The sequence below is a fragment of the Elusimicrobiota bacterium genome, assembly GCA_041660925.1.
Classification (GTDB): Bacteria; Elusimicrobiota; Elusimicrobia; order UBA1565; family UBA1565; genus JBAZUV01.
In genome coordinates this window covers 400,982-458,045 of record JBAZVI010000001.1, presented here as the reverse complement: position 1 = coordinate 458,045, position 57,064 = coordinate 400,982, and the positions used below count along the sequence as shown (strand labels likewise).

At 70.4% G+C, this 57,064-nt stretch carries 50 protein-coding genes (2 of these 50 cut by a window edge); 32 read left to right on the top strand and 18 right to left on the bottom strand.

The window, feature by feature from the left end:
* Positions 1 to 856: the 5' portion of a peptide MFS transporter gene (locus WC969_01925; protein ID MFA6028591.1), read on the bottom strand. The gene continues 536 nt to the left of window position 1, outside the view; the window shows 856 of its 1,392 coding nt (coding positions 1-856); the start codon lies at positions 854 to 856; the stop codon falls past the left edge of the window.
* 289 nt (positions 857 to 1,145) lie between these two features.
* On the opposite strand from WC969_01925, the gene WC969_01920 reads away from it, so the two are divergent.
* The 18 genes from WC969_01920 (at position 1,146) to WC969_01835 (ending at position 21,677) form a co-directional block, all read left to right on the top strand.
* Positions 1,146 to 3,962, top strand: coding sequence for a protease-like activity factor CPAF (locus tag WC969_01920; protein MFA6028590.1), 2,817 nt, complete (start codon positions 1,146 to 1,148; stop codon positions 3,960 to 3,962).
* A gap of 242 nt (positions 3,963 to 4,204) precedes the next feature.
* A complete protein-coding gene (locus tag WC969_01915) occupies positions 4,205 to 4,459 on the top strand; it encodes a PqqD family protein (protein MFA6028589.1) in 255 nt (84 codons plus the stop codon).
* A gap of 9 nt (positions 4,460 to 4,468) precedes the next feature.
* Positions 4,469 to 5,449, top strand: coding sequence for a radical SAM protein (locus WC969_01910; GenBank protein MFA6028588.1), 981 nt, complete (start codon positions 4,469 to 4,471; stop codon positions 5,447 to 5,449).
* Positions 5,450 to 5,701: 252 nt separating this feature from the next.
* Positions 5,702 to 6,571, top strand: a complete 870-nt coding sequence (locus tag WC969_01905; protein ID MFA6028587.1) for a prenyltransferase — start codon at positions 5,702 to 5,704, stop codon at positions 6,569 to 6,571.
* Positions 6,562 to 7,536, top strand: coding sequence for a radical SAM protein (locus tag WC969_01900; GenBank protein ID MFA6028586.1), 975 nt, complete (start codon positions 6,562 to 6,564; stop codon positions 7,534 to 7,536). Before WC969_01905 ends, WC969_01900 begins: the two co-directional genes overlap by 10 nt.
* 110 nt (positions 7,537 to 7,646) lie before the next feature.
* Entirely contained in the window at positions 7,647 to 8,627 is a 981-nt protein-coding gene (locus WC969_01895) for a radical SAM protein (protein MFA6028585.1), read from the top strand.
* Between the two features lie 106 nt (positions 8,628 to 8,733).
* Entirely contained in the window at positions 8,734 to 9,906 is a 1,173-nt protein-coding gene (locus WC969_01890; protein MFA6028584.1) for a hypothetical protein, read from the top strand.
* 195 nt (positions 9,907 to 10,101) lie between these two features.
* A complete protein-coding gene (locus tag WC969_01885; protein MFA6028583.1) occupies positions 10,102 to 10,755 on the top strand; it encodes an HD domain-containing protein in 654 nt (217 codons plus the stop codon).
* Positions 10,756 to 10,930: 175 nt separating this feature from the next.
* Positions 10,931 to 11,608: a hypothetical protein gene (locus tag WC969_01880; protein ID MFA6028582.1), complete on the top strand. Its 678-nt coding sequence runs from the start codon at positions 10,931 to 10,933 to the stop codon at positions 11,606 to 11,608.
* Between the two features lie 48 nt (positions 11,609 to 11,656).
* Positions 11,657 to 12,808, top strand: coding sequence for a hypothetical protein (locus WC969_01875; protein ID MFA6028581.1), 1,152 nt, complete (start codon positions 11,657 to 11,659; stop codon positions 12,806 to 12,808).
* A complete protein-coding gene (locus WC969_01870; protein MFA6028580.1) occupies positions 12,798 to 14,867 on the top strand; it encodes a hypothetical protein in 2,070 nt (689 codons plus the stop codon). The genes WC969_01875 and WC969_01870 overlap by 11 nt, the downstream gene beginning before the upstream one ends.
* 21 nt (positions 14,868 to 14,888) lie before the next feature.
* On the top strand, positions 14,889 to 15,536 hold the full coding sequence (locus tag WC969_01865; GenBank protein ID MFA6028579.1) for a hypothetical protein: 648 nt from the start codon (positions 14,889 to 14,891) through the stop codon (positions 15,534 to 15,536).
* A gap of 212 nt (positions 15,537 to 15,748) precedes the next feature.
* Entirely contained in the window at positions 15,749 to 15,952 is a 204-nt protein-coding gene (locus WC969_01860) for a 4Fe-4S binding protein (GenBank protein MFA6028578.1), read from the top strand.
* Positions 15,949 to 17,037, top strand: a complete 1,089-nt coding sequence (gene vorB, locus WC969_01855) for a 3-methyl-2-oxobutanoate dehydrogenase subunit VorB (protein ID MFA6028577.1) — start codon at positions 15,949 to 15,951, stop codon at positions 17,035 to 17,037. The genes WC969_01860 and vorB overlap by 4 nt, the downstream gene beginning before the upstream one ends.
* Complete coding sequence (locus WC969_01850; protein ID MFA6028576.1) at positions 17,025 to 17,783, top strand: thiamine pyrophosphate-dependent enzyme; 759 nt, start codon at positions 17,025 to 17,027, stop codon at positions 17,781 to 17,783. The genes vorB and WC969_01850 overlap by 13 nt, the downstream gene beginning before the upstream one ends.
* The gene (locus tag WC969_01845; protein ID MFA6028575.1) at positions 17,780 to 18,316 is read left to right on the top strand and encodes a 2-oxoacid:acceptor oxidoreductase family protein; all 537 of its coding nucleotides are present in this window, start codon (positions 17,780 to 17,782) and stop codon (positions 18,314 to 18,316) included. Before WC969_01850 ends, WC969_01845 begins: the two co-directional genes overlap by 4 nt.
* 140 nt (positions 18,317 to 18,456) lie before the next feature.
* Complete coding sequence (locus tag WC969_01840; protein ID MFA6028574.1) at positions 18,457 to 19,671, top strand: penicillin-insensitive murein endopeptidase; 1,215 nt, start codon at positions 18,457 to 18,459, stop codon at positions 19,669 to 19,671.
* Positions 19,672 to 19,757: 86 nt separating this feature from the next.
* Positions 19,758 to 21,677 carry a hypothetical protein gene (locus WC969_01835; protein MFA6028573.1) on the top strand — a complete coding sequence of 640 codons (1,920 nt, stop codon included), beginning with the start codon at positions 19,758 to 19,760 and terminating at the stop codon, positions 21,675 to 21,677.
* Between the two features lie 55 nt (positions 21,678 to 21,732).
* Here the strand turns inward: WC969_01835 and WC969_01830 are convergent, their stop codons facing one another.
* From WC969_01830 to WC969_01795, 8 genes are all read right to left on the bottom strand, one after another.
* Positions 21,733 to 22,335: a methyltransferase domain-containing protein gene (locus tag WC969_01830; protein ID MFA6028572.1), complete on the bottom strand. Its 603-nt coding sequence runs from the start codon at positions 22,333 to 22,335 to the stop codon at positions 21,733 to 21,735.
* Between the two features lie 3 nt (positions 22,336 to 22,338).
* Positions 22,339 to 22,962 (bottom strand): adenylate/guanylate cyclase domain-containing protein, encoded by a 624-nt coding sequence (locus tag WC969_01825; GenBank protein MFA6028571.1) that lies wholly within the window; start codon positions 22,960 to 22,962, stop codon positions 22,339 to 22,341.
* A 17-nt stretch (positions 22,963 to 22,979) separates the two neighbouring features.
* Positions 22,980 to 23,408, bottom strand: coding sequence for a hypothetical protein (locus WC969_01820; GenBank protein ID MFA6028570.1), 429 nt, complete (start codon positions 23,406 to 23,408; stop codon positions 22,980 to 22,982).
* Positions 23,405 to 23,959, bottom strand: coding sequence for a peroxiredoxin (locus WC969_01815; protein ID MFA6028569.1), 555 nt, complete (start codon positions 23,957 to 23,959; stop codon positions 23,405 to 23,407). Before WC969_01815 ends, WC969_01820 begins: the two co-directional genes overlap by 4 nt.
* Positions 23,956 to 25,140: a TIGR03435 family protein gene (locus tag WC969_01810; GenBank protein ID MFA6028568.1), complete on the bottom strand. Its 1,185-nt coding sequence runs from the start codon at positions 25,138 to 25,140 to the stop codon at positions 23,956 to 23,958. The genes WC969_01815 and WC969_01810 overlap by 4 nt, the downstream gene beginning before the upstream one ends.
* A gap of 46 nt (positions 25,141 to 25,186) precedes the next feature.
* On the bottom strand, positions 25,187 to 26,122 hold the full coding sequence (locus WC969_01805; GenBank protein ID MFA6028567.1) for a hypothetical protein: 936 nt from the start codon (positions 26,120 to 26,122) through the stop codon (positions 25,187 to 25,189).
* Positions 26,123 to 26,232: 110 nt separating this feature from the next.
* A complete protein-coding gene (locus WC969_01800) occupies positions 26,233 to 28,305 on the bottom strand; it encodes a hypothetical protein (GenBank protein ID MFA6028566.1) in 2,073 nt (690 codons plus the stop codon).
* Positions 28,306 to 28,413: 108 nt separating this feature from the next.
* A complete protein-coding gene (locus WC969_01795) occupies positions 28,414 to 29,109 on the bottom strand; it encodes a peptidylprolyl isomerase (protein ID MFA6028565.1) in 696 nt (231 codons plus the stop codon).
* A gap of 106 nt (positions 29,110 to 29,215) precedes the next feature.
* Here WC969_01795 and WC969_01790 point away from each other — a divergent pair, with 106 nt between their 5' ends.
* Positions 29,216 to 29,617, top strand: a complete 402-nt coding sequence (locus WC969_01790) for a response regulator (protein MFA6028564.1) — start codon at positions 29,216 to 29,218, stop codon at positions 29,615 to 29,617.
* Positions 29,618 to 29,621: 4 nt separating this feature from the next.
* Positions 29,622 to 30,269: a beta-phosphoglucomutase family hydrolase gene (locus WC969_01785; GenBank protein MFA6028563.1), complete on the top strand. Its 648-nt coding sequence runs from the start codon at positions 29,622 to 29,624 to the stop codon at positions 30,267 to 30,269.
* Positions 30,270 to 30,481: 212 nt separating this feature from the next.
* Here the strand turns inward: WC969_01785 and WC969_01780 are convergent, their stop codons facing one another.
* Positions 30,482 to 31,114 carry an NAAT family transporter gene (locus WC969_01780; GenBank protein ID MFA6028562.1) on the bottom strand — a complete coding sequence of 211 codons (633 nt, stop codon included), beginning with the start codon at positions 31,112 to 31,114 and terminating at the stop codon, positions 30,482 to 30,484.
* Between the two features lie 369 nt (positions 31,115 to 31,483).
* On the opposite strand from WC969_01780, the gene WC969_01775 reads away from it, so the two are divergent.
* The 3 genes from WC969_01775 to WC969_01765 are packed head-to-tail and all read left to right on the top strand — an operon-like array spanning position 31,484 to position 35,268.
* Positions 31,484 to 32,488: a hypothetical protein gene (locus WC969_01775; GenBank protein MFA6028561.1), complete on the top strand. Its 1,005-nt coding sequence runs from the start codon at positions 31,484 to 31,486 to the stop codon at positions 32,486 to 32,488.
* Positions 32,489 to 32,509: 21 nt separating this feature from the next.
* Positions 32,510 to 33,805 carry a GDSL-type esterase/lipase family protein gene (locus tag WC969_01770; GenBank protein MFA6028560.1) on the top strand — a complete coding sequence of 432 codons (1,296 nt, stop codon included), beginning with the start codon at positions 32,510 to 32,512 and terminating at the stop codon, positions 33,803 to 33,805.
* A complete protein-coding gene (locus tag WC969_01765; protein MFA6028559.1) occupies positions 33,802 to 35,268 on the top strand; it encodes a radical SAM protein in 1,467 nt (488 codons plus the stop codon). The genes WC969_01770 and WC969_01765 overlap by 4 nt, the downstream gene beginning before the upstream one ends.
* 329 nt (positions 35,269 to 35,597) lie before the next feature.
* On the opposite strand, the gene WC969_01760 is transcribed toward WC969_01765, so the two are convergent.
* Positions 35,598 to 37,007 carry a radical SAM protein gene (locus WC969_01760; protein MFA6028558.1) on the bottom strand — a complete coding sequence of 470 codons (1,410 nt, stop codon included), beginning with the start codon at positions 37,005 to 37,007 and terminating at the stop codon, positions 35,598 to 35,600.
* Between the two features lie 64 nt (positions 37,008 to 37,071).
* Between WC969_01760 and WC969_01755 the strand changes: the two genes are divergently transcribed.
* On the top strand, positions 37,072 to 38,361 hold the full coding sequence (locus tag WC969_01755; protein MFA6028557.1) for a glycosyltransferase family 2 protein: 1,290 nt from the start codon (positions 37,072 to 37,074) through the stop codon (positions 38,359 to 38,361).
* Positions 38,358 to 42,572: a hypothetical protein gene (locus WC969_01750; protein ID MFA6028556.1), complete on the top strand. Its 4,215-nt coding sequence runs from the start codon at positions 38,358 to 38,360 to the stop codon at positions 42,570 to 42,572. The genes WC969_01755 and WC969_01750 overlap by 4 nt, the downstream gene beginning before the upstream one ends.
* Here WC969_01750 and WC969_01745 read toward each other — a convergent pair.
* Positions 42,553 to 43,581, bottom strand: coding sequence for an ACP S-malonyltransferase (locus WC969_01745; protein ID MFA6028555.1), 1,029 nt, complete (start codon positions 43,579 to 43,581; stop codon positions 42,553 to 42,555). The two genes, WC969_01750 and WC969_01745, sit on opposite strands and share 20 nt — an antisense overlap.
* 66 nt (positions 43,582 to 43,647) lie before the next feature.
* Positions 43,648 to 43,929, bottom strand: a complete 282-nt coding sequence (locus tag WC969_01740) for a PqqD family protein (protein ID MFA6028554.1) — start codon at positions 43,927 to 43,929, stop codon at positions 43,648 to 43,650.
* A gap of 83 nt (positions 43,930 to 44,012) precedes the next feature.
* Between WC969_01740 and WC969_01735 the strand changes: the two genes are divergently transcribed.
* The 7 genes from WC969_01735 to WC969_01705 all read left to right on the top strand — a co-directional run bounded on the left by WC969_01735 (position 44,013) and on the right by WC969_01705 (position 52,019).
* Positions 44,013 to 45,203 (top strand): glycosyltransferase family 4 protein, encoded by a 1,191-nt coding sequence (locus WC969_01735; protein ID MFA6028553.1) that lies wholly within the window; start codon positions 44,013 to 44,015, stop codon positions 45,201 to 45,203.
* A complete protein-coding gene (locus tag WC969_01730; GenBank protein ID MFA6028552.1) occupies positions 45,200 to 46,318 on the top strand; it encodes a radical SAM protein in 1,119 nt (372 codons plus the stop codon). Before WC969_01735 ends, WC969_01730 begins: the two co-directional genes overlap by 4 nt.
* A 103-nt stretch (positions 46,319 to 46,421) precedes the next feature.
* The gene (locus tag WC969_01725; protein ID MFA6028551.1) at positions 46,422 to 47,504 is read left to right on the top strand and encodes a polyprenyl synthetase family protein; all 1,083 of its coding nucleotides are present in this window, start codon (positions 46,422 to 46,424) and stop codon (positions 47,502 to 47,504) included.
* A 314-nt stretch (positions 47,505 to 47,818) separates the two neighbouring features.
* The gene (locus WC969_01720) at positions 47,819 to 48,919 is read left to right on the top strand and encodes a polyprenyl synthetase family protein (protein MFA6028550.1); all 1,101 of its coding nucleotides are present in this window, start codon (positions 47,819 to 47,821) and stop codon (positions 48,917 to 48,919) included.
* A gap of 45 nt (positions 48,920 to 48,964) precedes the next feature.
* Positions 48,965 to 49,921: a radical SAM protein gene (locus WC969_01715; protein MFA6028549.1), complete on the top strand. Its 957-nt coding sequence runs from the start codon at positions 48,965 to 48,967 to the stop codon at positions 49,919 to 49,921.
* On the top strand, positions 49,918 to 50,649 hold the full coding sequence (locus tag WC969_01710) for a (5-formylfuran-3-yl)methyl phosphate synthase (protein MFA6028548.1): 732 nt from the start codon (positions 49,918 to 49,920) through the stop codon (positions 50,647 to 50,649). Before WC969_01715 ends, WC969_01710 begins: the two co-directional genes overlap by 4 nt.
* Complete coding sequence (locus tag WC969_01705; protein MFA6028547.1) at positions 50,646 to 52,019, top strand: methyltransferase domain-containing protein; 1,374 nt, start codon at positions 50,646 to 50,648, stop codon at positions 52,017 to 52,019. Before WC969_01710 ends, WC969_01705 begins: the two co-directional genes overlap by 4 nt.
* Here WC969_01705 and WC969_01700 read toward each other — a convergent pair.
* The 5 genes from WC969_01700 to WC969_01680 form a co-directional block, all read right to left on the bottom strand.
* A complete protein-coding gene (locus WC969_01700) occupies positions 52,016 to 52,777 on the bottom strand; it encodes a hypothetical protein (protein ID MFA6028546.1) in 762 nt (253 codons plus the stop codon). The two genes, WC969_01705 and WC969_01700, sit on opposite strands and share 4 nt — an antisense overlap.
* A gap of 7 nt (positions 52,778 to 52,784) precedes the next feature.
* Positions 52,785 to 54,254 carry an amino acid permease gene (locus tag WC969_01695; GenBank protein ID MFA6028545.1) on the bottom strand — a complete coding sequence of 490 codons (1,470 nt, stop codon included), beginning with the start codon at positions 54,252 to 54,254 and terminating at the stop codon, positions 52,785 to 52,787.
* Complete coding sequence (gene zwf / locus WC969_01690; protein MFA6028544.1) at positions 54,251 to 55,702, bottom strand: glucose-6-phosphate dehydrogenase; 1,452 nt, start codon at positions 55,700 to 55,702, stop codon at positions 54,251 to 54,253. The genes WC969_01695 and zwf overlap by 4 nt, the downstream gene beginning before the upstream one ends.
* Positions 55,699 to 56,715 carry a decarboxylating 6-phosphogluconate dehydrogenase gene (gene gnd, locus WC969_01685; protein ID MFA6028543.1) on the bottom strand — a complete coding sequence of 339 codons (1,017 nt, stop codon included), beginning with the start codon at positions 56,713 to 56,715 and terminating at the stop codon, positions 55,699 to 55,701. Before gnd ends, zwf begins: the two co-directional genes overlap by 4 nt.
* 76 nt (positions 56,716 to 56,791) lie before the next feature.
* Positions 56,792 to 57,064, bottom strand: the 3' end of a protein-coding gene (locus tag WC969_01680; protein ID MFA6028542.1) for a xanthine dehydrogenase family protein molybdopterin-binding subunit. It continues 2,142 nt past the right edge of the window; only the last 273 of its 2,415 coding nucleotides appear in the window; its start codon lies beyond the right edge, outside the window — the gene reads right to left on this strand; its stop codon occupies positions 56,792 to 56,794.

Genomic DNA, 57,064 nt, shown 5'->3' with positions numbered 1-57,064 from the left:
TCATCCGGTCCGTGTTGGCGTCGACCCAGAGCGCCAGGGTGTTGCCCTGCTGCTCGTAGGTCCCCCAGAAGATGATGTTGAGGACGCAGAGCACGATGAGCGCTCCGATCTTCTTCCACTCCTCAGGCGTCAGGGGTTCGACGGCCTTCTGCTCCGTCGCGGCCGCCTGCTTCATGACGTTGTCCGGCGCCAGGTGCCGTTGGCCCCAGAGGTAGGTGCACAGGCCGAGGATCATGCCCACCCCGGCGGCGCAGAAGCCCCACCGGAAGCCGTAGGTCTCTCCCAGGGTCCCGGCGATGAGAGGGGAGAGCGTGGCGCCGACGTTGATGCCCACGTAGAAGACGCTGAAGGCGCGGTCGCGGCGGTGGTCTCCCGGCTTGTAGAGATTGCCCACCTGCGTCGAGATGTTCGGCTTGAAGAAGCCGTTGCCGAGGATGAGCATGAGCATCGCGGGGAAGAAGAGCGCCTGCGACATCAGCATGAACTCGCCGATGGCCATCAGCACGCCGCCCACGATGACCGCCTTGCGCTGGCCGAGCCACCGGTCGGCGATGACGCCGCCGAAGAACGGCGTGAAGTAGACGAGGCCGGTGTAGAGGCCGTAGATCTGAGAGGAGAGGGCCTGGGTGCTCATCGGCCCGAAGACGCTCTCGAGAGCGGCCTTGAGCGGGGCGTAGCCGAACACCGTGGCGGCGGGGTCCCCGAGGAAAAGCTGCTTCGTCATGTAGTAGACGAGGAGGCCGCGCATCCCGTAGTAGGAGAAGCGCTCCCACATCTCGGTGCTGAAGAGGACGTAGAGCCCGAAGGGATGCTTGTCCGCGGGGACTTTCTCGGCGGGGGGGGTGTAGTCGCTCATGTCCGTTCCTCCAGTGGCGCATCCGATCGCACGAGGCGTCGGAAGCGCCACTTTATCTTTACCAAGACTCTCCGTCAATCGGGTCGTCGCTTTTCGACGCCTTCAAGGGGCGCACTCGGAGTTGCGCACGCGGAAAGCCGCGTCTTTTCGCGTGCGCAACGATATGGGACTACGGACCGCCAACGCCCTAGACCATTTAACTTCGTCCGCGTACCCCATCGGCCCAAACGCTCCTCCCTCTCGCGCATTAGAATCTCACTAGTAGAAGGACCATCATTCGGAGGAAGACATGCGCGTCCTGCTCTCGCTGTTCCTCGCACTCAACTCGGTCTCTCCGGCGTTCGCCCAGGTCGTGACCCATGCGGTCGCGAACCCCGGCGTCTCCGCCGCCGTCCCCGTCGTCCCCGTCGTGGGAGCTCAGCTCGGAGCCCCCGGCGCGGTGCTCGCGGCCCCGGTCTCCATCGTCGGCATATCGCTGCAGGCTCCGACGGCGCTCCCGACCGCTCTCCCTGCCGTGCGTTCCGCCGCGGCCTCCGCGCAGATCCCCGGCGCGGCCCTGCAGACCGTGGTTCCGGCCGTGATCGCCCCGCGGACTCCCGCGGCCCTGACCGCCGCCGTCCCCGCGGCCGCTCAGGCTCCGATGGCCCGGGCGGCCGAGCAGACCCGCGGCGTTGCGGTCCGCTTCAGCGACCTGATGCGGGACTTCGGCTCCGTCTCCGACTCCAAGGCCGAGGACGCGCACGGTCTCGGAGCCCGCATCATGAACCTCCTCGGCGCGGGCTCCGCGCGCGCCGTCTCCGACTCCTCCCCCGCGCCGAAGGCCGCGAAGAAGAACGGCCTCAAGCCCGCCAAGTCCAAGGCGTCTCCCAAGGCGGCCAAGTCCCCGAAGGCGGCGAAGGCCCTGAAGGCCGACGCGGCTCCGGCCGGCCTCAACGCGAACCAGCTGCGCATGATCCAGACGCTCGAACAGGTCGCCGCGCTCTACACCGAGCACTACGCTCCGGAGGACTGGAAGAAGGCCCAGTACGGCGTGGACCTCCAGAAGGAGTTCGAGAAGGCGAAGGCGCTCGTCGTCGCGAACCCGAAGATGGGCCAGCACGAGTTCCAGAAGCTCCTCGCCGACTTCGTCCATTCGACGAAGGACTACCACGTCGGCATCCAGTTCCACTCCACGGAGGGCGCCGGGCTGCCCTTCTTCATCCTCAGCTCCGAGGGGAAGTACTACATCGCCTACATCAACCGGCAGGCGCTCCCCGAGGCGAAGTTCCCTTATAAAGAAGGCGACGAGGTCGTCGAGTTCGACGGCAAGCCGGTCGCCGAGGTCGTGAAGTCGCTGACCCGCTCGCCCAACATCGCCGAGACCGACGCCCGCCTCGCGGAGATGTACCTCACCAACCGCAGCCGCCGCGTGGGCCTCGACGTGCCGAAGGGCCCCGTCGCGCTCAAGATCCGCACCGAGGACGGCGCCGTCCACGACGTGAAGATGGAGTGGAAGTACAAGCCGGAGATGGTCCCGGTGGACGTCCCCATCCGCGACGGCGGCATCCGCACTCAGGGCCTCGACGACATCGTCGTGACCCCCGGGCCCTCGCGGAGCTGGCGCGAGGCCCTGCGGGCGGCGATCCGGCGCCTCATCCCGTCGATGGCGCACCCCTACGCCCAGGTCTTCACGAAGGCGGCCGGCGAGAACGCCGGCAACGGCTTCATGATCGGCGCCAAGAACAGCTTCGTGCCCAAGCTCGGCCAGGTCGTCTGGAAGCTGCCGCCGCAGGTCGCGGCGCAGGTGCCCTTCGACGCCTACATCTACAAGAACGAGCAGGGCCGCAAGATCGGCTATGTCCGCATCCCCGACTACATGGGCGACGAGCAGGCGGCCGGCGTCTTCGGCCAGCTCATGGCGCAGTTCCAGAAGGTCACCGACGGGCTCGTCATCGACCAGGTCAACAATCCGGGCGGCAACCTGTTCTACATGTACACGCTGCTCTCGATGCTGAGCGACAAGCCTCTCTCCGTGCCCCAGCACCGGCTGCTCATCGACGAGAGCGATGCCGCCTGGGCGGCGGACGTGCTCCAGCAGGCGGGCATGCAGGCCGCGAAGAAGGCCTTCGACGAGGAGATGGCCGAGGAGACCGCGGGCTTCCAGGCCGACGAGGGCGAGTCGATGATGGAGGCGGTCGTCCGCTACGCCAAGTTCATCCTCAGCGAGCTCAAGGCCGGCCGCCGCTTCACGGGCCTGGTCGCGCTCTTCGGGCTCGACAAGCTCCCGCCGCAGAAGGCGGCGCAGTACACGAAGCCCATCGTCGTGCTCATCAACGAGCTCGACTTCTCGTGCGCCGACTTCTTCCCGGCGATCATGCAGGACAACAAGCGCGCCGTGCTCTTCGGCGTGCGGACCTCCGGGGCGGGCGGCGGCGTGAAGTCGCTCGAGTTCCCGAACCAGCACGGCATCGCCGGGCTCTCCTACACCTGGACCATCGCCCAGCGCGCCAACGGCCAGCCCGTCGAGAACCTCGGCGTGAAGCCGGACGTCTCCTACCAGCTCACGCCGCAGGACCTTCGGACCGGCTTCACCGGCTACGCGAAGGCCGTCAACGCCGCGCTCTCCGCGCAGCTGCCGGCCAAGAGCGCCGCCGAGATCGCCGCCGAGGACGCGGCCGAGAAGGCGGCGCAGGAGAAAGCGGAGAAGGCCGCGAAGATGACCCCCGCGCAGATGCTGGAGAAGCTCGCGCCCTTCATCGAGCAGAAGGGCAAGGCCCTCCCGCCCGCGGCCGTCTCGCAGCTCTCCGCGGTGTTCGGGCTGCCGGCCGGACTCGAGATGAAGGCGGTCGCGGTCCGCGGAGGCGAAGGTTCTCAGAACATGGCCGTCGCCTTCGGGAAGACGAGCCCGGCCGGGCTCTTCATCCCTGCGGGCTTCTTCTTCATGGGGTCCTTCGACAACACGCCCTACGGGTTCGTCCTGAACCCGTCCGGCGACATCGTCAAGGCCGGACTCCTGGACGAGAACCAGAAGCTCGTCGAGATGGAGCCCGAGGAGATGGCGGAGCTCATCGCGAACATCGTCAAGGTCTGGTCCGCCATCGTCTACATCGACCAGGTCGAGATCTAGGAGGTCCCCCGGGAAGCTCCCGGGGCGCTCCGTCATCGCCCCTCTCGCGCTTGCGCGGGAGGGGCGGATGATTTTTTGAAGGGGCGTTCTGTTTTTACCGTTCCGGGCGAGCATCTCCCTCCGCTTCATCTTTCGTGATTCTCGTCGGAGATTCCGCGTTTTTTCGCGGAATCTCCGACTTCGTTGACACCGGACCGGGTTTCGCCTAGAATGTCTCTAACGCCTTCCAACAGAGACCCGACATGAAACTCGCCCAGTTCGTGAAGTTCCGCGAAGAGAAGTTCGGCGGAGTCCTCTTCGAGACGCGCTCCGAGAAGGTCTTCACGCTGAGCCCGACCGGCGCCGCCATCGTCAAGGAGATCTCCGCCGGCGCGCTCGATGAGACGCAGGTCGCCGAACGCCTGCGCGCGCGCTTCCACGACGCCGCGGGCTCGCTCGAGGCGGACGTGCGCGAGTTCGTCTCTTCGCTGAAGACGAAAGGACTCCTGACGGACTAGAGGCTCTCCATGTTCGGGGTATCCGCGGCGGCAGCGCTCGGCTCCTCGGAACTCTCGGCCCCGCTGTACGTGGCCTGGCAGCTCACCAACGAGTGCAACCTCGCCTGCCTGCACTGCATCGAGGAGTCCGGGCCCGGCAAGGCGTTTCCCGACGAACTCGGCCGTGAGCAGTACCTCTCCGTCCTGAACCAGATCATCGAGGCGAAGGTCCCCTACCTCTGCTTCTCCGGCGGCGAGCCGATGGGGCACCCCGGCTTCTGGGACCTCGTCGAGCGCGCGACCGGCGCGGGGATCGGCCTGAAGGTCGAGACCAACGGACACTCGCTCGTGCCGCGTTCCTGCGCGCGGCTGAAGGCGCTGGGCGTCCAGTCCGTGCAGATCAGCATGGACGGCGTCACCCCGGCCTCCTACGGGAAGCTGCGCGTACACGGCCGCTGGGAGAACGCCCTCGAGGCCGTCCGCAATCTGCGCGCGGCGGGCGTCGAGGTCGAGGTCAACTTCTCCCCGACCCGCTTCAACGTGCATGAGGTGGGCCGCGCCATCGACCTGGCCCGCTCGCTGGGCGCCGTCGGCTTCTACACCGGCCGCACCATCCGCGCCGGCAACGCGGCCCGGAGCTGGGAGCTCATCGCCCCGAGCGAGGAGCAGTACGCGGAGTACTTCGCGACCGTGCGCGCCAAGGCCCTCGAGCTCGAGGGACGCATGCGCGTCTGCTACCACGAGCTCGGCCTCCTCGAGGAGCTCAAGTATCGTCTCGAGAACCCCGCGGCCATCCTCATCATCCTCCCCAACGGCAAGGTCAAGCTCATCAACGCCCTGCCCTTCGTCTGCGGCGACCTGCGCCGCCAGACCCTGAGCGAGGTCTGGGGGGGCTTCCGGCGCGGCTGGCTCCGTCCCGAGGTCGCCGGCTTCGTCGCCGAGCTGGAGAAGGACCCGACCGTCATCCGGCGCATCCACGAATGGGTGGAGCTAGGGCTCGCAGCGAAATAATATGATGAATTTGCCGGGTCGATATTGGAGCGAGACGAGGAACGAGGAGCGAGCATACCTGAAGGTATGTGAGCGACGAGAGACGAAGGCGCAGCCCAATAGCGCCCCGGCCCTTCGGGGAGGCCCCTCTTTGGCCGACTTCTTCGTTGCTCGTCGGTCACATAGCTCACGCTATGCTCCCTCCTCGCGCCTCGAATTCGGCTCAAAGCCGGGCCTCCAAATTCGTCATATTATTTCGCTGCGAGCCCTTCATTGAAGTTCTTCTCCGCCGTGCGCTACCGCTTCTTCCTCTACGCGGGCCTCCTGCCCTACCTCCTCGGCGCGGCGTGGGCCTACGGCGTCGAGGGGAGCTTCCGCCCGGGGATCTTCTGGCTGGGCCTGACGGGCATCGTCCTGGCGGTCGTCGGCGTCGAGACCTTCAACGAGTACTTCGACTCGCGCATGGGCACCGACCGCGTCTTCAACCCCTCCGACGAGGACCCCATCGGAGACGGGGTGCTCTGGGCCGGCTGCGCGGCCTTCGCGGCGGCCGCCGCCGTCGGGCTCGTCCTCGCCCGCGCGGGGGGCTGGCCCATCCTGCTCTATACCTTCCTCGGCGGGATCGCCGCCGTCTTCTACGTCGGCCCTCCGGTGCGCTGGGTCTATCGCGGACTCGGCGAGACGATGATCGCGCTCTCCTACGGCCCCTGGATGACGCTGGGCAGCCTCCACCTGCAGACGGGACGCTTCTCCTGGGGCGCGCTGCTCGCCTCGCTGGTGCCGGGCCTGCTCATCTGCGCGCTCGCCGTGGTCAACGAGATCCCGGACTATCACCAGGACCGGCTCGTGGGCAAGCGCAACCTCGTCGTGCGCCTGGGCCGGCGCAACGGCGTCTACCTCTACCTCGCGCTCGCCTCCGCCGGCCTCCTCGTGCCCGTGCTGGGCGCGCTGCTCGGCCTCTTCCCGAAGCCGGCGCTGCTGGCGCTCTGCGCGCTGCCCCTGCTCGCGCAGAGCGGCCGCGCCGCCCTCGGGACCTACGAGGAGCCCCGGCGCTTCGTGCCGGCGGTGCGCTGGGTCGTGCTGTCGTACGTCGTGGGGACCGGCTCCTTCGCGGCCGCGCTCTGGGCGGGACGATGGATATAGCCCGCCTCAAGTCCCCGCTCTTCGTCTCCTGGCAGATCACGCGCGAGTGCGACCTCTCCTGCCTGCACTGCTGCACCGAGTCCGGGCCCGGGCGGAGCCTCAACGGAGAGTTCACCCGCGAGGAGGCGCTGCGCCTGGCCCGGGACATCATCGAGTCCGGCGTGCCCTACGTGATGCTCTGCGGGGGGGAACCCCTCCTCGTCCCCTACTTCTTCGACCTTGCCGAGAAGCTCGGCGAGGCCGGCGTCCAGCTCAAGATCGAGACCAACGGCCAGCGCTTCGGCCTCGAGCAGGCGCGGCGCCTCGCGACGCTCCCCGTGCGCTCGGTGCAGGTGAGCCTCGACGGCGCCACCCAGGAGGCCTACCGGGCCGTCCGTCCCGGCGGCTCGCTGGAGGCCGCCGTGTCCGCCTGCCGCGCCGTGCGCGAGGCGGGCCTGCCGCTCGAGGTGGCCTTCGCGCCCTCGAAGGCCAGCATCGGCGAGGTCTCGGCGGTCATCGACCAGGCGCTCATCCTCGGAGCCTTCCGCTTCAACAGCGGGATGCTCATGCGCGTGGGCAACGCGACCCGCTTCTGGGAGCGCCTGGCCCCGAGCGAGGAGCAGTACCGCGAGTTCTTCGCGACCCTCGAGCGCCGCGAGCTCGAGCTCGCCGGGCGCATGGAGCTCTGCTACCGCCCGCGTTCTCTCGAGGAGGCCCTCGTCTCCCAGCTCAAGCAGCCGCCGGCCACCCTGCTCGTCCTGCCCGACGGGCTCGTCAAGGTCTCGGCCGCGCTCTCCTTCATCTGCGCCGACCTGCGGACGCAGACCCTTTCCCGCGCCTGGGCCGCGTACCTCTCGGCCTGGGCCCGCCTCAAAGATTTCGACCCCGCGAGCCTCGGCCTGCGGGGCGAAGCCGATCCGCCGCCCGCGAACTCCCGGGCGGCGAGCGGCGCGGAGCTCACCGCTCCCGCCGGAGCTGCGACGTAAGGAGATGTGATGAACGAGCAAACGAACGTGAACGAGAAGCCCGTCTGGGAGAAGCCCTGCCTGGAAGAAGTGTCCCAGCAGGTCATGGCCCAGCCGTACATCCGCTTCACGTGACGCACCGGAGGGGGGCCTCGGTCGATCAGTACGGGGCCCCCCTCTTCCTCGCCTGGCAGCTGACCAACCGCTGCGGAGCGCGCTGTCTCCATTGCTGCGAGGAGTCCGGTCCGGAGAAGGGCTGGCCCTCCGAGCTGACCCGCGAGGAAGCCCTGCGCGTCGCGCGCGAGGCCGCGGCGCTATCCATCCCTTACGCGGCCTTCGGCGGCGGCGAACCCCTGGGCGTGCCGCACTGCTGGGAGATCTTCGACATCCTGCATGCCGGGGGCACGCGGCTCAAGCTCGAGACCAACGGACTGCCCATCGACGACGCGGCCGCCGACCGGCTCAAGAGCTATGGGGAGCCCTGCGTCCAGCTCTCCCTCGACGGCGCCACGGCCGCCGTCCACGAGACCGTGCGGCCGGGCGGCGACTTCGAAGGCGTGCGCGCGGCCGCCCGGCGCCTCGCGCGGCGCGGCGTGCGCCCCGAGATCGTCTTCGTCCCCACGCGGCTCAACCTCGCCGACGCTCCGGCGGTCTACGAGGAGGCGGTCCGCCTCGGCGCGCGCGCCTTCGTCACCGGGCCGATGATGCGCCTGGGCCGCGGCGGCGCGGCCTACGACCGGCTCGCGCCGACGCCCGACGACTGGTTCCGCGCCGTGCATGCGCTCCAGGAGCTTCACCGCTCCAAGGGGGAGCCGCTCGCGCTCTCGATCTACCCGTGGGACATCTCCGAGGAGTGCCGCGTGCGCCTCGAGAGCCCGCAGGCGATGATGCTCGTCGTCCCCGACGGAAAGGTGAAGCTGCTCAACGCCCTCCCTTTCGCCTGCGCGGACCTCCGGAAGCACACGCTCCCGCAGGCCTGGGAGCTCTACAAGTCCGCCTGGAAGGACCCCTCCGTCGCCGCCTTCGTCCGCCGCATCCCCCGCGAGCCGAAGCTGCTGCAGCACGCCAACGAGACGTGGGAGCCCGAGGAGTGGGAAGCGCCCGAGGCCTGACGCCGGCGGCCCGCGGGCCTAGAAATCCATAGGCCGGATGGCGCCGGACGCTTCTCCCGAAAGTTCCACCTCGACGGCCCCGTCGTTTCGTTAGAATCCGCCCGTCATGAAGAACCTCTCCCGATTCTCCGTCGTTGCCGTCGCGCTGTCCCTTTCCCTGGCCTCCGTCCCCCTGCCGGCCTTCTCGGCCGCCGTGGTCGCGACGCAGGCCGTCGCGACCGCCGTGCCGGGAGGCGTCGCGGGCCTTCCGGTCGTCAACGCCGCCGCGAACCTCGGCGGCGCCCCGTTCCTGGCGCCGGCGTCCCGCATCACGGCGAGCGGCTCCCTGGTCCTGCCGAAGAGCCCGGTCGTCGAGGTCGCGGCCGCCGCGGCCGCTCTCGAGCGCGCGGTCTCCTTCTCGGCTCCCGAGGCTCCCCTCGCGGCGGCGAAGGCCTTCGTCCCCGCGGCGGCTCCGGCCGCTGCGTCCGGCCGCATCACGGCCTCGGGGGCGCAGGCGTCGAAGAGCGAGGCGGAGCTCGTCGACTCGCAGCGAGCGGCCGTCGTTCCCTCGAAGGGGAAGGGCCTCCTGCGGCGGCTCGCCGCCGTCCGACTGGGCGCGGAGGACGACCTCCGCTGCTTCTTCGAGAACTCCAAGGCCTCCCCGGAGCAGGTCCAGCCCGTTCCCGCGGGGACGGAGTCCGGGGGCCCCGCGTCCCTGCAGGACCTGCTGGTGGAGCTCAAGCTCCTCGAGCGGGAGCTCTCGGGCGAGATCGTGAAGAGGGAGCACTCTTTCCTCATCGAGCTGATGCAGCAGAATGCGCCGAAGGCGGCGGTCGACGCGCCCAAGGGCCTGCCGGGCGTCCTCGCCCGCCTGCGCCGGGTCCATTGGGACCATCTCGCCGTGGCGCCTTTCATCTACGCCTGCTTCTTCCCGGCCGTGCTCCTCGACGCGGTCGTGTCGGTCTATCAGGCCGTGTGCTTCCCGGTCTACGGCATCCCCCAGGTCCGGCGCGAGGACTACATCGCCTTCGACCGGGGCTTCCTCGCCTATCTGCGGCTCTTCGAGCGGTTCAACTGCATGTACTGCAGCTACTTCAACGGTCTCATGGCGTACGCTTCCGAGATCGCGGGGCGCACGGAGCAGTTCTGGTGCCCCATCAAGCACGCGCGCAAGCTGGCGGCGGTCCACAGCCGGTACGCGCACTTCTTCGAGTACGGGGACGCGGAGGGCTACCGCCAGGGCCTGGCGAACCTCCGCAAGGCCTACGAGGACGTCCGCCGGGGCCCGCAGGGGAATTGAAGCCGGGCCCGGCAAGGCGCTATACTCGCATCCTGACGGCGTCAGGCACCGTAACTTTCGCAACTTATTTAAATCAGATATATCGTTTCTTTCCGTAGGTGGAGCGATATAGCTGATTTATTCGCTCCGCCTCTGGCACCGATAAGTTGCGAAAGTTCACGTCTGACGCCGTTATCCACAGGACCCAAAATGACAATGCCTCTGGCGATTGAGGAATGGGAGCCGCGCATCGAGGCGCATCTGCGCGCGGCGTACGCCGCCCAGCCGCAGGACGGCGGCCACGACCTCCTGCACGTGCGCCGCGTCGTCGCGACGGCGCTCGCGCTCGCCGAGGCGGAGGGCGCGCGGCTCGAGGTCGTGCTCCCCGCCGCCTGGCTCCACGACCTCGTCGTCGTCCCCAAGGGGGACCCTGGCCGCGCGCAGGCCTCGCGTCTTTCAGGGGAGGCCGCCGTCCGCTTCCTGGCGGATGCGGGGTATCCCCAGGAGCTCCTCGAGGACATCCGGCACGCGGTCGAGGCGCACAGCTTCAGCGCGGGCATCGAGGCCCGCACCCCGGAGGCCCGGGTCGTGCAGGACGCCGACCGCCTCGACGGCCTCGGCGCGATCGGGATCGCGCGCTGCTTCGGCGTCGGCGCGGCGATGGGCCGCCCGCTCTACGCGGAGGGGGAGCCCTTCGCGGAGAGCCGTCCTCTCGACGACGGCGCCTACTCCCTCGACCACTTCTACGTGAAGCTCTTCAAAACCGCGGAGCGACTCACGACGGAGGCGGGCCGCGCCGAGGGCCGCCGCCGGGCCGAGACCATGCGCGCCTACCTCTCCGAGTTCCGGCGGGAGCTCGGACTCCCGTAGAGTCGGACTTGGAAACTTCCAGCGTTCTTCCTGGCTCTGCTGCGTAACCTGGCGGAATAGACCTAAAAGCCGGCGCGGGCTTCCCGCAGGGCTCATTTCCACGAGGTCTCCGGCGGGTAGTCTATCCTCGGAGGGTCGGCGGCCGAGCGTGCGCCCCCTTCAGAGGAACGAGAGCATGAAGACCCTGGTCCTTTCCGTCGCGCTGGCCGCCCTCCCGGGCACGCCGGCGTTCTCCCAGACCTATGCCGGTTCCGTCGCCGCGGTCCCCGCCGCCGCGACCGCCGCCGCCGGCTACTCCGCGACCGTGCGCATGAGCCCGATCGTCAGCGGCCTCACCATGCTGCGCGACGCGTTCTCGACCCCTCTGGCGAGCATCCTGCTTCCGGGCATCGCGCCCGTGAAGGTCTCGGCGGTCGTCAAGAACGCCGTCCTGCCCGCGCGCAGCGTCATCGTCCCCATCGTCTATAAAGGGAACGGCGTGAAGTCGAACGACCAGGACAAGACCTCCCCCGACGAAGTCCCCGCCGAGTACCCCGAGCGCACGCCGAGCGGCCCGGACTGGGTCCCCTCCGAGTTCCCGGAGCGCTCCGGCTCCGGCGACGGTCCCGACGACGGCGGCGGCGTGCTCTTCCGCACCTTCATCCGCGACACCCGTTCCTACGCCCAGCTCGCGGCGAAGGCGAAGAGCGGGTCGAAGTCCCAGGATTCGACGAACCCCGACGAAGTCCCCGCCGAGTACCCCGACCGCACCCCCAGCGGTCCCGACAACGTCCCCGACGAGTTCCCGAGCCGCGGCTCCGGCGACGGTCCCGACGACAGCGGCGGCGCCCTCTTCCGCGGCGCGCGCTGGTAGGAGCTAAACCGCTAGAATCGGGGCCATTCCGGTCCCCGAGGGACATTCATGCCGACGAAGAGTGCAAAGCAGCTGCTGATTGGGCTTCTCATCCTCCCGCTTCTCCTTCTGTTCAGCGCGTCCCGCTGCGTCTTCGCCGAAACGGCGAAATTCAGCGTCACGCTCGATAAGACGGAATGGGAGAACATCTTCGTTGGGCATTACGGGGAGACCCTGCGCCTTTACACGGACTGGACAGCAGAGGCAGAGTTGCGCGGCCCTGTCGAAATCGTCCGCTTTCATCAAAAGAAAGTTGATTTAGAGGACTATTATTCTCCTCCTTTCAACCCCACACCCGGGGAATACATCCCTGAGAACTTTACACGACTGCGGCTGATGCAGCTCAAGGTCATCCCAAAGAGCGCTTTGGGCGGACTCAGGCCATTGAGCAAGCTGAAGGAGACCAGAGAACACGAACTCGCCGCGGCTGGACTCGGCTACAAGATAATGAGGGTCGATTATCCTTGGCCGAAGGGGACCTTTTGGGTCTCTATTTCCACTCCCTACCGACTCTTCGAGCGGTATACACAGAGTGACGAACATATCTTCATCCTTACTGTCGGGGAGAATAAGGAAGATCCTCTTCTCACGAATCCAGCTGAACGAATTTCCGGAAGCTTATCGACCTATCTTGAGCAATTCCAACGAAAACTGATGGACGATGCCCTCGTGTATGAGAATCCCGTGATTCTCTACATATGGCTCTTGGTCTGTGCTCTCGCAGGCGCATTCGCATTGATGCCGCCCCGCCGACGTTGGTTGAGGCGGCTGAGTCTCGTCGGCAAGTCCTCACTCATCTTTGTGAACACACTTGCATTCATTGGGTGGTTGTTCATCCTGATCGGTTGGCGTTACCGTCTGGATCGCTGGGCTAACGACGGGACCGCGTTGATGTTCACCTCGCTCGTCATGCCCTGGGTCAGCCGTGGCATCTCGCTCCATCTTGGCGGACGCCGTCCCTGGCGGGTCTTCTCGTGGGTTGCAGGACTCTGTGTGTTGACGGGGCTATTTTCGTGGGCGGCGATCCCCGACTACCTCGATGGCAGACTACTTCTGATTGGGAGCACGAATTTCGCTTTTGCAATGCTGCTTCAGGCAATTTTGGGCGGACTCTGCGGCTTGATCCTGGGCTTGGCGCATGTCCCCGAGGATGATGAGTAGTCGCGCCTCCATCGCGCGGATCTTTCGGGTTATAGTTGCATCGTCTTGCCTCATCGGCTTTTCCGGCTATCCCCACCTGTATGCGGACGAGGGCCAGATTGTTTCTGTCGAGTCTACAGTCAACAACAAAAAAATCGATATAAAGGTCGGGGTGGGTGCCGATACCCCGGAGATTGTGCGTTGGAAAGTGATCGAAGCGCGCGGGAAGGGCGCTTCCCGGACGGAACTTCGTCAGAAAGTGCGCGAGCAACTGCAAATGAACAACAAGTTGCCCTATGGATTCCAGCGCGTTGAAGTGACGGGATGGGGGTCGACGGACGATACTGATGAGAAGCAACCGGGGATGTTCGACAAGCAGATCAAGATGTCCTACTACAATGATCCCAAAACATCCGATCGAAGTTGGTTGTCTAGGGAAGTCCTTCAGCCTGCTCGAGATTTTCTGTTTGATTCTGTAGGTGCGATTTCCAGTACCCGTGGGGCCCCCACCGATCGGAGCAGAAGAATCCTCGCCCCGTTGAAGGACGCTAAAATCAACGAGATTTTCGCTGACAGCTGGGGGAGCGAAGCGATATACGCCGGCATCCTCGCGGGAGATATCCCTCCCCCACAGAAGCTTTTCATTACGGATGTCCCGGAAGAGAATAAGGCGAAATGGCGGGCCTTGGCGAAATACACAGGGATCGAGGTCCATGTTGTCGGATTCCAATCAGATAAAGTGCGCATGGCCAACAACTCCATCGATCGCACCATGGGACTGGTTCATGGAGGTTTGCCGCGCGACCCCGAGAAATTGGATGCCTTGTGGGCGAGGCGATGTGAGGAGCGAAACGGGACCGGGTGTGCCGATCCCTCATCATTTGATGAAAAGAAATTCGATTATGATGTCGATATCATCCCACCCGGTCGCGAAAATATCCCAGGGCTGTTGATTAATCAGTTCCATCGAGACCATGACCGGATGCTTGGCTATATCCACCTGTTCAATCGTGGTCTTTTCAATAAGACCATCGAGCAACTGGATGCTCCTCGGATGGCACTGATCAAGAGCGAAGAGGGTAAGCTCCTCGCTGAGGCGTTGGCCGAGGCGCGCGTCCTCGTCGCGGACGCGAAGAAGACAGAGCGGCAGTATTACATCGAGCAACGCATTCAGCGTGCAAAGCAGGCCGTGATGAACGCCCGCATTAGAAAGGCCGCTGCGCTCGCCGAAAAGGAAGCCAAAAAGGCGGAGCGGCAGCGTCTAAAAGAGGAGGCCGACCGGCCAGTGAAGGCGGACGCCGCTTTGAAGGCCAAGGAGAAGGCCAGCGCGGACGAGGAAGCCGCGGCCTTGGCTCGACAAACCCAGGAGCAGGAGGCTTTGGCGAACATCCAGCGCAAGGCCGATGCGCTAGCCGCTCGGAAGCTCGAGGAAGCGCGCAAGCGACGCGAGGCCGAGAAGCGCGCGGAGGAGGATCGAAAGTTCTTGGAAGAGCGAAGGATTGCGAAGGAACAGGAAGAGAAGCAGATGGCGGCGGTGGCCGAGATGCAGCGCGAATTCGAAGAATCCAAGCAGAAGGAGTTGGAAAACGAACGTTTTTACCGTGAGCAGATGCAGAGACTTCAGGCGAGTGTGAGAACGGGAGGGGATTCCCAGTGTTCGCGCAGTTGGGCTGCGGACATGGCCCTGCCTGCGCTGGCGCAGGCGCTATGTCACGGCTCGGTGATCGATGAAAGCCAGTTGGGGAGTTCAGGCTCCAGAGCTGTGTCGTGCATCCTCGATCCCGGGCGATACACCGACTCCGTTATCGAGAGTTCCGTCGCGCGGGAATCGGGGTGTGTTGCCGACCTGATGCGGGACCTTTACCGGTGGATGAGGATGCCTTCTTCGCAGCGGCCGACCCCGGAGTCCATTCGCGAACGGGTCCGTTCGCTGCGCGAATCCAATGCGCCCGGCGTCCCCTCGCAGAATCCCGAGGCTCCTTCCATCCCCATCGAGAGCGGCGGGAAGCCTGACCTCGGGCCTTGCGGCGACGCGGGGAGCTTCTGCGGCGGGAACCGGCCGACGATCCGGCTGCACTGAACCCATGCCTGGAGTCATCAGATGATGAACGCTTTCTTCGTTATCGTCGTGCTGGCATCCTTCTCAAGTGCGCCGGCTCGCGCGCAGACGCGGGAGGAGCGCGCCTTCGTGTTCGTCGGGCAGGCCCGCGCGCTGCGGGTCGCGGACAACTCCATGTCCATGGCGAAGGAGTGGCGCCGCCTCGAGGACGAGCGGCGCGCGAAGCTCGAGCGCTGGCTCAAAGACGCGCAGAAGGAACGCGAGGAGCGGATCCACCAGGGACAGGAAGAGGAGCTTGAGAAGGAGCGGCAGATCCGCGTGCGCACGGGCGGCTGGGCGCCGTGCTACTCCGGCTGGCCGGCGGAGAGCACGCTGGGCCTGCAGGCCTCCTTGCTCTGCGCGGGCGCGTCGGCGGACGAGTGGACCGCGGGAAGCTCGGGCTCCGAGGCGACGACCTGCGTCCTCGACCCCGCGCTCTATCCCGACGCGGTCGTGGAGCGGCTCGCCGTCCGGCGCTCGGGCTGTGCGGCCACTCTTCTTCGCGACCTCTTCGGCTGGATGATGACCCCGCCGCCGGCTCGGCCGAGCCCGGCGGAGATCGATGAGCGGGTCCGTGCGCTGCGCGAGGCCCGCGGCCTCTCCGACGCCGTCCCGCCCAAACCGAGCGGAAAGGGCCCGACGCCCAGATAGGACCTCGGCCCGCGCCCGAACGCAGGCGCGGGGATTGCTTCCCTTCTTAAAGTTGTAGAATTTTCATACCGTCCTCGCCGAGTCCGCTGGAGGCGTTCGTACCGCTCCCCCGCGCACTCGTCGGAGATAGGTCCGCGCGCGGCGCGGCCCCACCGACGAGTGCGACCCGGAAGGAGCACGGCATGCGGGTCGACGGTCTACAGGAGACATTCATGCCCGAGATCAAGGTCGACGAACTGCGCTGCAAGGGGTGCGAGCTCTGCGTCACGGCCTGCCCCAAGCAGTGCATCATCATGTCCGAGAGCTTCAGCGTCACGGGGTACTACCCCGCCAAGTTCTGCAAGCCCGAAGCGTGCACCGGCTGCGCGCTCTGCGCCCAGATATGTCCCGACGTCGCCATCGAGGTCTACAAATGAGCGATAAACTCCTGATGAAAGGCAACGACGCGCTCGCCGAGGGCGCGATCCGCGCCGGCTGCCGCTTCTTCGCGGGCTACCCGATCACCCCGCAGAACGAGGTTCCCGAATACATGTCCTGGCGCATGCCCGAGGCGGGCGGCGCGTTCATCCAGGCCGAGTCCGAGGTCGCCGCCATCAACATGCTCTTCGGCGCGGCCGCGACGGGGGTCCGCTCCATGACCTCCTCCTCGAGCCCGGGCATCAGCCTCAAGCAGGAGGGCATCTCCTACTGCGCGGGCGCCGACCTGCCGATCTTCTTCGCGAACGTCATGCGCGGCGGGCCGGGCCTGGGCAACATCGCCGGCGCGCAGGGCGACTACCACCAGTCGGTGCGCGGCGGCGGCCACGGCGACTACCGCACCTTCGTCATGGCGCCCTACACCGCCTCCGAGATGGGCAACTTCCCCCGCAAGTGCTTCGAGGTCGGCGAGAAGTACCGCATCCCCTCGATGATCCTGACCGACGGCGTGCTCGGGCAGATGATGGAGCCCGTCGAGTTCCAGGGCGAGCCCGTCGACGCCGCGAAACTCCCGGTCCCCGAGTGGGCCATCGGCGCCAACCCGGGCCGCGCGCGCCGCATGGTCGGCTCCTACGACCTGCGCGACGGCGAGCTCGAGAAGATGGTCCTCGAGCGCGTGAAGCGCTACAAGCAGATCGAGGAGAAGGAGTCGCTCTGCGAGCTGAAGATGTGCGAGGACGCCGAGGTCGTGCTGGTGGCCTACGGCATCGGCGCGCGCGCGTCGCTGGCGGCGCTCAAGCTCGCCCGCGAGCAGGGGCTCAAGGTCGGCCTCTTCCGGCCCATCACCCTGTGGCCCTTCCCCAAGAAGCAGCTCATCGAGGTGGCCCTACGCGCGAAGTCCCTGCTCGTCGTGGAGCTGAGCCTCGGGCAGATGGTCGACGACGTGAAGCTCTCGATCGACTGCCGCATCCCGGTCCATCTGCACTCCCGCCCCGGCGGCGTCATCCCCACCGGCGAGGAGATCGTCGAAAGCGTCCGCAAGGCCCTCAAGGCGGGCCCGAAGGAGGTCGCATGCAGCAGGTAACCCGGCGTCCGAAGAGCCTTCTCGACGTCAAGATGCACTACTGCCCGGGCTGCGGGCACGGCATCGTCCACCGCCTGGTGGCCGAGTGCCTCGACGAGCTCGGCATCGCGAAGCGCACCGTGGGCGTCGCGCCCGTCGGCTGCTCGGTCTTCGCGGACCACTACTTCGACTGCGACATGATCCAGGGCGCGCACGGCCGCGGTCCGGCCATCGCCACGGGCATCAAGCGCTCGAAGCCCGAGTGCATCGTCTTCTCCTATCAGGGCGACGGCGACCTGGCCTCCATCGGCATGGCCGAGACCATCCACTCGGCCGCGCGCTCGGAGAACATCACCATCGTCTTCATCAACAACGCCATCTACGGCATGACGGGCGGGCAGATGGCGCCGACGACGCTCATCGGCATGCCCTCGACGACCTCGCCGAAGGGGCGCGACGTCAAGGTCAACGGCTACCCCATCAAGGTCTGCGAGCTCCTCTCGCAGCTCGAGGGGGCGCGCTACCTGGAGCGGACCTCGGTGCACACCGCGGCCCACGTCATCAAGACGAAGAAGGCCCTCAAGAAGGCCTTCCAGTACCAGGTCGACGGCAAGGGCTTCGCGATGGTCGAGGTGCTCTCGATGTGCCCGACCAACCTCGGCATCAACGCGCGCGACTGCGCGAAGTTCGTGGGCGAGAAGATGATGCCGGTCTATCCGCTCGGGGTCTTCAAGGACGCCGAAGCGCCGGCCGCGGGGGGGAAATGATGTATCAGGGGATCCGCATCTCGGGATTCGGCGGTCAGGGCATCATCTCCTCGGGCATCCTGCTGGCCTACTCCGGCATGCTCGACGGCAAGCACGTCACCTTCTTCCCCTCCTACGGGGCGGAGATGCGCGGCGGCACGGCGAACTGCTCGGTGGTCATCTCCTCCGACGACGTGACGACCCCCATGGTGGCCGTGCCCGACACGGTCATCGTCATGAACGAACCCTCGCTGGCCAAGTTCGAGCCGCTGGTCAAGCCGGGCGGCCTGCTCATCATCAACAGCTCGCTGGTGGAATCGCGCCCCAAGCGCAAGGACATCAAGGTCATCCTGGTGCCCTGCAACAAGGTGGCGCAGGAGCTGGGCACGGCGAAGATCGCCAACATGGTCGCGCTCGGCACCTTCGCCAAGCAGACCGGGGCGCTCTCCATCGACGCCATCGTCAAGGCGCTGCCCAAGGTCTTCAAGCGCGCCAAGCCGGAAGTGCTCGAGCTCAACAAGAAGGCCCTGCACAAGGGCGCCGAGTTCAACTGAGAGCTCCGGAAGGGGCCCCCGCCTCGCGAGAGGCGGGGGCTCTCTCCTTTATAGGTCCTTTGGGGAAGCGGAGCATAGGTCCTAAGGGTGGCGCGCAAAAGGGGCGCAGGGTATACTCTTTGCGGTAGGAGGCGGAGACGATGCCTGCAGGCAGGGTCCTTCTGGCGGCGGCGTTCTCCTGCGCGCTCGGCGCGCGGTACGCGCACGCCTACTCCGCGATCGAGACCCCTCTTCCCACCGCGAACTTCGCCATCTCCCAGCCGCAGGCGGAGACGGCCTCCTCGTCTCCGACCGCGTCGGTCCCTGCGTCCGCTCCCATCCCCGCCGCCGACGCGTCCAAGGACAAGGCGGCCGAGCCCGCCGCGTCCAAGCCCCCCGAGAAGCCGTCTCCGGGCGCCGCGAACGATGCGGCCGACTCCGGCCGGAAGATGTTCGACGGGGCGAAGGCCGGCTCCGGCGGCGGCGCGGAGACGAGTCTCTCCGGCATGGGCTCGGCGGCGGCCGCGGCGACGAAGGACGCGGGCAAGCCCCCGGGGGCCCAGAGCGCCGAGCAGCCTCCTCCTCCGGCCGTTCCGGTCCCCGAGAAGGGCCTCGTCATCCCGGAGATCCCTCAGCCCGTGCAGGTCGCCGCTCCCGTCACGCAGGCGACCGGCGGGGCCTCCTGGTGGAACGACTGGACGGGTTCGGTGAAGGGCTGGGCCGGCGAGGCCTGGAACGGCATCCGCCAGACCGTGACGGACCTCGCGAAGGAGATGATGTCCCTCTTCGCGCGGCTCGGGGAGCGCTTCAAGAACGCCTTCATGTCCGTCTGGGGGGCCCCCGACACCGTGACGATGGGCAGCGTCAACAGCGGGCGGCTCGGCAACGGCATCCAGATGCCGAACATCGACACCTACGCGGTCCGCAACCCCTCGCAGACCTTCGGCAGCAAGCACATGGTGCTCGGACTCATGTACGTCGGAGGGCAGATCAAGGCCGCCGGCGGACCCCCGATGAAGGTGGGGGACATCTCCAACCGCAAGGGCGGGCAGATCGACAGACACAAGTCCCACCAGAACGGACTCGACGTCGACATCTACTTCTACTACGCCAACGGCCGGCACGACACCGCCTGGAACTTCCGCGTCCTGCAGGGCCTTTGCCGCAACCCCTACTTCGAGCCGACCATGCTCTTCGTGAGCCCGCGCGTGAAGTCCATGCTGCTCGCCGAGGCCCGCCGCCAGGGCGACGGGGAGACGGCCTCCTGGGCGTCCCGGATCCTCAACGTCAACGAGCCGGGTCACGACAACCACTACCACCTCCGCATCTCCCCGCAGCCCAAGCAGCCGGCCGGCCGGCAAGCCCCCGGGAAGTGACCTCCCTCCGCCGAACCCTGGACAAACCCGCGTTTCGTATCTAACATTTGTAGGCAAAGACGGGATAAGGGTCCCGGGAGGCGTCCATGGTGTACGAGAACAGGGGTTTGCGCCGGATTCTGGAGTCGCCGGGCCTGATGGTCGGGGCCGGCGTCGGACTCGTCGCGGCGCTCGCGCTCGTCTGGGCGCTGCAGCGCCCGGCGGGCGATTCGAGCTCCGAGCAGGTCGCCTTCAACTGGCGGACTTCCGCGACCTCTCCCGACCTCAAGGGACCGGCCGAGCGCAGCATGCTCGTCGAGCCCGGGAGCGGCATCGGGACGGGCGCCGGGAAGCGCCCGGACGCCGCGGAGATCCCGTCCGGGCCCGTCGGCGGCGAGGCGGTGAAGCCGACCGGCCGCGAGGGCGTCCCCGAGATCGCGGACGGCGTCTCCGCCGACCCGAAGCTCCAGAAGAAGGGCTGGAAAGAGGAACTCATGGCCGCGCTCGGCATGGGCGGCGACGACAAGCAGGCCGAGGCGGAGAAGATCGCGCGCGCCGAGATGGAGCGCATGCGGGGCCTGAGCGGCTCCGCCGGCTCGCTTTCCTCCGGCGCGCCCCCGATGCCCGCCGGCACGATGAGTGCCGCGCCGGGGATGGCGTCCGGCGCCCCCATCGCGCAGGGCGGGCCGCTCGCCTCCGCGCGCGGGACAGCGGAGCCCGGCCGCGTCTACACCGGGAGGACCTTCGGTCGAGCAGGCACTGGAGGCGCTGGTTCATCGCAGCACATGCTCGGCGGAGGGCTGTCCACCGCGGGCGGGCCGGGCGCAGCCGCCGGAACGAGCGCGGGCCCCGCGCATTACGGCTCCGCGGACCCCGTGCGCAGCGGCGGCAATCCCGTGCTCGGCGGCGGCGTCCAATCCGGGAACCCGCAGACGGTATCGGGCGACGGCATCCATTCCGGCAGCAACGGCGATTCCTCGGGGAACAATAGCGGGAACAACAGCGGCAACGACAACAGCAACTCCGGACAGAACATGGCCCCGGCGAAGCCCTCGGCCATCACCGCCGATGCGAAGAAGACCCGGGCGCAGGGTGAGAAGTATCGGACGGCCGTCCTCGTTCCGCTCGTGACCTGGGAGAAGACGAAGCTCGCGCCGGTTCGTACAGGGATTGCCACGTCCTTGGCCAGGCTCCAAGCGCTCGACAAATTCGTGCAGTCGCACGGAGGAGACTTCGCCGCTATCCCGGACGGGGCGATGCTCCTGCAGGAGCTCCACGACCTGCTTTCGGGCGAGGCGCGCACCGACGCCGACGGTCGCGCGACGGGCGACCTTATCCGGCGGCTTTCCTCCTCGAAGAAGCGGATCAAGAACTCGATCGGGCTTCTCGGGAAGGTCCCCGTGAAGTGTTCCTTCACGACGAAGGCCAAGGTCGACCTCCGCACGGCGGCGCCGGCGGCGCACGAGGAGGTCGAGGGCGCCCTCGTGCAGGTCATGAACGTGCGCGACGAGTGCGCGGTGACCGCGGCGTACGTCGGCGAGAAGATGACGGAACTGGAGGCTTCGCTCGGCGGCCTGCCGCCCGCGCAGGCGAAGCGGCTGCGGGAGGTCGGGGCGCGGCTTAAGGGAGACCTTGAGACCGCCGCGAAGGCCATTCCCAACGACCTCGAACGCCAGCAAGAGGCGCGGGGCAAGAACAAGAAGAAGAGAGGGCCGCTCAGCGCGCTCACCAAGAAGGCCGTCGCCCAGGGAGAGAAGATCGAAGAACTCTACGGTGAGCTCAAGTGGAAGTTCCTCAGCTATCCCGACGTCGCGGAGCGCCAGAGTCTCTCGCGCAACGCCCAGGACGCGATCGACTCCTCCGGGTATGCGAGCAGCAAGCTCGTGGACCTCGACGAGAAGTACGTCTCGGGCTCCCTGCACGGACGGATCCTGGCCGGTCAGAACGCGAGCAAGACGCTCATCGGTCTCTGCGGGGCGGCCGAAGACCTCGAGATCCTGGCGGGAGAGGCGGCGAAGAAGAAGTAAAGGCGGCCGCGCCGCGGACGCGTCCCCGCCCCTCAAGGGGCGGGGACGCGTCGTTTCAGCGGGAGAGGAGTGCCGCCCGGTAGGGCATGGGGATGCGGAAGTCGATGTGCGGGCGGTAGGGCTCGATGCGCCGCAGGGCGGCGTCCCCGAGGGGAGCGAGCTTGGCGCGCAGCTCGCCATAGTCGCGGAAGCTCTGCTCGCCCTCGAAGGACGCGACGCGGCGGGGCGCGGCGGCCTCGAGCGCCTTCCACGCCGCGGCCGTCTTCTCCGTCTCCCCCGCGAGCGCCCCCCAGGCCGAGCCCGGCGCATGGTCCAGCACGACGGCCTCCGGCGCGCTGCGAAGGGCCCGCGCGAGCGCGGCGGCCGGGTCCGACATCTCGTGGAGGCAGAACTCGAAATAAACCACGTCGCCGCGCAGGTCCAGCGCCATGAAATCGCCGCGGGTCAGGACCAGTCGGGCGGAGAGTCCCGCGGCGTCCGCCGCGGCGCGCAGGGCTTCGAGGGAGGGGGCGTCCTGGTCCACCGCCTGGATGCGCCGGGCCGCGCCGACGGCCGGCAGGAGTCGGCCTCCTCCCGCGCCCACATAGACCACGTCCTTGCCTGAGAAGTCGTAGACGCCGGCCAGGTCCCGGAGGATGCGCTCGAGGTCCGCCGCCACGGCTCAGAGCTCGTAGCGCAGTCGATAGGCGGCTTTCGCGCCCGAGGGGACCGCGTCGATGGGCTCGAAGGCGTGCGCGGAGCCCGCGGCGTTCCGGAGGCCTTCCGTGACGAGGACATCCCAGGCCTGGGCGGTGTCCTCTCCGAGCTTGCTGGCGGCGTTCACTTCGGCGCCGAAGACGTCGTGGTCGCCGATCTTGAGGACCTTCCCGAAGCCCAGCCCGACGCAGAGGAGGATCTTCTCCGCGTCCGTGCGGCCGGCGTTGTACCCCTTCGCGGTGCGCTGCATCTCCACCGCGCAGGCGATGGCCTTGGATGCGCTGCGGAAGAGGACGAGGAGGCTGTCGCCTTCCGTCTTGAGGAGGATCCCGTCGTGGCGGTCGATGCAGGGGATGAAGATGCGCTCGGATTCGAAGATGGTCTGCAGGAAGTGGATGATCCCGAACTCCTCGACCTTGCGGGAGAAGCCCGAGAGGTCGGTGAACATCACCGCCCACTCCTCACCGAAGAGGTCCCAGATGCGGCGGTCGATGAGCGTCTTGTCGGCGCCGGGGCGCAGGCGCTCGGCGACGAGCTTCTCGAGACGGTCCTGCGACGCGCTGGCGTGGATCTGGCTGGTGAAGGACATGGGGTCTCCCGGGGGGCTCAGAGCTCCTGCTCGATGATCTCGACGCTGACGCGCAGGTCGGGGTCGTCGACGACGACGGTCTCCTTCCCGAGGCGGATGCGGACCTCGTTCTTGACCTGCACCGTCACGTTCTTCGCGCGGCTGACCTCGAGCTGGAACTGGAGGACGCAGGCCTGGGGATGTCCCGGTTCGAGCACCGGGAGCGCGTTGAAGATCATGCTGACGCCTTCGGCGTCATGGACGACGGTGTTGCTCTGCGTGGCCTCCCGCGAGAGGATGCGGTGGGCGTAGCTCTTGCCCGCGTGCTGGATGCGGAACTCGAGCCAGAGGTTGACCTCCGAGGTGGACGCGCGCGGCGCGGCCGGCTTCGCCGGCGCCGCGGGCGGGGCGGCCGCCGCGCTCAGGGCGGCGCAGGACAGGACGGCGGCGAGGACGAGGCGGTTCATGGCTTCTCCTTCGAGGTTGAGGACTTCTGCGCGTTCTGCAGGCGCGTCAGCTCGGCCGCGACGCGCTGGGCGTCGGAGGCCGGGTCGACGTCCTTCTCGACCCAGCGCACCGTGAGCTCGGGGTCGATGAGGAAGGTCCAGCGCTTGCTCATGCCCAGCATGCCCTTCGTCCCGTACGCGGAGATGACGTCTCCCGCCTCGTCGGCCAGGAGGGAGAAGTTCAGGTGGTGCTTCGTCTTGAACTTCCGCTGTGCCTCGAGGGAATCCTTGCTGACCCCGTAGATCTCGGCGCCCAGCCCGCGGATGCCGGCGAGGGCGTCGCGGAAGACGCAGGCCTGCTTCGTGCAGCCCGGCGTGCCGCTTTTCGGGTAGAAGTAGAGCACGGTCCACTTTCCGCGGCGGCTCTCCAGGGAGAACGTGGCGCCGGAGTCCTCCTGCGTCGTGAAGAGCGGCGCGGGGTCTCCCGGCTTGAGGCCGGACTTCGCAGCGCCCCTCGGGGCGGCAGCGGCGGCGGCGCAGAGGACGGCGGCGAGCGCGGCGAGGAGCTTCATCTCTTCCCTCCCGGGGTCCCGGGAGCGTTCCCGGGAGCGGACCTTTCGACGACGACGACCTCGACGGGGCGGCGGACGGAGACCGGCTCGATCCCCAACCCCTCGAGGAGCGCGCGGCGCAGTGAACCCTCGTCGCCCTTCGTCCACTTGAGATCGAAGGAGTAGCGCCCCGGGAGACGGGTCTCGTCGAACATGGGCCTGCCGAGGGTCTCTTCAAGGACCCCGGCGGCCTCGGCCATCGTATGGCCTTGCACGGAGACGTCCCCTTCCATCAGGGAATAGCCTCCGCTGTGCGTCGATTCGGAGACGCGCATCCCCGGCCCGGGGCGTCCGGTCTTCGAGCGGAGGACCCAGACGTCGAGCGTCCGCTTCTCGCGGCGGCTTCGGAGCCCGAAAGCGGCCTCCACGGCCGGGCGCAGGAGTCCGAGGACGTCCGTCCCGCGCGGGGCCTCGGCCAGCACGTCGTAGCTGCCGGCGCTCAGGTCCGCCGGAAGGACGAGGCGTTCGTCGGGGAGCCCGTAGATCTTCGGCAGGATGGTGCGCAGCGGGAGCGTGCGCATCTCGAAGCTCGCGCCTCCGAGGCGCATCGACATCTTGCCGGCGGGGTCGGCCCGGGCGATCCTCAGGGAGAGGAGCGCCTCGCTCTCTTTCGGCGCGGCGGCGGGCGCGTCGTCCTCCCGTCCTCTCAGCCCGAGCGGCCTGCCGGCGAGCAGGGACTCGAGGACGCGTTCGTCGACCTCGCTCGGATAGGTCTTCGCCGCGACGCGGCCCTGCGGGTCGAGGAGCACCGTCTGCGGCCTGCCCCGCACGCCGAACGCGCGGAAGGCCTCCCCGCCGTCATAAGCGACCCAGCCGGGGAGGACATGGGTCTTGAGGAACTCCGAGACCGTCCCCTTCGGTTCATCGCTGATCGAGATGAAGCGGACGGGGCGCCCCTCGAACTTCTTCGCGAGAGCGGCGAGGCGCGGGATCTCCTCGACGCAGGGCTCGCACCAGGTGGCCCAGAACTCGAGCACGACGGCCTGACCGCGCAGCTCGCCGAAGCCGGAGAGTTCCGGCTTCTCGGCCTGGAGCAGCTGGAGGCGACTCTCCGGTGCGGCCTTCGCTCCTTCAGGAGCGGACTTGGAGCAGGCGCAGAAGAAAGCGAGCAGGACGGCGGGGAGGACGCAGGAAGGTCTCATGGGGCGATTGTAGGCAACCGACCCCGCTTTGGCAAGCCGGAAACGCTCAGCGCGAGACGCGGGCCGAATAGCCGGCGGGGAGGGCGCCCAGGCGCTCGAGCTCGCGCGCCAGGTCGACGAGGGCCGCGCGGCGGGCGGAGTCGAGCCGGGAGGAGGCGAAGACGGGGTCGAGGAAGTAGGAGAGGTCCGGGGACTTGCCGTCCTGCGGCCGGGCCAGCACGGTCAACGGAAGGGCGGCGTCGCCCTGGCGCAGGTAGCCGAGGCGGATGCGCCACTCCCCGCCTTCTCCGGGTCGGACGTCGGGCGCGGGCGCGAAGTCGAGGGTCGGCTTGCCGGCGGCGAGGTCGTAGGTCCAGCCGATGAAGCGGTTGTTGCGCAGGATCTCGACCTCGCGGGCGAGCTCCCGGATGTTCATGCGGAGGATCGCGTAATCGCCCGGTTCGGGCCGGTTCTCCGGGCCCAGCGGCTTCGCGAAGGGGGAGTGCGCGGTCGCGTGCAGGAGCGCCGCCTCGGCTTCGTCGGCGCTCGCCTCGATGGCGACGAGCTCCTTCATGATGTCGAGATAGTCCTGGATGCTCAGGTCCGCGCGGTAGATGGACATCGCCATGCTCAGGACGACGACGTCCTGCCCGTAGTGCTTGGACAGGATGCCGAGCAGCCAGCCCTGCATCTGCATCGCGTCGCCCATCGGGTTCGCGGCTTCGGCTGGGCGGCCTTCTCCGATGGAAGGCACGGCGGTCGGAGCCCCCACGGCGGGCTGAGCGGGCTGGACCTGGGCTTTCAAGGAGGGCAGGGCGGGGGCGAGGCGCAGCTGCGGGGCCGCAAGGAGCCGCCCCCTCACTCCCCAAGCCCCCTCTCGCATGGGATGGGCGAGGGGGAGGGAGATAGAGGGGAGAACGGGCGCTGCCGGGAGGACCGGGACGACGACGCGCTGGGCGTGAGCGGCGCCTGCGAGCGCGAGGAACAGCGAAAGGACGGCCATGGTTCAGAGTATACGGCTCCGGATGTTCAAGGGGATGGGTCGAAGGGGCACGGACGGGCCGGCTTAGGGCCTAGCGAGGAAGGGGTCCATCCTCCCGGATGGTTCCGGGCTCAATCCGGCTTTCCGTTCCGGCGGCGCTCGAAGCCCCGGGCGAACTCGACGTCGGACTGGATGAGCCACTCGAGTCGGGAGGCGTTGTCGTAGACGGCGTCGAGGCGCGCGGCGGCCTCCTCGCGGCTCCAGCCGGTCTCGAACAGCATCTTCTCGAGCTCGGCGCGCGTCCCGGGCTCGGCGAGGAGCGCGCGCCAGGCCCGCAGGGCCGGTCCGTGCTGCTCGACGGTGGGGATGAGGCTGCCGTTGACCCAGGGCAGTTCCTGCAGGATGCCCTCGTCGGGGATGCGCTGGGCCGGGCGGTGGCGGCCGAGGGCCTGTTCGAAGTCGATGAGCACGGGGAGGCCCTTGGAGGGGAAGAGGACGTTCCCGGGGTTCACGTCGTGTAGCCCGAAGGTGTGCGCGAGGAGGGCGAAGGCGATGCGCTGCTCGAGGGTGAGGCCGTCGCCGGTCCAGCTGCGGCCGCCCTCCGAGAGCTCCATGAGCATCGTCGCATCGGTTCCCTCGCGCACGGCCAGCGAACGCGGGGTCTCAAGGTAGGCGCCGAACCAGCGCCGGATGACCTTGCGGACGAAGAGCTCGTTGCGGATGATCTCGAGCGAGGAGCTCTTCATCACCCGCGACGTCCCGCCGCCCAGGGGGTTCACCTGCAGGATGCTCGTGTTGAGCTTCCCGGGGTCGTCGGCGTGGAGGTTGAAGCGAGCGTGCTTTTTGTCGAAGGGGTCGAAGCCGAGACGCTTGGCGAGCTCTCCCCGGCTCACCCAGGAGTCGTCGAAAACCGAGGCGGCGCGCAGGTCGTTCTCCTTTCGCGCCGTCCCTGCGGCGCTCGGGTCCGTCGCAGGGGCGGCGCGGCCGGGGCCGAAGCTCAGGGTCGGCGCCGGAGGCAGCGCCGCGTCCGTCTTCTCGAGCGCGGAGAAGGCGGCCTTCAGATGGGGGAGCGCGGACGCGGCGGAGACGGCCCCCTTCCATGCCGGCGAGTCGGGTCCGAGGCGGTTGCGCAGGGCCGCGAGGAAAGGCGCGGGCTCCAGCCCGACGGCCTTCGCGAAGCCGGGCTCGAGGAGCTGCCCGAGGACGGCGGCGGGCCCGGCCGGTCCGAAGCCGGCGCCGTCGCGCAGGCGCCAGGTCGTGCGCCAGTGGTCCCAGAGCATGCTCCGCGGGGAGAGCTCCGCCGAGCGGCCCGCGAGGAGCAGCGCCGCGGCGAAATCGGCGAGTCCGTTCTTCTGCTGGGAGGCGAGCGGCCCGGCGCCGAGCCGGAAGGAGGCGATCTCTTCGGGAGTCTCCTGGACGAGGACCCGCGTCGCGGCGCTCGCGGCGAGGAGCCGGGCGTGGGGGAGGCCGGTCGGGGCCAGGGCCTCGAGGTCGCGGGTCCGCTGCGCGAAGACTCCCGCCGCCGAGGGGGCGAAGAGCGTCACCAGCGCGTCCCGCGACTCGAGGGTCCGATAGGAGGCGGACTCGGAGCTCTCCGAGACCTTCGAGCTCAGGGTGTAGGTCTTGCCCGCGATGCGCAGCTTCCGCCCGACCGCTCCGGGGAAGGGAGGCGCCTCGTCGGCCTTCTTGAGCCAGGAGACGGCGCGGCTCCAGAGCGACGGGGCCGCCGGCTCGACGGCCTCGGGCGCCGTCGCGGAGACGGCCTTCCCCTGGTCGAAGCGGACGAGACCTTCCTGCGTCAGCGCCTCCGCGCTCCCTTCGTTCTCGGGGGCTCCCTCTCCCGCTTGCGGGAGGGCGGCGGGGTGCGGGGCGTCCTTTGCGGCTGTCGCGGCAGGGAGCACGACGGCGGCGGCCTTAGGGGAGGACGCCGCGTTCCGCGCCGCTTGCGCCGCCGGGAGCACGGCGGCCGCGGCCTTGGGAGCGACCGTCGGCGCCGCGGGGGTGTTGACGACGCCGAGCGTCGGCAGGGCGGTCGGCAGGGAGAGTCCGTTGGGGGAGACGAGGCCCGGGATCGCGTTGGGCTGCAGCGAGACGCCCGTGACGGGGGTCTGCGGGACGGCCGGGACGGTCATCGCCGCCTCCCGCGGCTGGGCGCGCAGGGGGGCGGCGAAAAAGAGCAGCGCCAGGCCGAGGGGTCGGAACATGGCTCGCATATTATGCGCGGGAATCCCCGTTTTGCCAGGGTATTCCGAGCGCAAAAAAGGCGGCCGGGGAACCGCTCCCCGGCCGCCCTTCCTGAGGTTTTTAAACGCTTATTTCACGACCGCGGCGCTCTTCACATAGTCGAGCTGCGGGAAGTCCTTCTTCAGGTAGGCGTTGCCTTCCATCTGGACGCGGCCCTGGTTGGGACCCATCCCCTGCGGGGCGCCCTCGCCGTAGCCGTTGTAGAGCTTGTCGACGACCTCCATCCCTTTGACGACCTTCCCGAAGGGGGTGAAGCCCATCCCGTCGAGGCGCGAGTTGTCCCCGAAGTTGATGAACATCTGGGTCGTGCGGGTGTTGGGGCCGGCGGTGGCGAAGCTCACCATGCCGCGTGCGTTGGACTGTCCGGCGGCCGGGTCGTCCTGGATGCGGGCCTCGCGCCACTTGGCGCTGACCGCGGGCGTGCCGTGGATGCCGAACTGCACCATGAAGCCTTCGACGACGCGGAAGAAGGCGAGGTCCTGGAAGTAGCCCGCCTTCAGCAGGTTGTAGAAGCGGTCGGCGCCGCGGGGCGCCCACGCGCGGTGGACTTCGATGACGAAATCGCCCTTGGTGGTCGCGAACTGCGCCTTGAAGACCTCGGGGGCCTTCTCCACGGCGAGCTTGGGGTCCGTCAGTGCGGCGGACGTCTTCGTGTCGGCCATGGGGGCCTTCTCCTTTTTCTTGGGGGTCGGCGGCTCGGCGGCGCGCGCCGTGGCGCACGCTCCCAGCAGGACGGCGGCGACGAACGGGATGAGCTTCTTCATGTTCCTCGATTATCCTCCGGATGCGGCGTGTCCGGAATCTATTAGTTTGCCGCCCCGGGGTCAAGGCGGTGGGCGCGGACGGGGCGCCCATGCTATCATGGGCTCCATGATATTCGGGAACCTCTTCGGCGGCGGCAAGCGCCGCATCCTCGTCGCGGACGACGACCCCTCCATCGCGGCCCTGGTCTCCGAGATCCTCGGCGCGCTCGATTTCGACGTCACCGTGGTCCACGACGGGCAGGCGGCGGTCGCGCGCGTCCGCGCCGAGAAGTTCGATCTCCTCATCATGGACGTGCACATGCCGAAGCTCGAAGGGCCCCAGGCGCTCGAGGTCATCCGCGTCCTGCCCAACGGCAAGGGCCTCGGGGTCCTCATGGCGACCTCCGAGTCCGCGACCGGGACGCTCTCCCGCGTCTATGAGCTGGGCATATTCGGCTACATCACGAAGCCCTTCACGGCCGGAGAGCTCGCCGCCAAGGTCAACGCCTACTTCGAGCGCAAGAAGTAGCGGCATGGCCCCTCCGCGCGCGCTCCTCTTCGACCTCGACGGCGTCGTCGTCGACAACATGGCGGTCCACGCGGAGGCCTGGCGCCTCTTCCTCCGGGGGCACGGCCTGCGCATCGGCATGAAGGAGTTCCACGAGAAGACCGCCGGGATGCCGACGCGCGACGTGCTCGTCTACTACCTGAAGAGGCGCTTCACGAAGGCGGAGGTCGAGAGGCTCACCGCCGAGAAGGAGGCGGTGTACCAGCGCCTCTACCGTCCCCTCATGCGGCCCGCGCGCGGTCTGCGCCGATTCCTCTCTGCGGCTCGGAAGATCGGCCTGCGGCTGGGGGTGGGCACCGGCTCGCGCGCGGAGAGCGCGGCGTTCGTGCTCGACGGCCTGCGCCTGCGCTCCTGCTTCGACGCCGTCGTGACCGTCGATGATATCCGGCGCGGCAAGCCGCACCCCGAGACTTTCCTCACGCTCGCGCGGCGCCTGGGCGTGCCCCCGCGCTCCTGCCTCGTCTTCGAGGATTCCCTGCTCGGCGCCGAGGCGGCGCGGCGCGCGGGGATGGGGCTCGTCGCCCTGACGACCTCGCATCCTCCGCGAAGCTTCCTGCACGCGCTGCATGCGGTCCCTCATTTTGCGTCGATGGATCCCGCTAAGTTGGTGTAAGGGGCTCCCGTTTCCTTAGCTCCCCTTCCTGCGGGAGGGGGAAAGGGGGAGGGGGAATATTCATCACGCAAAAGGCCCGCGAGAGCGGGCCTCATTCTTTCAGTCCTCCCCCACCCAGCCCTACGCCGCCGCCTTCGGCGCCGGGATCGCACGCGGTAGGGAATCTGATAGTGCGAACTCCGAGGGGGAAGGGAGGGTCGGAAAGACTTTCCTTAACGGATAGCTCCTACACTCTTCAGTGCGTCCAGGATGAACTCCACGCCGGTGGCCGCGAGCATGAGGCCCATGAGCCGGGTCGTGACGTTCATGACGGTGTGGTTGATCTTCTTCGCGCCGCTCGCCGCGAGGCGGAAGATGAGGTAGGTCGCTCCGCAGACGAGGGCGAGGGCGAAGACGAGGGTGATGTGACGGGGGATGGACTCCGCCGCCTTCGTGTCGAGCATGATGATCGTGGTGATGGCGCCCGGACCCGAGAGCATCGGCACTGCGAGCGGGGTGATGGAGATGTCGTCCTTGGCCGTGCCCTCGTCGGTCTCCTCGGCGGTCTCCTGGACGGGCGAGCGGTGCGCGCGCAGGTTGTCGAGCGAGATGAGCAGGAGGATGAGCCCCCCGGCGAGCTGGAAGGAGGGGAGCGTGATGCCGAAGACCCCGAAGATCCCCTGGCCCAGGAGCGCGAAGGTCAGGAGCACCCCGAAGGCCGTCCAGCAGGCGCGCTTGGCCATCGCCATGCGCTCCGCCGTCGTGTTGCGCGGCGTCATCGAGAGGAAGGTCGGGACGGCCGCCACCGGGTTGAGGATGGCCGCCATCGAGACCGTCGCAAGCATGCCGAAACGCAGGAGCTCCATGCGCCTATTCTAGCTTTTCGAGACGAAGCGCGAGTGGGCCCACCCGAGGGCAGGGCTCTTGGACCGCCCCCGAGAGCCCCTTCGGCCCAGGCGGGGGAGAGGCGCAACGGGCATACTGTTCATATGAGTCTCGCGCGCGTACGGACCCCAGCAGCCCGTGGCACAAGTCGTCCGGGGCCTGCAATCGTCCGGATGCGGCCTGCGCCGGCGTTGCTCCTCGCTCACATCCCGTCGGGGGATGCTCGCTCGTCGCGCCTTGGCTCGGCTCGCTCCGGACGATTTCGCCTGCCGAAGGACTTTTGCCACGGGCTGCTAGCCCTCGCGCTCCTGCTCGGCGCCGCTCTGCCCGCGGCCGCCCAGCTGAAGGGAGTGAGCCTCCCTTCCCTGCCCGCCGCTCCGCTGGCGGTCCTCGCGCCGGTCACGGCCTCTTTTCCGTCGACGCTCCTCGCGCCGTCCGCTCTTCCGATCCTTCCCACGGCCTCCCTGCTCCCGCCGTCCGTCGTCTCCGTCCAGACGCCGGTCGCGAAGGCCTTCGCGGCGGCCGTCCCGGCATCCGCGCATGCCGCCGTCGGCATTCCCGTAGAGAAGGCGTACTCACAGCCCCTCTCCCATCACATGGGAGAGGGGGTCGGGGGGGTGAGGGGGTCGCTGCTCTCGGCAGCGACCCTCGTCGACGCCTCGGGCCGTCCGCTCGTGCGGGACTCGAAGGAGGGCGCCGACGGGGCCGCCGAGGGTCTCGCGGGACTCTTCGACGGGTCCGGACTCGTCGCCGAGAACGCCGCCGACGACGGCGTCGGAATCCATCCGCGCGTCGTCACCGATACCGAGGCGCTCGAGCCGCGCGCGCTGCGCGCGAAGGTCGCGGCGCTCGCCGCCGACGCCGAGCGCGTCCTGCCGGCCCTGCGGGAGAGCGTGGCGCTCGGGGACTGGAACGGGCCCGGAACGACGCTCGACTCGCGCGCCTGCGGCGATGCGGCGCCGAAGCTCGCGCTGCTCCTGCGCGCGCTGGGCCGCCCCGTGCGCGTCGTCGAGGCGGAGTTCCACTACTACGTCCTCTACGAGGGGAGCGAAGGGCAGGTCGTCATCGACCCGACCTTCCGGCAGTTCTTCGGGGGGAAGAACGCCCCGGCGGACGTCCCCACGGTGTTCGTGGGGACCATCGGGGACCTGCACCGCTTCTTCCGGGAGCACGCCGCCGTGAAGACGACCCGCTACGACCCCGACCGCATCTACTTCCGCGAGGGACGGGTGCGCGACGACCGCGTCGCCGAGCTCGCGCGCCGCGGCGGAGCCGACCTGGCGCCGCTGACCGCCTTCCTCCGGGAGGCGAAGCCCGCGCCTGTCGAAGACGCCCCGCACATCCTCACCCGCTGACGCTCTGCTACAATCCTCACGATGCCCTCCCGCCGCGCGCTCCTCCTCGCGTCCCTGTCCGTCGCGGCCCTACTGCTCGCCGGCGGCGAGTTCGCCGCGCGCCGCGCGGATATCCCGGTCCCGGACCGCGCGGACCTCTTCGAGCTCTGGACCCTGGGGGACGACCCCGTCTTCGTACCGGACGGGGGAGACCGCCTCCGGACCCACCCCGAGCTGAGCGCCATCGACAACGCCCCGGTCTCCTTCGCCGCGGCCCGTCCGGCCGGGACCCGACGCGTCGTCTGCCTCGGCGGCTCGACGACCGCCGGCTGGCCGTTCCATCCCCGGGGGAGCTACCCCGCCCGGCTCGGGGCCTATCTGCGCGACCTCCGACCCGACGCCCGCGTCGAGGTCGTCAACGCGGGCTTCCATAACTTCGACAGCCGGCGCGAGGTCTCCGTCGCGCGCGAGCTCGCGCGTCTGCGGCCGACGGCCGCGCTGGTCTACAGCGGCTTCAACGACTATCAGACGTACCTCGCGCGCAGCGGCGCGGGCCGTCTGCTCTCCCTCGCGCGGGCTCCTCATCGGTTCCTTCTCCGGCGGAGCCGCCTTTATGGCTGGCTGCGCTGGAAGGCGGGACTCTCCGGGAGCCGCACGGTGGCGTCGGCGTTCGTGCTCCCGCTGAACCGCGCCCAGGAGGAGCGCCTCCTCGCCGAGCATCGCCGGAACCTCGAGGAGACGGCGCGGGTCCTGAGCGCCGCGGGCGCGCAGGTCGTCCTGGTCCCGCTCGCCTGGGAGCCGGGCTTCGACCCCGCGTTCGCGCCTCAAGAGCTGTTCGCGCGCATGAACGAGGGGGTCCGGGCCGTCGCGGGGCGGACGGGCGCCCGGGTCCTGGAGACGGGGGGAGTCCTGCGGCGGGCGGACTTCGTCGACACCGAGCATCTGTCGCTGGAGGGCTACGCGAAGCTCGCTCGGGCGGCGGCGCGCGAGCTCTGCCGGGGGGCGCTCGCGGACGCTCCGTGCCGCGAGGGGCGTCTGCGCTCGGAGGCCGCGTATCGTAAGGAACTCGGCATCGCGGATCCGATGTGGCTCGCGCACGCCCGCCTGCGGCTGGGGCTCGTGTACTCCGGACGGGGTCTTCTCGCCGCCGCGGGGCGCGAGCTCGAGGAGGCCGAGCGTCTCTCTCCCGTTCCCGGGTTCATCCTCGACCGGGTCCTCTTCCAGCGCGACCCCGCCCTGCTCGAGCTCCTCGCCCGGGCCGACGAGCGGCTCGGCTTCGCGGACCGCGCGCGCGCCGCCCGCGAAGCCTGCGGCCTTCTTCGGCGGAGCGGGCGGTGAGCGCTCCCGCGAAAGTCCTTCTCCTCTCGGAGGAGGAGGGGCATCCCCTCTTCGAAGACAGCACCGCGTACTTCACGCTCCCCTTCGTCGACGCGGGCGACATCCCGGCGATCACGGCCCTCAAATCCCCGGCGCTCGCCCCCGTCCTCCTCGGCACGATCCTGCGGGAGGCGGGCTGCGAGGTCCGTCTGTTCGACGGCTTCCTGACCTCTCCGCGGCGGAGGGCGGAACTCGAGGAGGCTCTGCGGGCGGGCCCCGACGTCGTGGGCCTCTCGCTGACGCACCTCTTCCGCGAGGAGACGGTGTCCGCCGTCGCGGCGATGGTGCGCGCTCTGGCGCCCGGCGCGCGGCTCCTCTTCGGAGGGGCGGACCTCCCTCGACTGGCGGGGACCGTGCGGCTCGCGGACGCGGCGGCGCTCGGGCGCGGGGAGGGGTCCGTCGTCGAGGCCGTGAAGGCCCTCGCCGGCGGGATGGACCTCGCGCGCGTCCCGGGACTCCTGCTCCTGCGCGGGGGGACCGCGCTTCGGACCCCGGCTCCGGCCCTTCGAGCGTCCGGCATGCCGACTCCGGATTGGCGGCTGGCGGGCTCCCCGAAGGCCGTCGTCGTGCAGGGCCGACTGGGCTGCCCACGCCGCTGCGCGTTCTGCAGTTATCCCGAGGAAGGCGAGGGCTGGGAGCGCTCCGTCCCGGAGGTCGTCGCGGAGATCCGCCTCAACCGGGAGCGAGCGGGCATCCGCCACTTCCGGCTCGCGGACTCGGACTTCCTCGCCGATACGGCTCGGGCGCGGGCTTTCTGCGACGGGCTCGTCCGCGAGGCTCCGGACCTCTCCTGGTCCTGCTTCGCCCGCGCCGACGGATTCCTACGGGACCCGGGGATCGCGGCGCGCATGCGCGCGGCGGGCTGCGCATGGGTGTTCGTCGGGCTCGAGTCCGGGAGTCCGCGCATGCTCGAGGTCATGGAGAAGGGCTGCACTCTCCAGGAGATGGAGGAGGGGACGCGCCGCGCCCGCGAAGCGGGCCTGCGCGTGCACGGGAACTTCGTCGTTGGGTTCCCGGGAGAGACGGACGGGAGCGTCGATGAGACCCTCTCCTTCCTCTCCAAGGGACCGGTCGACACGGCCTACTTCGGCCCGTTCCAGGTCCGTTCCGAGCGGAGTCCCGTCTGGGAGAGAAGGGAGCGCTGGGGGCTTTCCGGAGACGGCGTCTCCTGGCGCCATCGCGCCGGCGATTCGGACCAGGCGCGGGCCTGGGTGCGCCGCTGCATCGAGACCGTCGTGGATATGGACGGGCCTCTCATCGGGAACGAATGCTCCTTCTCGACGTCCCTTCTCCGGGGGCCGGGGAGCGAGGACGCGGTCTTCCGGAGCCTTTTTCTGCTGCGCGACTACCACCGCGCTCGGCGGGCGGGCGACGACGGCCGACGCGTCTCCCTGGCGCGCCGGATCGCAGAGCACCTAAAATAACCTGGGGTGGCCTTGGAAGCCCCGAGATGGGGTCGAGACCGAGGCGGGACGTCCTGAACATCCAGACGGCGTAGGTTCAGGACGTCCCAAAGCTACGGCGTCTGGTTCTTTGGGACGGCGGGGGCATAGCCGCAGCGCTATGTACCCGGCGGCCCAACAAAGGTATCGGCCCTATATCGGGGCTTCCCTCCGGGCGGGGCCGATTTCGGCCCTTCTGCGTTGTTGGCCCGGTGCTTACATACCGCAGTGGGTATGCCGCGCACCGGTCCGCCTAGCAGGAGGGCCAAACTCGGCTCCGCCAAGACCGCCCCAGGTTATTTTAGGTGCTCTTAGAGGGCGTGCAGGGCTGAGGGGAGGGCTTCGTAGCCCTCGAAGCGCGCGCGCAGGGGGGAGCCCGCTCCGCGGCGCAGGAGCGCCGAGAACGCCGCCCGCTCCCGGACTCCCTGCAGGACGAAGGACCTTTCTTCCCGCTCGAGGAAGCGCGCCCGGCGCCCGGCGCCCAGAGCGACGCGCAGGCGGCCGCCCTTCCGGTCGAGTCCCTCGAACGAATATTCGGAGTAGCGCACCACGACCGGCTTCGTCCCGAGCGCGGGATGCGCGAGGGCTTCCGGGCGCAGGAGCAGCCGCGTCCTCTCCCGGCGCGCGCTCCCCGACGGGAGCCTGCGCAGGAGGGCCGAGAGGCCGGACGGCGTCCCCGCGACTTCCAGGCGCCGAAGCCAGCCGGCCGGGCTGGGGGCGCGGAAAGGGTCCTTGCCTCGGCGCAGGAGTCGCGCGAGGCGCAGACGCCGCGCGAGGGCGTGGTAGCGGTTCTTGAAGATGAACGAGCAGTAGTTGACGGAGAGCGGGAGGCGGCGCGCGAGCGCTTCCCGCAGGATGCCCAGGGCCGCGAGCTCGGACTCCACGACCGACGGCGAGACGAAGGGGCCGTTGTCGGTGACGCGGTAGCCCCGCGCCCGGAGCTCCGCGTCGTTGTGCGGGGTGCAGGTGAGCTGGTGCAGGACGAGGTGACGGGCGCCGGCCCGGACGATCCGCGGCAGGAGCGCGCGCACGCGCCGCTCGTCCTCGGGGACGGCCGGGATCTCGACCGCGACGACGGGGAATACCCGCGCGGCGCGGCGCACGGCGTCGAGCCGGTAGCCGTCGGCGCTGACGTTGACGCGGAGCTCGTCGACCCCGGCCGCCCGCAGCGTCCGCAGGCGGCGCTCGTCCGCCCCGGCTCCGCTCGTGTAGACCCAGAGGCGCGCGCGGGGCCCGAGCGCGGCGCGCAGCGCGCGCACGAGCGCGAGGGTGCGGCCCATGGCGAGCAGCGGCTCTCCGCCGCTCAGGCCGACCCCGCCGTGCCCGGCCGCCTGCAGGGCCGCGGCGTACGCGCTCGGGGAGCGGAAGCTCAGCCCCAGGATCTTGTCGTAGGGCTCCGAGAGCCGGTCCTGCGGCCGTGGGCAGTAGAAGCAGCCGCGGCCGCAGAGCTGGTTGCTCTCCAGATAGGACCAGCCTCCCGCGGCGCAGACGGCGCAGCCGGGGGAGAGCTCGCCCGAGAAGAGCTTCGACCAGCCTCCCGCGAGCCGGCGGGCGCCGAGCCGCCGGCAGCGCGCGAGGAGGCGGGCGCGGCGGCGGGTGAAGGCGCGGGCCTGCGCGACGGAGAGGCGGGGACAGGACGAGGTCCAGCCGAAGGTCCACTGCGACCCCCGCGGGTCCGGCGTCCAGGCTCCGCTGGGAGCCTTCCGGTCTCCTTTCTTCACGGAGGAATCGTACAAAAAGCGGGCGACCGGGCGGTCCCCCAATCCTCTATAATAAGAGGTCCCCATGTTCCTCATCCTGACCGCCGAGACCGATCCGGCCCGCTCCCCCCTGCTGCGCTCGCTCGCGCGTCCGCTCTCCGAGCTCGGGGAGACTCGCACGGTCGGCGTCGGCCCGAGCGCCCTGCATTGGAAGGATGGAGCGCCCGAAGAGGCTCCCGCGGAGCGCGAGGAGCGCGCCGAGCGCCTTCGCGCGCTGCTGCGCGAGGGCCCGAAACTCGTGCTCCTGACCGACGCGGATGCGCTCGGAGCGCTGCTCTCCTGCGGAGTCTCCTGCGCGGCCCCCTGCATCCTGGCCCTCGGCGACGCGCGCGCCGACCTGCTCCGCGCTCCCGACGGCGAGGAACGCGCCCACGCGGCGCGCGAGCTCTGGGTGCTGCGCGGAGGGGAAGCGCTGCCCTCCGCTCTGCGCGCGCGCTGCCGCCGCTCGCGCGGGAGCGTCTGGCCGGCGGGCTGGGTCCGCGCCCGCGTGCGCGCCCTGCTCGCCACCGCCGTCCGTCCGAGCGTCCGCTATCCGCTCACCTCGCTCGTCATCCCCGTCCACGACGCGCTGCCCCAGCTGCGCGCCTGCGTCGAGAGCATCCGGCGCAACACCGGAGCGCCCTACGAGCTCCTCCTCGTCGACAACGGCTCCTCCCCGGCGACCGTGCGCTGGCTGCGCCGACAGAAGGGCCTGCGCGTCGTCTTCAATCGGACGAACACCGGCTTCGCGCACGCGGTCAACCAGGGCATGCGTGCGGCCCGCGGACGCTTCGTCGCCTGGATCAACAGCGACCTCGTCCTGACCCCGGGCTGGCTCGAGCGCATGCTCGACGCCCTGCAGTCGGACCCGGCGCTCGGCGCGGTCGGGCCCTACACGGACCGCACGGTCGGGCTCCAGGTGGTCGCGGGCGCCGAGGGGCTCGAGGGGAAGGCGCTCGACCTCTTCGCCTCCGCCTGGGCCCTGCAGCACGGCGGCCGCCGCCGCGAGGCGCATCGTCTCGTGGGCTTCTGCGTGCTCCTCAAGAAGCGGGCGGTCGACGCGGTCGGTCTGCTCGACGAGCGCTTCGGCGTCGGCTGCTACGAGGACTTCGACTACTGCCTGCGCCTGCGCCAGGCCGGCTTCAAGCTCGCCGTCGCCGAGGACGTCTTCATCCGCCACCACCACCACGCCAGCTTCCGCGGCGACCGCGGCTTCTATGAGCACGCCCTGCGCAACCGCGAGCTCTTCATCCGGAAGTGGTGCGCCCAGGCCCTCGAGTTCTGGGACTACATCGACCCCGAGCTCGCCTTCGTCAGCGTCCCCAAGAAGAGATGACTTCCCGGACGCTGACCGTCCGGGGAAACTCCATGTGGGTGCTGCTCGCCCCGGGAGACGAGGTCCGCGTCGAGTCCGTCCAGCCGGCGGAGCTGCGCCCCGGGGACGTCGTCCTCATCGCCCGCTGGGGGGGCGGCGGCTTCGGCGAGGCCGTCGTCCACCGCGTGCTCAGCGTCCGATCCGACGGCGGCGGCCTGCGTCTGCTCACGAAGGGCGACACCCTCCTGCGATTCGATCCCGACGAGGGGGACCGCCTCCCGCTCGGCCGCGTGGAAGCCGTCGGCCGCCAGGGCCGCTGGCGCCGTCTGCGCGGCTCGAAGGCCGAGCGCCTGTGGCCGCTCCTGCTGCTCTATTCTCCGCTGGCGATGGGCGCGCTCTGGTCGTGCTACTGGTCGGAGCGCATGCTGCTGCGCGGGCTCGACCTCCTCTTCCCCGCCGGCCGCCGGACGCGCCGCCTGTGGGCGGCCCTCGCCGGCCGCTGGTGCCGGTTCAGCGACGGGACGCTCAAGCCCTCCCTGCACCGGCTCGTCGTCGAGCTCCCGCGCCGCCTCCTCGACGAGGAGGCGCCCGCGTCCGCCCCGGAGGAGACCCTGCGTCTGGGCGTGCTCACGCGCGACGAGACCTGGAGCGGGACCGTGCGCGTGGTCGGACCTCTCATCGTCGCCGCCGGCGCCAGGCTCACGCTCGCGGCGGGCGCCAGGATCGTCTTCGAGGGGGAGACCTCGCAGGCCATGCTCTGGCCCTTCGTGCGGCCGGTCGCCTCGGGGTGGCGCGAGACCCATCCGGCGCGGGTGCAGCTGCTCGTGCACGGAGAGTTGGAGGCCCTCGGGACCCCCGAGGCCCCGGTGAGCATCGAGGGAGCCGCCTGGAGCGGCATCCACCTCGCCGGGTCGGGACGCTCGGTCCTGCGGCGCGTGGAGTTCTCCGGCGGCCGGAGGGGGATCTCCTGCTGGGACGGCGTCTCCCTGCTCCTCGAGGACTGCCGACTCGAGTCCCGCTTCCAGTGCGTGGCGGCGCACGGGCGCTCGCGCGTGCGCCTCGAGCGCTGCCGCGTGGAGAGCGACCGCGGGCCCTGCGTCGAGACGGTCGACGAGGCCGACGTCTCTTCCCGCGAGTGCGTCTTCGAGGCCGTCGGCCCCGCGCTCATCGCTCATGCGGGGACGACGCTGGGACTGCGCGCGACCCGCGCGGAGTCCCGCGAAGGGCCGGCGCTCTGGGCCGAGGACGCGCGGGTCCGCTGCGTCGAGGCGCACTTCTCCTCCGAGCGCGGCCGCGGCGCCGAGCTGTTCGCCGGCTCTCGCCTGGACGCCGAGGGCGGCTCCTTCCTCGGGAGACTCGAGGCCCTCGCGCTGAAGGGGTCCTCGGCGTTCCTGAGCGGCGCGGAAGCGGTGTCCTCCGGCGCCGGAGCGCTCGCGCTCGAGGCGCGCTCCGAACTGAGCGTCGAGGGCGGGAGCTTCCGCGGCGTCGCGGCCGCGGTGAGCGGACGCTCCTCACGCGCCCGGATGGCCCGCGCGCGCCTGGAAGGCGGAGCGCTCGCGCTCGAACTGCGCGGCGGGCGGTTCGACGGAGAGGAGCTGGAGCTCGTCTGCGCGCAAGGGCGCGGGGTGGAGGCCTCCGGGGAGGCCGTCCTCGGGCTGCGCGCCTGCGCGCTGAGCGCCGGGAAGGAGGCGCTCGCGCTCAAAGGCTCCCGCGCGGAACTCGCGGCCTGCGAACTCGTCTCGGAGCGGTCCCCCGCCGCGGGGCTCGAGGACGGCGCCGCTCTCTCGGTCCGGGGCGGCCGCCTGAGCGGGAGCTCGGCGCTCGCGCTCGACTCCTCGGAGGCGGACGTCGAGGACGCGGAGCTCGAGGGCCGCGCGCTCGCCGTCGTCCTGCGCCGCGGACGCCTGCGCGCCGCGCGTGCGGAGGTCCTGAGCGCGGAGGGGGGGGGTGTCGAGGCGAAGGAGGGGAGCGCCGTCCGCCTCGACGACGCGCGCGTCGAGGCGGGGCTCGAAGCCCTGCGTCTGACGGATTCCCGGGCTCGTCTGAGCGGCGTCCGGCTCAACTCCGCGCACTCCCACGCGGTCTCGGCCGGCGAGTCCCGGCTCGAGTGCGTCGGCGGCCGCTTCGACGGGGAGGAAGCGGGCCTCGCCGCGACGGGCTCGACGGCGAGCCTGCGCGGGACTTCGGTGGAGGGCGGACCCTTCGGGATCTACGCGCAGGACGCCCGGCTCGTGCTCGCGGACTGCGCGCTCGAGGGCGTGCGGGCGCTCCAGCTCAAGGGCGGGTCGCTGCGCGCGCGCGGCGGGACGGCGCGGGGGGGCTCGGACGCACTGGCGCTCTCCGGCTGCTCCGCCGAACTGGACAGCGTGCGCGTCGAAGCCTCCGCGGGCTGCGCGCTCAACCTCGAGGATGCCCGCGTCGCTTGCCGCGGCGCGCGGCTCGAGGGAGGGAAGGGCGCCTGCCTGGCGAGCGCCGGTTCCCGACTCGACGCCGTCGCCTCGCTGCTGCGGGGAGGGGAGTTCGGGCTGAAGGCGCACGGCAGCGACACGCGCCTCGAGCGCACGAAGGTCGAGGGCGGCTCCTGCGCGGGGCTCGACCTCGCCGGAGGCCGGCACCGCTTCGTCTCCTCGGAGCTCTCCGGCTGTCCGCCTCCCGGCGTCGCCGCCGACGCCCGCGCCCGCATCGCCGCGCGGACGACGAGGGTCCTCGGCGCGCCATGGGCGCCCTCCGACGCCGCGGCGCCGGGCGCGCTGCGCCGCGAGCTCCTGCGCTTCGTCCTTCGGACGCGGGGCGTACGGCCCTGGCGCGCTCTCTGGCGCCTGGCCTATCGCGGCGCGCTCGGCTGCGCGGCCGCTCTTTCCCGCGCCTGCGGGATGGAGAGCCTGTTCGTCTACCGCGGCTGGCGCAGCGGCGACTGGGAGGCGGGCGTCAGCGACCTGGACCTGCACGCGCTCTGCGCGACGGGCGCCCGCACGCGGGCCCTCTTCGCGGGGTATGCGAAGGCGCGGGTGCTCCTGCCGATGCTGGGGGAGCTCCTCGCCTGCTCTCCGGCCGAACTCGAGGCGTATCTGGGCGCGGGAGGCGTCCGTGCGAGGGAGTTCGCGGCGCAGGCCCGCGCGGCCGCCGGGAGGGCCGCGGGTCCCTGGCGCGTCGGACCGCGGGACCCCGTCACCGATTTCGCCGAGGCCGCGCACGCGTACACGCGGCTCATGCTCTGCCGCTATCCCGCCGCGGAGGAGGAGCCGGTGCGCCGCTCCCGGAACCTGCGCAAGGCCCTGCTCGACGTCCTGCGCTATGCCCCCCTTCCCGGCGCGTCGCCGGAGCCCCTTTCGCGGACGGACGCCGAGCGGCGCGAGGAGGGCGCGCTTCCACTGCTCGCGCGCCTGCGCGAGGCGCCGGAGCGCCTGGACTCCGCCGGCCGCGACGAGGCCTGCGCGCGGGCCCTCATGCGGCTCGACGCGGCGGCGCGGGCCCTGCCGCCGGCGGGAGGCGGGGGCGCCCGACTCCGGCGCGAGAGCGCCGCGGAGGGCGGCTCCTGCGAAGCGGAGGCCGTGACGGCCTTCGATGCGGCGGTGAGGGAGCTGGAGGACGGGCTCGGCGCGAGGGACGCGGGAGTGCTCTTCGACGACGGCTATCGCCTGAACGTCGTCCTGCCGGACGCGGCGGCGCGCTCCCCGGAGGTCTGGGCCGTCCTCGACGCCCTGCGCGCGAGCCGGCCGTTCATGCGCGTCACTCCTCTCGTGCTCACCCGCGCCGTCTGGGACGCGCTCTCCCGCGGGCCCTACCTGCATCACCCGACCGCGTTCCTCGACGGGGCGGAAGGCGCGCGGCGGACCGGCGGACGCGGGCATCCGGGCTTTCGGAGGATGAGCCGCGGGCCGCTGTCCCCGGCGGCCGCTCCCGGGGACGACGCCGTTCTGGTCGCCGCGCGCCAGAGCGTCCTCCACCTCGGGGTCTGCTGGCGCTCGATGCTCTATTGCGGCGAGCCGCTCCAGGGCCTGCACCACCTCTATACCCGGACGCTCGGCCTGCGGCTGCTGGGGGAGGCGGGCGTCGCGATGCCGTTCACGGACCTGGAGGCGGTGCTGGCGGCGGCGGAGCGCGAGTTTCCGGGACTGCGGGGACGGCTCGCCGAGATCGACCTCGCTCCCGGCGCGCGGAGCCTGCGCGCGCATCACGACTTCCTCGAAGAGCAGCTCCTCCGCGCCCGGCTCAGTCTCGCAGTTGCCTGATCGCCGCGCGCAGCGCGGCGGGCGTGTCGGTGCGCAGGACCGACACGCCCTCGGGCAGCGGGAAGAGGAAGTCGGTCAGCATCGAGCCCGGCGCGATCTCCACGAAGACCCTCGTCCCCGCGCGCGCGAGGCCGAGCACGGTCTCCTCCCACAGGACGGGCCGGTCGAGCTGGGCGCAGAGGAGCTCCCGGATGCGCTCTCCGTCCCGGACGGGGCGGGCATCCACCGCGCTCCAGAGCGGCAGCGCCGCGCGGCGGAAGGGGAGTCCGTCGAGCTCGGCGCGGAAGATCCGGGCGTGCTCCGACATCCACGAGGTGTGGAGCGCGCCGCCGCGGTAGCCCTCCCGGCAGGGGACGACGCGCGCTCCGCCGCGACGACGCGCGCGGCGCTTGAACTCCTCCAGCGCGCGCAGCGGACCTCCGACGACGCTGAGTCGGCGGTGGCTCATGTGCGTCGCGAGCTCGCAGCGGCCGAGCGGGGCCGTCTCCCTCAGCAGCCCTTCGACCTCCGCGCGGGGGAGGCCGAAGACGGTCAGCATGCGGCAGCGCTCCCGGCGGAGGTTGCGATGACAGATCTCCCGGCCCGTGCGGCCGAGCCGGCGGACGGCCTCGAGCAGGGTCTGCGCGTCGAGCGCGCCGGCCGCCGCCGCCGCCGTGTACTCCCCGAGGCTGCGGCCGGCCACGGCGTCGGGCCGCACGCCCGCGCGGGCGAGGGCTTCGGTCACGGCGAGGGACATCGCGACGACGACCTCCATGAAGAGCGAGGGCTCGGAGGTCGTCGATTCCGGGAAGAGCACGGACTTCGGCCCGCGGAACATCGTCGGCCGCAGCTCGCGCCCCGTGCTCGCGGCGAGGCGGTCGAGGAAGCGGCGGAAGGGAGGGACCGAGGCGTCGAAGTCCCGGCCCATGCCGACATGCTGGCTGCCGGTGCCGGGATAGAGGAAGACGACGCGGGGAGGAGAGGAGCGCTTACGGCTTGAAGGCCGTGGCGACCTTGCTGAGCTTGCCATGGGCCTTCAGGGCGGGACGCACGTACTTCAGCTTCTTCGAGGGCTTCGAGCGGACGTCGCGCTTCTTCATGGACGCTCCTTCCCGGCCTTGAGGAGGCCGTTCTTGCGGAGGCTCCCGGCGAGGGCCTGGACGTCCTTGAGGGCCTGGGGTTCGGGGACCTCGTATTCCGCGCTCAGGGCACGAGCGATCTCTTCGGCGGGGCGGCGCTCCGTGAGGAGCTCCCAGACGCGCGAGGCCGTGGGGTTCAGCGAGAAATATTCCGAGGTCTCGACGTCGAGGAGCACCGTCTCCTCGCGGACCTTGCGCCACGCGACGTGCTCGGCCGGAGCCCAGAGGGTATCCGTCATGACGGCCGTATGTTAGCATATGTCCGTCGCGCCGAGGCCGCGCGCTCCCCGTCGTGGGGAGCGGCCTTTGCGCGCGGCCGCGGATGACGAAAAAGCCCCGCCTTCTGGTCCTCGCGCCCCGCATGCCCTTCCCGCCCGTGAGCGGGGGGGAGCGCTGGATCGCGGCCGTCCTGCAGGGACTGCGCGAGCGCTTCGACGTCTCCGTTCTCGCCTTCTTCAGCGAGGGGCTCGAGGCCCGCCAGGCGGCGACGGCCCTGCAGCTCGAGCATGCGGGCTTCCGCCGCATGCTCTGCCTGCCGGCTCCGCCGCCGGCCGCCGACGCCGGCCTCCCGCTCAACGCGCGCGTCTTCCGCTCCGAGGAGGCCCGCCGCGCGCTCGCGCGCCTCGTGCGCGAGGACGGGGTCGACCTCGTCCACGCCTTCTTCCTCGAGACGGCGCAGTACGTCGAGGACCTTCCGCCGGGCCTCCCCGTCGTCCTCACCGAGATCGACGCGAGCCATTTCCGGAGCCGCGGCTCCTATCTGCGCGGAGACGGCGGGGCCGCCGACGAGGCGGAGCTCTACCGCGCGTATGCGCGCCGCTTCTTCCCGCGCGGCGACGCGCTCACGGCTCTCTGCGCGGAGGACGCGCGCATCCTGCGCCGCCTCCTTCCCGGGACGCCGGTGTCGGTCGTCGGCCTGAGCACGGAAGTCCCCGCGGAGGTCCCGCCGAGGCCGAAGGGGGGCGCCGAGCTCGTGTTCGTCGGCAACTATCTCCATTTTCCCAACGAGGACGCCGCCGTCCATCTCTGCCGCGACATCCTTCCGCTGCTGCGCGCGAGGGCGCCGGAGGTCCGGGTCTCTCTCGTCGGCGCCTGCCCCACCCCGGCGGTGCGCGCGCTCGCTTCGGAGACCGTGAGCGTCACGGGCCCGGTGCCGAGCGTGCGGCCCTGGCTCGAGCGGGCCGCCGTCTTCGTCGCACCCGTCCGGATCGGCGGCGGCACGAAGTGCAAAGTCCTCGAGGCCTTCGCGCACGGGGTCCCGGTCGTCGCGACGCCCCGCGTGCTCGCCGGCATGGACGCGCCCGGAGCCCGGGAGGCGATGATCACGGCCGACGGGCCGGAGGCCTTCGCCGCGGCGACCCTGCGCCTGCTGCGCGACCCGGAGCTGCGCGCGCGGTTCTCGGAGCGCGGACGCCGGCTCGCCGAGGAACGCTTCGACGATCGCCGCGCCGTGTCGGACTTCTCCGCGCTCTACGACGGCCTGCTCGCGCGCGCCGGGAGCCCTCGGCGATGAGCGCTCCGAGCTCCGCCGTGCGCGCCTCGCTGCTCGCGCTGCAGGCCGACCGCCTGCTGGCCGCCGCGACCGCGCGGAGCGCCGGCGCGGCGCTCGCGCCCGGGCGCGTGCGCGAACTCTACCTCGAGCTGACGCACCGCTGCGGGCTCGCCTGCCCGGTCTGCGACCATCCGGAGCTCGCGCGCCGCGGGGGGGGCGAGCTCTCCGCCGCCGCGCTCGTGGAGCGGCTCTCCGGCTCGCGGTTCCTCGACCTCGATCTGGTCGCTCTGGGCGGAGGAGAGCCCGCGCTGAGCGAAGGCCTCGTCCCGCTGGCGACGTTCTTCCGAAAGACCTGGCCGCGCGTCCGTCTCGTCCTGCTCAGCCACCTCGCCGACACGGAGCTCCTCCTGCGGCGCCTCGGCGAATTGCGCGCGGCGGGAGCCGGCCCCCTGGCTCTGGGCGGCTCGCTCGACGGCACGGAGGCGACGCACGACCGCATGCGCGCCCGGGCGGGAGCCTACCGCGCGCTCGTCGCGACGGCGCGGCGCGTGCGCGCGGAGCATCCGGAGACCGCGCTCAGCCTGACCTTCACCGTCACTCCTGAGAACTGCGGAGAGCTTTCCGCGGCGCGCCGCCTCGCGGTGTCGGAGTTCGGGGCCGACTTCTCGGCGCAGCTCGTGCTCCCCTTCCCCGGCCGGCCGGCCGTACGCTGGACGCCCGAGCGGCTCGCGGTCCTGGAGCGCGAGGTGGACCTCGTCCTCGAGAGTCTGGAGGCGGAATCCGGCGCCTTCGAGGCCCTGAGCGCCGGTCGGGAGCCGGCCCGCCCGGAGCTCTGGCGTGAGCTCATCTACTGGACGCGTCTGCGCGCCTACGCGCGCGCCCCCGCGCGCTTCCTGCCCGACTGCAGCGCCGGCCGACTTTTCGCCATGGTGGACCCCGAGGGCGGGGTCTACCTCTGCCCCGCGCGCAAGGAGGTCCGGCTCGGCAGTCTCGCCGAGGACTCCTTCGACGCGCTCTGGACCTCTTCGAAGGCCGAGGCCGCGCGCAGGGCCGCCTCCTCCGACGGCTGCCACTGCTGGGTGCGCTGCGTCGCCGTCTCGGCTTTGGACCGCCTCTTCGCCGGAGGGGCGCGGTGAGAAGCTCCCCGGGTCGGCTCATGATCCCGACGCGCCGTGAGCGGATGTTCGAGACGGCCTTCGAGGCGTTCCCCTCGGCGCCCAAAGTCGTTATCATCTGAGCATGGACATCGGAGCCCTCGCTCGAGCCGTCGTCAGCGCGGAGTCTTCGGCGCAGAGGGGGCGCGCGCGGGAGTATCTCGAGGCCTGCCGGGACCGCGTCTTCATCCATATCCGCCGCTACCTCGAGGCCCGGACCGCCGTCCTGCCGCGCGGGCTGCGCGCCTGTCTCGTCGAATATCCCTATCGGAGAGGGAAGGCGGTGCGGCCGACCTTCATCATGCTCTTCAACGACGCGTTCGGCGGAGAGAGGCGCAGAGCCTTCAAGGTCGCGGCGGCCTATCAGCTCCTCGAGGACTGGGGGCTCGGCCGCGACGACATCCTGGACTCCGCGCTCCTGAGGCGGGGGAAGCCCGCGCTGCACCGGCTCTACGGCCTCCCCGCGGCGCTCAACGCGCTCGACCTCCTGCACGCCTGCGTCGGAGACATGCTCTACGAATACTGCGCTCTCCCGCAGCGGCTGCATCGGCGCCTCCATCGCGCGTTCATGGACGCGACCGCGGTGACGCTCAGCGGGCAGCATCTGGACCTCCAGACGCGCGCCGTCCCGCTCGAGCGCTTCACCGCGGAGCGCTACTTCGCCGTCGTCGGGATGAAGACCGCCCATTACACCGGCGCCTGCCCCTGCCGCATCGGGGCCATCCTCGCCGGGGCGGGACCGCGCGTCGAACGCGACGCCGCGGAGTTCGGCCGGCGGCTCGGACTGGCGTTCCAGGTCCTCGACGACGTCCTCGACGTCGAGAACACCGGCGGCGGACGCTTCGGCAAAGCCCCCGGCAACGACCTCTACGAGGGGAAGCGTACGCTCGTCCTGGTCGAGACCCTGCGCCGCTGCCCCGCCGTGCGGCGCCGCGGCATCCTCGCCGTCTATCGGAAGCCGATCGGTTCGCGCACGCGGGCCGATGCGGACTTCGTCCAGACCGCCGCCCGCGAGAGCGGCGCCCTCGCGCGCTGCCGCGAGACGGTGCGGGAGCGGACGGACGACGCGGTGCGCTTCTTCCGCCGCCGTCTGGCTCCGCGCATGCCGGCGTCCGACGCCCGCCGGATCGCGGAGTTCGCGGAGCTCCTCGCCTCCCGGAGCCACTAGTGCTCCGACCGGGTAATCATGGGTGTTTTGGAGGCCCGAGCCTGATGCGGATTCAAGGAGCGACAACCGAAGATAGCTTCAGCTATCTGAGGGCGGAGCGACGACGAAGCCGCCCAGGGGCGGGCCTCCCCTTCCCCAATAGTTTCGCTGCCGTCGGCAGCGAAACTTCCCAGATAGGGGCAGGGCGATTTCGGCCGCCTGCCGCGTTGCTCGTCGCTTACATAGCTCACGCTATGCTCGCTCCTCGCGCCTTGCCGGACGGCCGAAATCGCCCGGTCAAAACGCCCATAATTACCCGGTCGGAGCACTAGGACGTGGCGTTCCCGCGGGGCTCCTTCCTCGAGGACTTCAGTCCGCGCCTGAGGGCCTGCTTTCTGCGCCGGCGAGGACTCTTCCTCCGTTCCATGGACTCCGTTCCGCGGCGAGCGACGAGGGCCTGGCTGCGCGCACACGGCGGGAGCTCCGCGGAGGGACTCGACTCCGAGGGCGTGCGGCGGGGGGCGCTCGACCCGTCCTGGGTCTATCTCGGGCGGCACGGGAAGCTGCTTCGACCTCTGCTCGCCTCGATCGTCCTCGAGGCCTTCGGGCGGCGGCCGGAGAGCTTCCTCCCTCTCCTCGGGATGATCGAGTGTCAGGAGGCGGCGACCTGCAGTTTCGACGACGTCGTCGACGACTCCCCGCTGCGGCGGGGAGGCCCCTCGACCCACGAGCTCCACGGCATCCCCCTCGCCTTCGCGGCGTATCAGGCGCTCTACAACGCCAGCTGGAGCGCGGTGTTCGACCCCTCCATGCCGCTCTCCGCCGAGGTCCGGCTCGCGGTGCTCGACGCGCTCGCGCGCGAGATCCTCGCGTACGGCCTCGGCCAGTGCCAGGAGCTGCGCTGGAGCCGCGAGCGGCGCCTGGTGTCGGCGGAACGCTACCTTCAGATGAGTTCCGACCGCATCGTGTTCATGTCCTTCAACGGCCCGATGCGCATCGGAGCGCTCGTGGGCGGCTGCGCGGGAGCCCGCCTGAAGGCCCTCGTCGAGTTCGGCACCTGGCTCGGCATGGGCTACCACCTCCACGGCGACGAGCTCAACCTCTTCCCTCGCAGCGGAGATTGGGGGAAGGCCGTCGCCGACGACGTGCCCAGCGGCAGGGTGACCGTGCTCTACCGGGAGGCCTGGCGGCGCTCATCGCCGGCCGCCCGCAGGATCCTTTTGAAGCCGTTCGGCGACCCTCGGGCGCGCGATTCCGACGTCCGTGCGGCGCTGGAGGTCGTACGGGGCTCGGGCGCCGTCGAGTGCAACCGCCGCTGGATCGGGACCTTCCGTGCGCGGGCGGCGCGGGCGCTGAGGCGCGCACGTCTGCCGGCGGCCGGCGGAGCGCTGCTCTCGGACATGCTCCGGTTCATGACCGAGACGCGGCGGATGTAGGCCTCGTCCGCACGGCGGAATCTGATAACATAGGGGCGTTCCTCCATGTGCCTCGTGACGTTCTCGAAGGAGTCGGAGTACACCGCGCTCGCGAAGGTCGCGAGCACCCAGCGTCCGTCCTTTGCGTGCGTCGCCGTCTGCGACGACTGCAGCCATCGCTGCCCTTGGTGCTACGTCGGCAGCAGCCGCGGCCTGAGGGGCCGGATGAGCCTCGAGGACTATTCGACCGTGCTCCGCAAGGTCCGGGAGATGGGAGTGCTCCAGCTCTCGCTGACGGGCGGGGAGCCCACGGAGCACCCGGATTTCCGCCGCATGGTGGAGCGCGCCCGGCAGGAGGGATTCCTCCTCCACGTGATGTCCCACGGAGAGCGGATCGACCGGGATCTGACGGAGTTCTTGAAGGCTCAGAAGGTCTCCCAGGTCCAGATCAACTGGCAGGGGCGGCGCTTCCATGACGCGATGCACGGGAGGGGCGGTTCCGGCGCGAAGGCCGAGACGGCCCTGAGGCTCCTCGTCGCCGCAGGCCTGGAGACGACGGCCACGGTCACGGTCGGAGACTACAACTCCCCCTATCTGGAGGAGATCCTGGGCGAGGCGGCTGCGCTGGGGGTCGGACGGCTCCGCGTCTGGGATGCGACGGGCTACGGGAGCTCGTATTCCCGCGGCATCGACGTCCCCGCGACGTTCGAGCGCTGCCGGAAGGCCGCCGCATCGCTGGGATACCGGCACTGCCTGTCCTTCGACCCGGATTTCCCCGGAGACGCCGGGGTCCCCTGCATGCAGCTCTCCGACCTCTTCATGTACATCGACCCGCGCGGGAAGCTGGCGGTCTGCAACACCGCTCCGGACATCGTGGTCGTCGCGGACTTCCTCGACCCGACTGCGAGCGCCGAGGACATCCGGCGGGCCTATCTCGCCAAGAACCGCGAACTCCTCGGCGCGCGCCGTCCCTACTGCATCGGGCGGGAGCGCGCGACGAAGGATGTCCCGGCCGCCTCATGAGAAGAGAACGTCCAGGACCCTCTCTCCTCGTCAGCCCTCGCGACCTGTCCGAGGCCGGGGCCGCCGCCCTCGGCGGCGCCGACATCATCGACATGAAGAATCCCGCCGAGGGTTCGCTCGGGGCGAACTTCCCCTGGGCCATCGCCGGCGTCGTCTCCCGGCTGAAGCGGCGGGGCCTGCGCTTCAGCGCCGCGATCGGGGACTTTCCGGACCTGCCGGGGAGCGCGGCCCTTGCCGCGCGCGGGGCGGCGCTCTGCGGCGTCGATTTCGTGAAGGTCGGCCTGCGCGGCAGCGACACCCCCGCGCGTGCACGGCCCTTCCTCCGGGCCTTCTCCCGCGCCGTGCGCGAGGCCTCCCCGCGCGCCGTTCCCGTGGCCGCCGCCTACGGCGACTGGCGGCGCATCCGCGGTCTGCGCCCGCTCGAACTCGTCGCCGCCGCCCGCGGCAGCGGCGTCGGCATGTTGATGCTCGACACGGCGGTCAAGGACGGCAAGTCCCTCTTCGACCACCTCACGGCGCGCGAGCTCGCCGGATTCATCCGGGCGTGCCGGCGCGCCGGCCTGCGCTCGGCCCTCGCGGGCTCTCTGCGCGTCGAGGAGGTCGCCCGGGTCCGCCTCCTCGGGGCCGACGTCGTCGGCGTGCGCGGCGCGGCGTGCGCGCGCCACGATCGCCGCGGCCGCATCGACGCCCGCAGGGTCGCGGCGCTCGTGCGCGCCGCGAAGGGATGACCTCCCCCGCCGGGGCCGCCGCCTGGCGCCGGGGCCTGCTCGGCGCGCCGCTCTTCACGCCCGACCCCTCGTCGCTCGAAACCGGCCTCCTGCGTCCGCTCCGGCCCGCCGTGCGCCGCGCCAGCGCGCTCCCCGCCCTGCGCGCGGCCGCGCGCGAGGCCCGGGACTCCCTCGGCGCGGGGCTGGGAGCCAAGGTCTCCGAGGGGGCGGCCCTTTGGACCGCCGGGGCCCTCCTCGCCGAGGAGCTCCTCCTGCGCCCGGGCGCCCGCCGTCTGCGTCCGACCCCCGAGGTCGGAGAGCGGCTCACCCTCTCCATGACGGCCCAGAACCTCTCCCGCGCGTTCTTCTTCAACGGATTCCCCGCCGCTTCCTCCGTGCGCGTCGCCCTTCATCGCTGCGTCGTCGAGGAGACGACGGCGTGGGCGCTCGCGCTCGCCTGCCGGGCCTCTGGGCGAGGAGCGGACGAGGAGCGCGCCTGCGCCGCGGAGGAGGCGGGAGCGCGGCTCTGCCGGCGCTGGAGCGCGGCGCTCTCCGTCCGGTCTTCCCGCGACCCTCATGCGGCGTGGAAGCGGAGGGTCGCGGAGCTCTATGATTCCAAGCGCGACGACTTCAACCGCATGCTGGGGTTCGACGGACTCATCCACCATCACAACGGCCTCTGCCCGCGACTACCCGCGCGTCCCGGGCGGTTGGGAGAGGAGCGGCTTCTCGCGCTGCTGCATCGTCAGGAGAGCGCCCTCACGGAGCACGGGTTGCGGAGGCTCGGACGCCTGCGCCCGGCGATGCGGGGGCTCGACGCCGGCTGCGGCCGGGGAGGCTCCTCCCTCCTGATCGCTGGACGCTCGGGGTGCCGGCTGGACGGGGTGAACCTCTCCGCCTATCAGGTCGCCGCGGCGCGGCGCCTCGCCCGGACGAAGGGCCTCTCCGGGCGCGTGCGCTTCCTGCGCGCGGACATGCTTGCGTCCCCGTTCCCGCCCGCCCGATTCGACTTCGTATGGGCCTGCGAATCGACCGAGCATGCGCCGGACCTTCACGCGTTCCTCGGGGAGACGGCCCGGGTCGCGAAGGCCGGCGCGCCGATGGTCGTCATCGCCTGGGTGCGGGGCTCGTCCGGTCCGGCCTCCGCGCGCAGCGCGCGGCTCGTCGACGCGGCGTACCGCACCTGCATCCACGAGGAGCGGGCGTATCGCGCGACGGAGGGGACGGGCTGGCGGCTGGAGCTGCGGGAAGACCTGACGCGGCCGGCGGCGCGCTATTGGAAGCTGCGCGGGTTCAGCGCGCATCGGACCGGGACGGAGCGCTTCATGGAGCCGGCCTTCGCGTCGGGAGCGGTGCGCTACCTGCTCTTCCTCTACCGCCGCAGCCGCTAGACGAGCTCCGTCCCGCCGTGGGGGCGGCCGCACAGGGCCGCCCGCAGTCTTCCCGTGCGCGCCCCGATCACCGCGCGGCGCGTCCCCCGCAGACGGCCCAGGCGTTCCAGCTTCCCGCGCATCCCGCCGCTGACGTCTTCCGGAGCGGGAGGCAGGGCGTTCAGGAGGCGGCGCAGGCCGGCGGCGCACAGGCGGCGGATCACGCGGCCGCGGCCGTCCTGGACGCCCGGACGGTCGGTGACGGCGAGGAGCCTCCGCGCGCGCAGGGCGCGCGCGAGGGCGCAGGCCATCTCGTCGCTGGAGAGTACCCTCCAGCCGCCGGGCTCACGGAACATGTCGCCGCGCAGGAGCGGGACCGCGCCCCGCGCCCAGGCCGCTTCCAGCGGGGCCGTGCGGACCCGCCGCACGCGTCCGCGGACCTGCGTGAAGACCTCCGCAGGCTCGACGACGGCGGCCGAAAGGCCGCCGCGGCGCAGTCCCGCGCAGACCTCGGCGCTCATGCGCCGCAGCGCCGCCCGGATGCGGCGCACGGGCACCCCGGCTCCGTCGCGGACGACCCCGCCGAGATAGCGGTGACGCCGGGCGGGGGGCTTGCCGAAGGCGCCGGTGCCGTGCACGAGTGCGAGCGGCGCCGGCGCGGCGCGCAGCTCCGAGGCGAGGCGGCGGACGACGGACGACCGTACGCGGGCGCGGCTTCCGGGCGCGAGGACGCTGCCTCCCAGCTTGACGACGACGGGGGCCGAGGGGCTTCCTTTCACCGGCTCCTCAGGATGCGGTGCCGTTGAGGCGGCTGTGGGTGCGGCCGTAGAGGACGTAGATGACCAGGCCGACGAGCAGCCAGACGAAGAAGCGCAGCCAGGTCACCTTGTCGAGTCCCTGCATGAGGAAGAGGCAGAAGAGGACGCCCAGCACGGGCAGCAGGTAGCCGAAGGGGACCCGGAAGGGCCGCGGGCGGTCCGGATCCTTCGCGCGCAGGATCATCACGCCGATGCAGACGAGCACGAAGGCGAAGAGCGTGCCGATGTTGCAGAGGTTCGCCATCTCGTCGATGTTGCAGAAGGCGGCCAGGGCGGCGACGACGACCCCGGTCCAGATCGTCGTCACGTGCGGGGTCTTGAAGCGCGGGTGAAGGCGCGCGAAGTAGGGCGGCAGCAGGCCGTCGCGGCTCATCGTGTAGAAGATGCGCGGCTGGCCCATCTGGAAGACGAGGAGCACGGCGGTCTGCGCGATGACCGCGCCCAGCGAGACCAGGCCCACGAGCCAGGGCGAGACCTTGTTGTACTCGAGTGCGGCCGCCAGCGGCTCGGCGAGATGACCCTTGAGGGCCATGAAGGGCATCATCCCGGTGAGCGCGATCGTGACGAGGATGTAGAGCACCGTGCAGATGAGAAGAGACCCCAGGATGCCGATGGGCATGTCCCGTTTGGGATCTTTCGTCTCCTCCGCGACGGTGGAGACCGCGTCGAAGCCGATGTAGGCGAAGAAGACCGTCGCCGCGCCGACCTGGACGCCCTTCCAGCCGCCCGGTGCGAAGGGGACCCAGTTCTCACGCTTGAAGAAGTGGAAGCCCACGCCGATGAAGATCGCGAGCACGATGAGCTTGAGGCCCACCATGACGTCGTTGAAGCGGGTGCTCTCCTTGATGCCGACGACGAGCAGTGCGGTGAGCGCCATGACGATGAGCACCGCGGGCAGGTTGAAGACGATCGGCAGGCCGAGCAGATGGGGCGCCGCGGAGAGCTCGAAGCCCTGCTGGACGAAGGTGCGGTAGTCGGTGCGCAGCCAGAAGGGGATGTCGAGGCCGAAGAAGGACTTGAGCAGCATGTTGAAGTAGCCCGACCAGCTGATGGCCACGGCGACGTTCCCGATCATGTACTCGATGATGAGGTCCCAGCCGATGATCCAGGCGACGAGCTCGCCCATCGTCGCGTAGGAGTAGGTGTAGGCGCTGCCCGAGATGGGGACCATGGCCGCGAGCTCGGCGTAGCAGAGCGCGGTGAATCCGCAGGCGACCGCCGTGAGGACGAAGCTGAGGATGAGCGAGGGGCCGGCGGGGAAGCCGCTCGAGGCGCCGACGGCGGCCTCGCCGACCATCGTGAAGATCCCGGCGCCGATGATGGCGCCGATGCCGATCATCGTCACGTCGACGGGGCCGAGGACCTTGTTCAGCTTCCCCGCGGAACTCTCGGCGTCCTTGAGCAGCAGGTCCACCGACTTCGTCCGGAAGAGACTCATGAGGTCCTCCAGCGGCGGCCGTCGGCTTCGAGCAGGCGCTCGGCGCGCGCCGGGCCCGCGGAGCCGGGCGCGTACGCTTCCGCGACGAGGGCTTTGGGATCGAGGAGGGGGCTCAGGAAGCTCCAGCTCTCCGCCACGGCGTCGCGGCGCATGAAGAGGGTGGGGTCGCCGAGCATGCAGTCGAGGAGGAGGCGGTGGTACGCCTCGGGCGGCCGCTCGCCGAAGGCCTCGGCGTAGTCGAACTTCATCGTGAGGGCCCCGAGGCAGAGCTTGGGCCCGGGCTTCTTCGCCTCGAAGGTGAGCTCGATGCCCTCATCGGGCTGGATGCGGAAGACCAGGGTGTTCGATTCGAGGTCGGCGGGGGCGAGGGTGCGGAAGAGCGAGTGCGGCACGCTCTTGAAGCGCACGGCGATCTCGGCGCCGCGCCGGCTCAGGCGCTTGCCGGTGCGCAGATAGAAGGGGACCCCGCGCCAGCGCCAGTTGTCGAGCTCCAGGCGCAGCGCGCCGTAGGTCGGGGTCCCGGAGCCGGGCGCGACGCCGGCCTCCTTGCGGTAGCCCTCGTACTGCCCCAGGACGGCGCACTTCGAGAGCTCTCTGGGGGGCAGCGGCTTGAGCGCGCGCAGGACGCGGACCTTCTCGTCGCGCACCCGGTCGGGATCGAAGCTCGAGGGCGGGTCCATCGCCACCAGCGCGAGGAGTTGGAGCATGTGGTTCTGGAACATGTCGCGCACGACGCCGGAGCCGTCGTAGTACCCCGCGCGGTGCTCGACGCCGACCTCCTCGAGCACCGAGATCTGCACGTGGTCGACGTGATCGCGGTTCCAGACGGGCTCGAAGATGGAGTTGGCGAAGCGGAACATCAGGATGTTCTGCACCGTCTCCTTGCCGAGGTAGTGGTCGATGCGGTAGAGCTGGTCCTCGCGCAGGAGGCCCGCGAGCTCGGCGTCGAGGGCGCGGGCGCTGTCGAGGTCGCGGCCGAAGGGCTTCTCGATGACGACCCGGGACCAGCCGCCCGGTCGGACCCCCTGCAGGAGCCCCGCCTCCTGGAGGCGGCGCGGCACCTCGGCGTAAAGGGTCGGCGGCACGGCGAGGTAGAAGATCGCGTTGCCGCGCGTCCCGTGGCGGGCGTCGAGCTCGGAGAGGAGCTTGGCCAGGGCCGCATAGGTCGCGGGGTCGCCGTAGTCTCCGCGCAGGTAGTGGGCGGCCCCGAAGCCGCCCGCGCGGTGGCGGAACACGGCCTCGGACATCTCGCTGCGCGCGACGCCGACGACGAAGAAGCCCTTGGGAAGCAGGCCCTTTTCGGAGAGGTGGTTCAGCGCGGGGAAGAGCTTGCGCTCGGCGAGGTCCCCGGAGGCCCCGAAGAGGACGAGCCCGCAGGGGTCGGGGCGCTGCTCGATGCAGAGCCCTTCGCGGATGCTCAGCGAGACGCCGCGGGAGGGGGAGTTCACTTCTTCTTCACGGCATGCCCGCCATCCCGCAGGCGGGCCTTCGCGCCTGCGGGACGGTGGGAGCGGAGCCCCCGTCCGCTCGCCCGAGAGCGTCCGGGGCGTCGCGAGCGGAGACCGGCCGGCGCGACGACGGCGTGCCCACCGAACTCGTTGCGCAGGGCCGCGAGCACCTTGTTCGCGAAGGCGTCGGGCTCCCGGGAGGAGAAGCGGGCGAAGAGCGAGAGGGCGGAGACGGGGACGGGGACCCCGCGCTCGACGGCGTCGAGCACGGTCCAGCGGCCTTCGCCGGAATCCTGCACCCAGCCGCGCAGGCCCTTGAGCTGAGGGTCCTTGCGGAAGGCCGATCCGGCGAGCTCGAGCAGCCAGGAACGGACGACGCTGCCGCGGTTCCAGAGCGCGCAGGTCTTCGCGAGGTCGACGTCGAAGCCGGAGGCCTTCAGGAGGGCGAAGCCCTCGGCGTAGGCCTGCATCATCCCGTACTCGATGCCGTTGTGGACCATCTTGGTGTAGTGCCCCGCGCCGATCGGCCCGGCGTGGAGATAGCCGTCCTTCGGGGCGAGAGCCTTCAGGACGGGCTCGAGGCGCTTGAAGTCCCTGCGCTCGCCGCCGACCATGAGGCAGTAGCCGTCGGCGAGGCCCCAGACTCCGCCGCTGACGCCGGCGTCCATGTAGCGCAGGCCCTTCGCGCCCAGGTAGCGCGCGCGGGGGGCGTCGTCGGTATAGCGGGAGTTTCCCCCGTCGACGACGAGGTCTCCGGGGGCGAGGAGCTCGGCGAGCTCGTCGAGGGTCTTCTGCGTCGGCGCGCCGGCGGGGAGCATGAGCCAGACGACGCGGGGGGCGGGAAGCTTCGCGACGAGCTCCTCGAGGGAGCGGGCGGGGACGGCGCCGGCGCGGGCCGCCTTGCGCACGGCGGAAGCGGAGCGGTCGTAGGCGACGATCCCGTGGGCGCCGCGGCGCAGGCGCAGCGTCATGTTGAGCCCCATCTTCCCGAGACCGACCATTCCCAGCCGCATGTCTCCTCCGGGGCGGTTCCCCCCAACGAGGGGAACCGCAGTGGTTCTAGATGCTATCACGAAAAACGGGGCCCGTTCAGCCCCGTTTTTCCTTGACCGCGAGGGCGATCTTCTCGGCGGTGACGGGCATCGACTGTATGCGGACTCCGACCGCGTCCTCGACCGCGTTGGCGACCATCGAGGCCGCCGGGATCATCGTGTGCTCGCCGACGCCGCGCGCCCCGAAGGGCCCGTCGGGCTGGGCGGTCTCGATGAGCAGGGCGAGGGTCTCGTCCGGGATGTCGAGGGCCGTGGGGATCTTGTAGTCGGAGAAGTTCGCGTTGAGCATCCGCCCCTTCGCATCGAAGCG

Coding starts and splice junctions, on each gene's coding strand:
- WC969_01705 (MFA6028547.1), top strand. CDS start 50,646: ATGACCTCCCCCGCCGGGGCCGCCGCCTGGCGCCGGGGCCTGCTCGGC.
- WC969_01820 (MFA6028570.1), bottom strand. CDS start 23,408: ATGAACCGCCTCGTCCTCGCCGCCGTCCTGTCCTGCGCCGCCCTGAGC.
- WC969_01865 (MFA6028579.1), top strand. CDS start 14,889: ATGATGAACGCTTTCTTCGTTATCGTCGTGCTGGCATCCTTCTCAAGT.
- WC969_01800 (MFA6028566.1), bottom strand. CDS start 28,305: ATGTTCCGACCCCTCGGCCTGGCGCTGCTCTTTTTCGCCGCCCCCCTG.
- WC969_01715 (MFA6028549.1), top strand. CDS start 48,965: ATGTGCCTCGTGACGTTCTCGAAGGAGTCGGAGTACACCGCGCTCGCG.
- WC969_01695 (MFA6028545.1), bottom strand. CDS start 54,254: ATGAGTCTCTTCCGGACGAAGTCGGTGGACCTGCTGCTCAAGGACGCC.
- WC969_01810 (MFA6028568.1), bottom strand. CDS start 25,140: ATGAGACCTTCCTGCGTCCTCCCCGCCGTCCTGCTCGCTTTCTTCTGC.
- WC969_01875 (MFA6028581.1), top strand. CDS start 11,657: ATGCCGACGAAGAGTGCAAAGCAGCTGCTGATTGGGCTTCTCATCCTC.
- WC969_01815 (MFA6028569.1), bottom strand. CDS start 23,959: ATGAAGCTCCTCGCCGCGCTCGCCGCCGTCCTCTGCGCCGCCGCCGCT.
- WC969_01850 (MFA6028576.1), top strand. CDS start 17,025: ATGCAGCAGGTAACCCGGCGTCCGAAGAGCCTTCTCGACGTCAAGATG.
- gnd (MFA6028543.1), bottom strand. CDS start 56,715: ATGCGGCTGGGAATGGTCGGTCTCGGGAAGATGGGGCTCAACATGACG.
- WC969_01860 (MFA6028578.1), top strand. CDS start 15,749: ATGCCCGAGATCAAGGTCGACGAACTGCGCTGCAAGGGGTGCGAGCTC.
- WC969_01785 (MFA6028563.1), top strand. CDS start 29,622: ATGGCCCCTCCGCGCGCGCTCCTCTTCGACCTCGACGGCGTCGTCGTC.
- WC969_01885 (MFA6028583.1), top strand. CDS start 10,102: ATGCCTCTGGCGATTGAGGAATGGGAGCCGCGCATCGAGGCGCATCTG.
- WC969_01920 (MFA6028590.1), top strand. CDS start 1,146: ATGCGCGTCCTGCTCTCGCTGTTCCTCGCACTCAACTCGGTCTCTCCG.
- WC969_01805 (MFA6028567.1), bottom strand. CDS start 26,122: ATGGCCGTCCTTTCGCTGTTCCTCGCGCTCGCAGGCGCCGCTCACGCC.
- vorB (MFA6028577.1), top strand. CDS start 15,949: ATGAGCGATAAACTCCTGATGAAAGGCAACGACGCGCTCGCCGAGGGC.
- WC969_01900 (MFA6028586.1), top strand. CDS start 6,562: ATGGATATAGCCCGCCTCAAGTCCCCGCTCTTCGTCTCCTGGCAGATC.
- WC969_01735 (MFA6028553.1), top strand. CDS start 44,013: ATGACGAAAAAGCCCCGCCTTCTGGTCCTCGCGCCCCGCATGCCCTTC.
- WC969_01835 (MFA6028573.1), top strand. CDS start 19,758: ATGGTGTACGAGAACAGGGGTTTGCGCCGGATTCTGGAGTCGCCGGGC.
- WC969_01730 (MFA6028552.1), top strand. CDS start 45,200: ATGAGCGCTCCGAGCTCCGCCGTGCGCGCCTCGCTGCTCGCGCTGCAG.
- WC969_01825 (MFA6028571.1), bottom strand. CDS start 22,962: ATGTCCTTCACCAGCCAGATCCACGCCAGCGCGTCGCAGGACCGTCTC.
- WC969_01755 (MFA6028557.1), top strand. CDS start 37,072: ATGTTCCTCATCCTGACCGCCGAGACCGATCCGGCCCGCTCCCCCCTG.
- WC969_01780 (MFA6028562.1), bottom strand. CDS start 31,114: ATGGAGCTCCTGCGTTTCGGCATGCTTGCGACGGTCTCGATGGCGGCC.
- WC969_01750 (MFA6028556.1), top strand. CDS start 38,358: ATGACTTCCCGGACGCTGACCGTCCGGGGAAACTCCATGTGGGTGCTG.
- WC969_01840 (MFA6028574.1), top strand. CDS start 18,457: ATGCCTGCAGGCAGGGTCCTTCTGGCGGCGGCGTTCTCCTGCGCGCTC.
- WC969_01710 (MFA6028548.1), top strand. CDS start 49,918: ATGAGAAGAGAACGTCCAGGACCCTCTCTCCTCGTCAGCCCTCGCGAC.
- WC969_01845 (MFA6028575.1), top strand. CDS start 17,780: ATGATGTATCAGGGGATCCGCATCTCGGGATTCGGCGGTCAGGGCATC.
- WC969_01915 (MFA6028589.1), top strand. CDS start 4,205: ATGAAACTCGCCCAGTTCGTGAAGTTCCGCGAAGAGAAGTTCGGCGGA.
- WC969_01910 (MFA6028588.1), top strand. CDS start 4,469: ATGTTCGGGGTATCCGCGGCGGCAGCGCTCGGCTCCTCGGAACTCTCG.
- WC969_01795 (MFA6028565.1), bottom strand. CDS start 29,109: ATGAAGAAGCTCATCCCGTTCGTCGCCGCCGTCCTGCTGGGAGCGTGC.
- WC969_01745 (MFA6028555.1), bottom strand. CDS start 43,581: ATGGCAAGCTCAGCAAGGTCGCCACGGCCTTCAAGCCGTAAGCGCTCC.
- WC969_01880 (MFA6028582.1), top strand. CDS start 10,931: ATGAAGACCCTGGTCCTTTCCGTCGCGCTGGCCGCCCTCCCGGGCACG.
- WC969_01890 (MFA6028584.1), top strand. CDS start 8,734: ATGAAGAACCTCTCCCGATTCTCCGTCGTTGCCGTCGCGCTGTCCCTT.
- WC969_01725 (MFA6028551.1), top strand. CDS start 46,422: ATGGACATCGGAGCCCTCGCTCGAGCCGTCGTCAGCGCGGAGTCTTCG.
- WC969_01790 (MFA6028564.1), top strand. CDS start 29,216: ATGATATTCGGGAACCTCTTCGGCGGCGGCAAGCGCCGCATCCTCGTC.
- WC969_01770 (MFA6028560.1), top strand. CDS start 32,510: ATGCCCTCCCGCCGCGCGCTCCTCCTCGCGTCCCTGTCCGTCGCGGCC.
- WC969_01870 (MFA6028580.1), top strand. CDS start 12,798: ATGATGAGTAGTCGCGCCTCCATCGCGCGGATCTTTCGGGTTATAGTT.
- WC969_01740 (MFA6028554.1), bottom strand. CDS start 43,929: ATGACGGATACCCTCTGGGCTCCGGCCGAGCACGTCGCGTGGCGCAAG.